Source organism: Paenibacillus nanchangensis (assembly GCF_046543445.1).
Classification (GTDB): domain Bacteria; phylum Bacillota; class Bacilli; order Paenibacillales; family Paenibacillaceae; genus Paenibacillus_AQ; species Paenibacillus_AQ nanchangensis.
The window spans coordinates 57672-115342 of sequence record NZ_JBHOFD010000023.1 but is presented as its reverse complement, the minus strand read 5'-3'; the positions used below and the strand labels follow the sequence as shown (position 1 = coordinate 115342).

The window sequence follows — 57671 nt, the reverse complement described above, 5'->3', positions numbered from 1 at the left end:
ACGTCGAAGAACAAATTGAGCATGACGCCAAAAAAGCGGAGCATGCGCTGGAGCTACTGAAATAGCCGGTCACATTGTAAAGTAAAGCGGTCAACGCCTACGGCAAAAGAAAGGTTCGTCGTGGGAATCTGACAAAAAACAAAACGGCGTTTACTCCGGATATAAACCCGGAGGAACGCCGTTTTTGGCATAGGGTTTTAACGTCCTGCCTCTGCCGGAGAGCACGAAGGCTATGGAAGCCGCCGGCGCGCAGCAAGCGGCAAGCTCAGGAACCCGGAAGTCCTCAACAGGGACGCCCCACTCTCCTGTTCACTCCGTCACCTCTCCGCCGGGATACAGCGTTGAGCTGTACAGCCGCTTCGGCTGGGGTAACGGCATGCCCGGGCGGACGGCTTCAAGCGTCATCTTCGCGCCCGCATACACTTCCGCGGTCTCGTCGGTGTAAACGATGACCTGCTCGGTTCCCGAGCCGAGCAGGTCCCCATGGGCCGCGTAGCCATCCAGCGGAAATTCGGCGATCCGGTTCATATAGCCGTCATACAGCGCGGGACGAAGTCCGCCGCCCCGGCGGTAGGCCAAAATGTAATCCGGCGCGCCCTGCCGCCAGCGGCTGACCGTTTCCGCAATCGTCAGCCAGCCGCTTGTCGTCCGTTCTTCCTTCCACAGCTCACGTCCCTCGCTGTCGAGCAGGAACAGCGCATCCCTGCCCTTCAGCCCTTTGCCGTCGTCCTCGCGCACCATGCGGTCCAGCCCCGCCACCTGCAGTCCCGGCAGCTCCGGCCGGAAGCGGCCCAGCGCCAGGTGCTGGGACTCGATAGAGCCGTCGTAACGCCACAGCTCATTGCCGCTGCGGTCATACATCACCGTCACGCTGCCGCCGACCACAAGCTCCGGCTGTCCGTCCCCGTTCACATCGCCGACCCACAAACAGTCGGCATGGTCTTCGAGGTCCCGGCAGCTCCACTGCACGTTCCCCTGACTGTCCAGCAGATCATACCCCGCCATCACTTCATCGCGGCCGTCGCCGTCCAAATCGTACACCCAGGGAAAATGCCCTACATTGCCTTTATGTGTCCAGAGCAGACGGAACTCCCGGTCAAGCGCCCACAGCTGGTGATACCGGTCTTTTAAAATAATATCGGAGGCGCGCGGCCCCCCGCTCAAATTGGCGATAATGATGCAGTCGTGCGCGTGCTCGGACGGGAGATCGTGAACGGCCTTAGTCTCCCCGGTCAAACCGTCCAGCACATGGAACCTGCCGTCCATGACGCACAGCACCTCCAGCCTGCCGTCGCCGTCCAGATCGTACACCTGCGCCGGATAATCCGAGCCTTGGCTGCCTGCCCCGGGATCGGGCGTCCCCCGTTGCCACAGCAGCCTGCCGTCCAAATCAAATGCGGTCAGACACCCGACCTGATGCGGAATATACCGTACATCCTGCCGGTTATCCGGCTGGACAAACAGCAGCTCGGCCCGCCCGTCCCCGTCCAGATCTCCAAGCAGCAGCTTGCACCGCGGACCCGCCGCGCGGATATCCAGCCGTGTCAGCAAATGAACGTTCGTTACAGTAGACATATTGCATCCTCCTGTCTTTTTCTTGGGCACCCTTACTTGGGTACTCAAATCAAAAGGCAATCTCAGCTTAAATCCAAGGTTTCGCCGCCGGGCACTTCCACGATGGAGCCGCTGACATCCAGCCAGACGGAAACAGCGTTCGGGTTATGGACGATCGTCCGGTCCGCACTGAAAATCAGCCGTTCGCAGGCCTTCATATAATGAACAATTTCAATATTGGTAGCGTACCAAATATCGCCGCGTCCCCCGACTTTTTCGCCAAACCGCTCCATCAGCTCCCAATTGCTGTCATTATCAAACTCGTAGCTGTGTCCCCATACATACATCAAATACAAGTACTGCCGTTTGAACAGACCTGTAAACGTCTCCGCATGCTCCATCAGACCTTTGTTGTGGTGGCAGGTGCCCCGCCACTCCATCCAGTCCTCCGGCAGGCCAAACCCGCCTGTCGTCTGCACGGGACGGGCATACTCCATGCCGAGCGAAGGCAGCAGCGCTTTAATCTGCGGCGTATAAGAGCCGTTCGGATACGACATGCCCCGGACCGGAACGCGGAGCAGCTGCTCCAGCGCCTTACGGTCCTCCACAATCTCTTCAACCACCTGCTCCAGCGGGCAGCGGGCCAGCGTCGGGTGGGTGCGGGTATGCACGGAGACCTCGTGTCCGCGGTACAGGTCCGGCAGCTCCCCGGCGGTAATCCGGTCACCGCTTCCAAGCAGTCCGGAGTTCAGATGAAAGGTCCCTTTTAGTCCATACCGGTTGCAAATTTCCACCAGCCGTTCGTCGGCTCTTCGGCCGTCGTCATAACTAAGGGTCAATGCTTTATGCAAACCCCGTGGATAGCAATAAGTGATAACTGCCATGAGTTAACGTCTCTCCTTTATCCCGCGGTGACCGGACGGGCAAGCTGTATTAATAGCTGTCCGGCCTCCGGGAGGTTTATGCGCCTAAACCGTTGTTGTCTGCTCGATTGTCTGGTTCGCTCAATCACCCGACCGACCGCTAGCGGACACTCACCGGAACTCCACCCCTCACCCGCTGTACACAACCAGGTCGCTGTACTCCGCGATCAAAGGCGCCATCTGCCGGAAGCCGATTTTGCCTCCCCCAAGCGGCGGGCCGTAAGTCCGGCCATCGTCCACCCAGGTAAACAGCGGCAGCTCATTGATGGCAAACGTGACCGCATTGCCCTGCTTAAGCAGCAGCATCCGGTAAGGCTCCGGAGCGTCCATCACTCCGGGCAGCGGGTCCGCACCTTGCGCGACGAGATGGAAGCCGTAGCTTTTGCGCAAGTTGCAGGTGTGAAACGCCCGTTCTTCCGTCCACATGCGCCGGAAATACGACACATGCAGCGCATCCATCGCCCCGTGATGGTACTGGTCGTATTCCCCGGTCCGGCACGGCAGGGACGGATCAAACACATCCCGCCCCTCCGCACCGCGGGCGGCAAAAAACAATATCGCCAATCCCGGCTCCCGCACAGGGCGAAAATTCCAGGTAACCGCCGCATCGGACGGAAAATCCTCGGGACACCAGAAGACAATATTCGCTTTTTGTCCCTCGTCCGGCTGCCTCGTGCTCTCCAGCCTCATCGCTCCCTGCGGGAAGGAGACGGCTCCATCCCCTTCCATCCGGAATGTACGCACATCTTCCGGAGCGGCAAGCGGGTTCCGGTAGACCGGCTTCCAGCCTTCGGGCAGAAGCGAAACCCGCCCCGTCATCGGCTGCTCCCGGGCAGCCGCCCGCCGCCCAGTTCCGGCAGCCGGTCCGGAATCAGCTCCAATGCAATCATCGTGTTCAACGACCACTGCGACGCTTCATTGGTATTCATCCAGTCAATTTCGTCCAGTTCATCCATATAAACCACCCTGCTTGCTTCCCGCTGAAGATCGGTGCGTCCATACGGATTCTCCAGCAAAATGGACCAGCAGCGGTCCGCCGTGGCGCGATCCTTCCGGTACCAGGCCCCGTAAGCGGCGATACCCACGCTCAAGACCGGATGCTCAAAACGCAGCTTGCCGGTAATGGCCCCGCGCGCCCAGATCTGCTTTTCCTCCTCAGGCAGGTTGTAGAACACCCCGAATTCAGCCAGCATATCCTCCCACTCCGGATCCTCCAGCATCTCCGCCAGTTCAAACCACACCTGCGGCCCGCCCATACAGATGGCGAGATGGCGGCCCCAGTTATCATCGCCCATCCCGGTCAACACCCCCGTCTTCGGATCATAGCCGTACGCGGGACCGGAGATCAGCCGCAGATTGGCGCGTTTGATGCATTCGATGCCCGTGATGATTTTGTCGCGGTAGGCCGTCTCCTCGTAACGCTCCCAGCGCGTCATCCAGTTGGAGCTAAACGCGGCCCAATCGGGGCCAACCCGCACATGAGTCGGATGTTCGTCCTTCGGAAAATAAGCCCGCATCGGGTCGGTCGTCACCGTCGCGTAATCGGCGTCTTTGACGCCGTCCAGCAAATCGCCGGTCCGTTCGTCGCCGGTCAAATAGTAGTAATACCGGTGCAGCCCCGCCATGGCGATACGCGCTTCTTTACAGCCGCAGCCCCAATGGACCACGTTGTGCCTCGACCCAAGCCCCGCATATTCTCCAAAATGATACGCATCCACCTCGCTTGTATGCCGGGTCATCGCTTCGGCAAGCCGGAACACGTCGGCCCGTCCGCTGCGCAAAAAGCTGACCCACAGCCACATGTTGGGCACCAGCTCGGCATTTTGCCAGGCGCATCCGCCCAGGTCATAGTTCCAGACATGCCGGACCGGGTCGTAGCTGTGCATGAAGTCCCCGTAGTCCCAGAACCCGTACCATTTCCGCCGCTCAACTTCCTCTATATAAAAGCGAAGAATGCCGTCCAGCCGGTCCTCCAGCTGAGCTTTCGCAGGCGTGCTCCGGTCAGGCAGGCTCCACAGCCCAAATGCCCTGGCCGCATGATAATATTCCGGCTCGCAGACGAGCAGCGGCGGCGCGTCCGCTTCCTCCGCCATCTCCCGCAGCCGCTGCGAATCCGGTGTGCCGCCGGTACACCATAGCCGCAGCTCGCTGGTGTTGGCAATGCCGTAAGGCGTTGCGCGCAGCTCCTCCGCGCCTTCATACGAAGACTCCACGTGGGTTTTCGTATCGTAGTGGCGCAGGTCCATCGCCGGCGCATCCGGCGACCAGAACCAGACGGTCAACGCCGCCGAGTCGCCCGCCGCTCCGTCCACTTCCAGTCCGGTTGGCGCTTTACGCCAGAAGTTGGAGACGGCCGCTACAAGTCCGCCGCCTTCCGACCCCAGATAGGCGAGACCGGACGAACGCCGGCCTTCCGCCCCTTTAATCCAGGCGCACCCCTCCCCTGTCCGCTTGGTGACGGTATAGTGCTCGGAGGAATCCTGTACAAGCTTAAAGCTGTTCCAGGTGGCGGAATCGTCCAGCAGGCGAAGAAAATAGTCGTCTTCTCCGGGGGTAAACCGAAGCAGCCTGCCTTCCAGCTGATCCGCAAAAAGCGCCGCATATTTGCCTTTGGTCCGGCGGGTGTGCAGCGTCTTTGGCGATTCGCTGAAGATGCCCGTATCCCCGGCCAGCCGGACATGCCGGTTGTAGAGCGGCCCGCGCATCGGCACGGTAAACCGGATGCCAAGTCCGCGAATGTAATCCTGGTGCGGGTTGCCGTCATAGTGGAAGGTGTGGACGATTCTGACCGTATCCAGCCCGGCATAAAAATACAGACGCAGCGAAAACGGCGTCCACTCGCGCGCGCTAGAGGTGGAGCGGTGCCTGCCCTCCAGCCGGATCACGGCGCGCAGCGGACCGTCCTGCTCCAGCACCGCGCGGTGTGTCCGGCCGTGATACCGTTCCTCGCGGCGGACGGGAAGTCCCGAGCTGCCGCCGCGGTCCTCCCGGAGGCACACCAGGTCGCTGCCCGAGCACAGCTCCGTTTCGTCTTCGCCGGAAGATCCGCGGCGGATGATGCGCGCGATGGGCGCGGAGCCGCTGTTGTTCACGGTAACAAGCACCGGCCCCGTGTCTACGACATAACCTGTCTCCGTCTCGGTGACAGATACGGCGGTTTCCGGCTTCGGTACCCCCGCGGCGTCTTGGAGCCGGTCCAGAACATAAGCCGCTGCCGCCGGTTTGGGAACAACGGCCGAGTGGGACGACCACTTGACGCTGCCGTCAGGCCAATAAGCAGCTGCACGGCTCTGGACCGGCAGCGCCTCCTCCTCATCGGGCCCTCGCAAAGCGAAGCCGCCAAGCTCCGACCGGTCCAGCTCTCCTTTTTTCCATGGAACACCCCAAGTAACTCCCGCTTCGGAGGCAGGAGCGTTTAACCAGTGCAAATGTATCGGCTGAGCCGAATTCAACACCATCATCTCCCGATAGACAGCGGCGGACACCCTATTTGCCGCCCCGCTCCGCCTGTTCGGCGCCGCCGCTGCGGCACAGCTCGCGGTAGCGGGTTGGCGTAATGCCCTGCTGTTTTTTGAACAAACGATTAAAATAGCTCTGCTGATACCCCACCCGGTCGGCAACATCGTTTATCCGCAGATCGGTATCTCTCAGCAGCTCTTTGGCTTTATCGAGCCGAAGCCCGGTTACGTAATCGATGAAGTTTTGTCCGGTCATCCGTTTAAACGACCTGCTGAGCAAAAACGGGCTGGTGCCGGTATACTCGGCGCAGCTGTCCAGCGACATGCACCCGTCCGTATAATGCTCGCGGATGTATTCAATGGCCCGCTCAATCGTCTGCCGGATGCCCGCATCGGTCCGCTCGGACAGCTCCTTTAGAAACGGGGAGATGACTTTTTCGCGGAACCAGGACAAAATCAGCGTCGGCTCCTGGATTTGAGACAGTCTGGCGTACAGGTTTTCGTCCTTGAACAGCTGGTTTGGATGAATGCCGGCGTCCATAGCCGCGTGCTGAATGCTGCCGAGCAGCTGGAGCATGCCCTGCTGCACGTCGATCATTTTGGCCTCGCCCGCGCGCAGGGCTTCCAGGAACTCCTGCAGCAGGCGGTCGGCTTCCTCCGCATCGCCGGAACGCAGCGCCTGCAGCAGGCCGCGCTCCAGCATAAACGAATATTTGGGGTCAGGCGCCGCGCCGCTGTCCCGGTTCATCCGTTCCATGTCGATGATCTGGCTGCCGCCGCCGAACTGCCGGTAGCTGACCGCCTGCTGGGCGGCCTCGTAAGCCCGCGGGACATCGCGGATCGCGGATACGGCGGGGCTGTAGGCAATCGTCACCCGCAGGTTGAGCATCCGGCTGATATGCGAGATCAGCGCTTCGGCGAATGCCAGCACCGGCTCCGATTCGCCTTCAGGCTGGATGATCAGCATCCCGGCCGTAAGGTTGTGGAAATTGATCGTCTCTGCCTGCCCGAAATGCTCGGCCGCCAGTTCGCCGATAATGTTTGCCGCCGCAAAGCTGACCAGGCTTTCGTCGCCATTGCGGAATTTGCCGCCCAGACTGGAAATGCCGGTCAGCTGAATATGCAGCACAATAAACCGGCAGTCCTCGGTTTCCCATTGATAACGCAGCATCCGTTCGCGCAGCTCCTGTTCAGAATAACCGTACAGATAGCCTTGGAATAGCTGGTTTAAAAAACTCTGCTTTACCTGCGGCAGCTGCTCAGACAGCGTCAGACTGAGCGCATGGCTCTGCCCGTGCAGCGCCTGCCACTGCCGTTCGATCAGCGTAAATTCGTCTTCATCTCCGGGACCCTGCCCATGATCGGGCAAAACCGTCTGGAACAGGCGGCGGACGGGAGAATACATCTGACGGGAGGCAAACCAGGACAGCGCGGCGGCAAGCAGCAGCGCGCTTGCGCTGACCAGCAAAATCACACGCGACAGCGACACGACGGGCGAAGTAATGCTTGTGATGGGTGAAGCCGATACGTACAGCCAGTCGCTGGCGATCCGGGAAAAGGTCCCGTATGTGACTGCATAGGTCCCTCCATTCCAATTGAACAAAAAGGAGGCATTGCCATGGATGCCGCGGTTCAGAATATTCGATTTCAGCGCAGTCACGAACGGCGACGATGCGCCGCTTCCGCTCCCCGAAACAAACAAATTGCCCGTCGTCCCCATCAGAAAGGTCTCCCCGTCGTTGTAAGGGGTCATCGTACGCAGCAGAGCCGCCACTTTCTCCGCATCCATCCGCAGAAGCAGCGAGCCAAACGGCTGCAGACTTCCTCCGGGAATATGGTGAACAAGCGTCAGCTCCTTAACTTCCGGACGGGACGGGTTAAACGCCCACTGTGTCCAATATGTGCTTTGATCGGAATCCAGCAGCTTGTCGTAGCTTTCCGACACGGCGTCCGGACCAACAGTGCCGTACTCGGGGGCGAACAGCAGCGACGGCTGTTTCCGCCCCGACAAGTACAGCTCCACCCGGTCCGCCAGCGTGTTGGAGCCCTGCATAACGACCAGTGTTTTCGTGATATCCCAGATTTGAGCATGATCCGTGGCCAAGTCCAAATTGCTAAGGCTGTAATCAAACTTGGGGTCAAACGCCCAGTGCGCCAGCATCAGCTCCAGATTGGAGAGCTGATCGTTGATATTGGCCGCACGCTGCTCGATCTGGCGGTTGTGCATATCCAGCAGCTCGTTCTCCAGCCTTCCGCCCGCCATCCAGTACACCAACGCGCCGATAATCAGCCCAGGTATCGCCGAAACCACAAGCACCATAATCAGATTTTTACGGTAATAGGTACCCTTGGTGCCTCTCCATGCTGTGCGGGTTTTCTTCCAGCCCGCCCCGGCTCTGTTCTTCATCCTCTCTTCACCAGCCCGAATCCGTATTTAGCGGCGGCGGACCGCCGAACCTTCCGCGTTCCGGATTCGCGGCTGGCGTTACTGCCCGGGAATCCGCTTATTTGCCGGAATTAGCGTACAATTCGTTCATTTCCTTAACCAATTCGTCCCCGCCTGTGTTTCTCCATACTTCAAATGCGGCTTTCAGCTCCGCCTCATCCATCTGACCAACGATGAACTTAATGCGTGCATCATTAATGACGTTGTCCAGCTGGGCGCCTTTTTGCGAATAAACGGTGGAGATCAGCGCTTCGGCCGGGTTCACGACGATCGTCGCTTCGTTGGCCTTTTGCACCTCCAGCTGCTTTTTGCGCAGCTCCGTCTGCTTCACCAGGTTCGATTTGTCCTCAGGGATAAACGGCAGCATCTGGTTCAGGCCTTCCACCTCGGACTCGATCAGGACAGTGTCGGCAGACCGCTCAATGAACCCGTCCACCATGGTGTAGTGCTTGCCTTCTATCCCGTAGCTCAGCAGCGTTTGCAGTTCGGGATCGTTCAGCTGATCCAGGAAAGTCAGCACCCGTTTCAGCTCTTCTTCCGTCTTCACCGTGGATTTGGGAATGGCCAGAATGCCTGAGAACCCCGAGGTCGGCAGCGTATGCAGCTTGCCGTCCGCGCCTGTAACGCCTCCCATCACATCGATGTAATGCTTATCCTTTTCGTCTTTGCCTTCCTTCTCGAGTGCGGCGTGAATCTTGTCATCCAGCCGCGCCCCGTTGTCGATCACGTCGACGATAACCCCGGCTTTGTTGTTTACCACCGGATCATTCCATTTGGCGCTGTCCATCACCGCAAAATCGGAGTTAATCAGCTTCTCCTCGTACAGCTTTTTCATGAATTTAAGCGCTTCCAAATACTCGGGATATTCATGTTCCGGCACAAGCTTGCCGTCCTTCTCGCCCCACTTGTTCGGTACCCCGAACCACAGCTTCATCGTATCGAATCCGCTGGCCCAGCCGCCGGTCCATTTCACCAGCACGGTGCCGTACGTATCGTCTTTGCCGTTGCCGTCCGGGTCCTTCTCTTTAAACGCTTTCAGCATTTCATAAAATTCGTCGATGGTCTTTGGTTCCTGCAGACCGGCCTTTTCCAGCCAATCCTTGCGGTAGACCACCCCGTTGCGTCCCAGCGCACGGCCGCGGTAAATGCCGTAGTTTTTGCCTTCAATCGAAGAGTTCTTCAGAATAACCGGGGTCGCCTGGCTGAGATACGGATAATCCTTCAAATAAGGCCCGACCTCCCAGAACGCGCCCGATTTGGCGGCATTCACGAAACTGGAAGCTTTCACGTCAGGCACATAAATCAGACTCGGCAGTCTGCCCGAAGCAAGCGTAATGTTGAACTTGTCAGTATAAGACGCATTGGGCACCCATTCAAAATGAATTTTTGTATTTGTGCGCTTCTCCAGCTCGGCCGCCACCGGGCTGCCGTCCTTCGGATAATTCGTCTTGAAAATCGGCAGCATCAGCGTCAGCTCCAGCGGTTTGGCGCTATCTCCCGCAGGCGGTTCGCCTTCCGCCTTTTGTCCCGCCGCGGGCTCAGCATTGTTTCCCCCGCCGCAGCCGGACATCACACTTACCAACATCATACCAGCCACAGCCAATATCAACCAGTGTTTGAAGCCAGTGGAACGTTTTGTTTTCATCCGCAAATGTAACCCTCCCATATAGTTGTTATCTTCCCTGCCGGCAGGCGTATGGCGCCTGAATGTACTGGCATTGCCCCTTTGTCACCGCCTAAAACACCTCACTATCCGCCCCCCGCAAGGAGCGGAGCGTATGCTTACCCTTTGATGGAACCCAGCATCACCCCTTTGGCAAAGTGTTTTTGCAGAAACGGATAAACCAGCATGATTGGCAGCGTGCCGACAACAATGACCGCCATCTTGATCGACTGCTCCGGCGGCTGGACAAAGCTGGGATCCATGGAGCTCATATCGCCCGCTGCCGCCTGGGACAACATCACGATCTGGCGCAGCATCACCTGCAGCGGCCATTTGCTCGGATCATTGATATACAGCAGCGCGGAAAAGAAGTTGTTCCAGTGGCCAACCGCGTAAAACAAGGTAAATGTCGCCAGCACCGGCTTGGACAACGGCAGCACGATCCGCCACAGCAGCCCAAGCTCGGTACAGCCGTCGATCCGCGCCGCTTCCTCCATCTCGGCGGGTAGCTCCTGGAAGAAATTTTTGACGATAATCAGGTTAAAGGCGCTGATGGCCCCCGGCAGGATCAAGGCGTTCAGCGTATCCAGCAGGTGCAGCTCCCGGATCACCAGGTAGGTGGGAATCATCCCTCCGCCAAACAGCATTGTAAAAATAACGAGGTTCAGCACAAGATTGCGGCCCATCAAATTACGTTTGGCCATCGGATAAGCCATGGTGACCGTAAAGAACAGATTGACGATCGTGCCCACCACCGTAATGTATACGGACACGCCGATACTGCGCACAATCGTATCTGTCGAAAAAATGAATTTGTACGCGTCGAACGAAATGGTTGTCGGAATGAGGAAAACCGCCCGTTTCGTAATCTCCGCCTCAGTGGCGAACGATCCGGCGACGACGAACAAAAAGGGTAAAATCGCCACGATGGCGATGGCGCCGAGAAACACATAGTTGAAGATATCAAACGCAGTTTCCCCGGCGGTGCGATAGCGTTTGGCCACGGCAAAATTCACTCCTTTTAGTAAAGTCCGGATTCGCCGAATTTTTTGGCGAGCCAGTTGGTGCCGAGCACCAGGGTTACGCCGATGACGGATTTGAACAATCCCACAGCCGTACTGTAGCTGAATGCCCCCTGCGTAATGCCCAGCGCATACACGTACGTATCAAACACCTCGGCCACTTCGCGGTTCAGCGCGTTCATCATCAGGAAGATCTGCTCAAAACCGTTGTCGAGAATCGTACCCATCCGCAAAATCAGCAGAATCACGATCGTGCTGCGGATCGCAGGCAGCGTGATGTGCCAGATCTGCCGCCAGCGGCTTGCGCCGTCGACCACGGCGGCTTCATACTGCTCCACATCGACGCCGGCCAGCGCGGCCAAAAAGATGATCGTGCCCCAGCCGCATTCCTTCCAGATCGTCTGGAGAATGATCAGCGGACGGAACCAATCGGGATTGGACAGGAAGTCGATCCGCTGCCCTGTAGCCGTATACAGCAGGTTGTTGATGGCGCCGCCTTCCGTTGTCAGGAAAACGTAGCTGATACTCGCTACAATAACCATGGAAATAAAATGCGGCACGTAAACCATGGTCTGCACAATCCGCTTGTAAAAGGACAGCCGGATTTCATTCAGCAGCAGCGCCAGAATAATCGGCGCCGGGAAGAAAAACACCAGGTTGTACAGCGACAGCACCAATGTGTTTTTCAGCAGCATAAAAAAATCCGGATTTTGAAAAAAGACGCGAAAATGTTCAAATCCGACCCACTCGCTTTTCCAAAACCCGACGAACGGCTGGTAATCCTTAAAAGCAAGCAATATGCCCCACATCGGAACATATTTAAAAACCAAAAAGTACAGCAGGCCGGGAGTCAGCAGGATGTACAGCCATTTGTCCCGCCGCAAGCGCTTCCATACATACTTTCCCCTTCCGGCCCGGGTACGCGGTGCAGCGGAGGCTGGACCTGCGATAACCCCTTGCTTCATTTGTTCACCCCCTGAGTTTGTCTGCAGCCTGCGGTACGCTTTCGCTGCCCGGTCTTGGCTGGCGACTTTATTATTGTCCGCTGCTTTTTTTCCGGCAATCGGACTTTTTTGACCCTCACGGCCCTACGCCCGCAAGGCTTGTCCAATCAAAAAAGTCCAAAGCCTGCAAAACATTACTATTGCCCGGCAGCCGGGCGGAACCTATGATACTCGGGTGATAAAACACCTTTTATCTTATCGAAGGGGGTAACCATGGGCAATTCATTATACTACGGGGCAGCATGGTATCCGGAGCTGTGGAGCAGGGATGTGCTGGAGCGGGATCTTGCGTTGATGCAGGAAGCAGGCATCAATCTCGTCCGTATGGGCGAGTTCGCCTGGTCGGTTCTGGAGCCTGAAGAAGGCCGGATTGATGTCCGGCCTTTTGCGGAGTATATCCGGCTGCTTCATGACCGGGGAATCGATACCATTTTGTGCACGCCGACGCCCACACCGCCTGTCTGGCTGACCCACGGCCATCCCGAACGGGCTTATGCCGATGAAAAGGGAACGGTTATGGGACATGGCGCAAGGCAGCATGTTTGTACCAACCATCCGTATTTTCGCGAGCGGGCGGCGATCATTACAGAACATCTGGCCCGGGAGCTTGGCCGTCTGCCCGGCCTGGCGGCCTGGCAGCTGGATAATGAATTTAAGGCGCATGTGGCGGAATGCATGTGCGGGACATGCCGGACCTTGTGGCACGAATGGCTGGAACGGCGGTACAGAACGGTAGGCGCGCTGAACGAAGCCTGGGGAGCGGACATCTGGAGCCAGACGTACCAGCGCTTTGACCAGGTGCCCCAGCCTGGCCCGGCGCCGTTTTTGCACAATTCATCATTGCGCACGATGTACCGTCTGTTTTCGATGGAGAAAATTGCGGAGTTTGCTGACGAACAAGCAGGCATCATCCGGAAGCATTCCAAAGCGCCGATCACCCATAACAGCAGCGTTGCGTTTCATCTGGACAACGAGCGGCTGTTTCAGCACCTGGATTTTGCCGCCTACGACACCTATGCTTCGCAGGAAAATCTGCACGCTTACCTGCTCAATTGCGACTTGTGGCGGAATTTTAAGCCAGGCACCGATTTCTGGCTGCTGGAGACCAGTCCTTCCTACGCGGCTTCGCTGGTAAGCTATGCTTCTCCCCATCCGGACGGATATTTGAAGGCTGAAGCCGTCTCGGCATACGCGCTTGGCGCGGGCGCTTTCTGCTATTGGCTGTGGCGCCAGCAGCGTTCCGGCAGCGAACAGCCGCACAGCTCGATTATCAGCGCATGGGGCGATCCGGCGGTCGGTTACGCCAACGTGCTGGAGGCTTCACAGGCCCGGCGGGAGATCGAGCCGGTTATGCTGTCGACCCGGCCGCTTCAGGCGGAGGTGGCCATTACCTATTCGGACCGGGCCAAGGTTTTTTTGACTACTGAACCGCACCGGAAGCTGAGCTACCGGGGGCTGCTTGGAGACTTCTACCATCAAGTACTGCGGACAGGTGTTCACCGGGATTTAATTCCGGAAGGGGCGGCGCTTGCCGGCTATAAGCTGCTGCTGACGCCGTTTGTGCATTATGTATCGCCCGAGCTGCTGGCCAAGGCGCTGGCATTTGTGGAGGAAGGCGGCGTCTGGATTGCCGGACCGCTCACCGGCGGACGGACAAAGGAGCATACCATCCATACCGATGCGGGATTAGGCGAACTGGAACACGCGGCGGGTGTCCAGACAAAATACATTTACCCGATGGACGGCACCGGGTCGATTGGAGAAGCTTTTGGAATAGAAGCGCCGCTGTCGCTGTGGAGCGCGGTGTTTGAGCCGCTGCCCGGCGGAGCGCGCGCCGTGGGGACAATTAAGGAAGGACGAACCCCCGGCCTGGCGTTCCTGACAGAGCATAAACGGGGCAAAGGGCTGGTCGTACTGCTTGGTTCTCTCCCTTCAGGAGAGGCGGGCGGGGAGATGCTGCGGAGTATCGTTGACGCCTACGCCGGACGGGCGGGCGTTAAGCTGCGGTCGGACGTTACGCCGGGCACGGTCGTTTGTCCGAGAGCAGGGGCGGACGGCGAAGTCTGGACCATCGTTAATATGGACGGGCGGGGCGGCAGGGTAACCCTGCCGGGGGGCGGCCGCGACGCTTTGAGCGGGGAGCCGGTAGCACCCGGGCCGCTTGAGCTTGGCGCTTATGAATACCGAATCATTTGCATGCGTTGATCCTGCTGATCAGCCTGCGGACAAATCCGGTCCCCGTCCGCCTTAATTAAAATAAACTCCAGCCAAATTCACGGGACAGCCGTTCCAGCAGGCGGACGCCTGCGATGCTGTTGCCCTTCGGATTGAGCGCGGGACCGACAACCCCGATCCCGTACCGCCCCGGAACAAACGCGAGTATGCCGCCGGATACGCCGCTTTTAGCAGGCAGCCCGGCGGAAATGGCGAACTCGCCGGAGCCGTTGTACATCCCGCATGTAATCATAAACGTCTTGGCGATCTGAACATATCGGCGGGGCAGCAGCCGCCCGCCGGTATGCGGATCGACGCCGTCACAAGCCAGGACAAGGGCCATTCGCGCCAGATCCCGGCAGTCCGCCCGGATGGAGCAGTGACGGAAATAGACCTGGAGCACTTCCTCCACCGTCCCCTCCAATATTCCTTTATCCAGCAGAAAATAAGCCATCGAACGGTTTAGATGCCCGGTCTCGGACTCCGAGCGGTACACGCCAAGATCATAGGTCAACCCGGGATTTCCGGAGAGCCTCCGGAACAATTCCAGAATTCGCCGGGATTTCTCCTCCGCCGAGTCTCCTCGAATCATGGACGAGACGACAAGCGCCCCGGCATTGATGAACGGATTGAAGGGAATCGCCGGCTGGACCAGCTCCAGCTTCATGATGGAGTTAAAGTTGTCGCCCGTCGGCTCCTTGCCGACCTTGGCGAAGACGGCTTCTTCGCCGTGATCCATCAGCGCAAGGATTAAGGTGAATACTTTGGATACGCTCTGCAGTGTGAAGAGATAATCCGCTGAACCTGCCGATACGCTTCTCCCGTCTGAGCCTTCAATCCGGATGCCAAGCAAATCCACGGGCGCTTTGGACAGCTCGGGAATGTAGGTTGCCACCGTGCCGCTTGTGCTGCAGGCCCTGCATTCTTCCAGCCAATCCGGCAGAACATCGGCCAGACGTTTTAATTCATCCATGGCGTTTTCTCCTTTGCCTGCGCTCTGCTGGCCCGCTTCCCCTGTGCCGTCAGCGATTTGACAAGCGATAAGCCGCATACGATGCCAAAAAACATCAGCATGGCGCGGTTCATCTGCTGGCTGAGCTGGAACAGCCAGTTCAAGCCTTCAAATTGGACATACAGCGTAGACAGCGGATACACCGTTATAATGAACGAAGGCAGGAATACCAGCACCAGCACCGCGGCATTGATTTTTACCGCCCGCGGCGGATCAAGCAGGCCAAGATGGAGTCCATAGACGATAGGAACCAGGGTGCTCGCCCACAGATAGGCTGTCATATCGTAGGTGCTGGCGGCCTGCTCTTGGGTATCATTTATCCACTCCGTACCTGCCCATACCAGCAGACAGGCGATGCCCGCCCAAATAAGCGTATACAACACGGATTTGACGTTCATAGCGATCACTCTCCCCATATGGCGTCAGAATGCAATCTCTTCTTCCAACCTTACCATAAAATGGAGCGGGGTAACTACCTTTATCTCCTCCACCTACATACCTTTATCTCCTCCACCTTACATTTCGCTTAAATCAAAATCACGCAGCTTAACCAGCGGCTTTTTGCCACGGTTGCCTTTTTCCACGTGCGCCTTGCCGTTCTCTTCATGCCCTTTGATAATATAGTCGCCAGTCAGCAGGTTATAATCTTCTTCGGTCGCCTGCTCCTCTGGCTCTTCGCCCCCATTAAAGTATGTACCGGACGTCATCCCAATCAAGAACCAATCCGCATCCTGGTAACGGAAACGGTACCGGTTGTACCAGCGCCAGTTGCTGCCGCCATATTCGCTGACGACAAGCGATCCTCGGTTAATCTCCAGTCCGTCAAAAGGATCCCCCCATACGCCGCCTTCATCCGCGCGGAGCAGCACATGGTCCGCTATGATCGACAGCTTATAGCTCCCGTCCGGCTTGCCAAAAGCAATTAGCAGCGCGCGTTCAGGCGCTTCTCCCTCACCCGGCACGGCCTTCTCGATTACGGTTGCCGCATCCTGTACTCCGTCTTTGTTCAGGTCGCCAACCACACGGACCGGCTCGCCATCGGCGTCCCGCAGCTCCGTCCAATCTTCGGGAATAACGCCCTCCAGGGTTCGGGCTCCTTGCAGCCCGGATTTAGCCTGCGTTTTCCGTCCGCCTGTACTCGGCCCGGCGTCCGTACCGCCGCTGGAATGATCTGTATCCCCTGCGGACGGGGTCTGCTCATTCGCTGCGGACGGGGCCTGCTCAGCCGCTGCGGCATCCGGTGATGCAGAATTGGCTGGCGAAGCTGAAGCGGATGGCGAAGCTGAAACGGCCGGCCGGGACTGCCCGCCTGCGGAAGCTGCGGGTGACGCACTGTTTGAGACGGCCGCCGATGGTGAAGTTTTCGGCACTTCGGATGACTGGGGCTGCCCCTCGGAATCGGCACTGCTGCATGAAGCGAGCACTCCGCATAACAGGGACAAAACTGTAAATTTGAGGAATTTGTTCATCGGTCTCTCCTGTCCTTTTCTCTTGATCCAATCTTCTCCATTATAAAGGATGAACGCAGAACTTCCCTCTCCCCTACTCCCCAATTTATAAAAAAACAAAAAGAGCCTGTGAAGCCGGCTCTTAGTTTCTATCCCTTTCGTTCCATAATATTGGTTCACGCTGCTCCCCCCTGCCTTCAAGCGGGGTGTTGACCCTTCCCTTCAGCGGTGCCGCATACGGCTCGCCGGAATAACAAACGAAACCGCCCGCAAAAGAGTACCTTTCGGATCCCTTTGCGGGCGGTTTACGTTATCTTCGTGTGTGGATGATTTTCCATGTTTCAGCGTTCTTGTCTCGTTTCAAACTCAATTACAGGAGAGCCATTGAGCCCGAATCGGACAAACGTATAGCGGTCCTGAAAAATCATCGTTCCGGGAGGAAGGCCTTTGTCGGTCCAGCCCGGTTTGTCTTTGTAGCTGTCCGGCCCGACCTTATATAATTCGCCCAGGATATGGTGATGCGGTCCCAGGAGATTCCGGCAGCTGCCGGTCAGCTCCAGCTCAATAAGGTTATCACCCTGACGGAGATAGGAGGAAATGTCGGCGGTGTAAGGCTCCCACAAGAAGGTTTTGACTTCAAGGCCGTTTATAAAAAGCTTAGCGGCAATGGTATCCAGTTTGGCGATGAAACACCAGCGCGCAACTGCCCAGGTCATCTCCTCCAGCCGGATGGTCTGGCGCAGCCGGAGACTTCCGGCAAAAAACGGAAAGCCCTGGCGGGTCAAGTCGCCTGCGTCCGCCCGTTGCGGCGGCTCGGTCAGTTCAAAACCGCCGTCCGTCCAAACCGCCTGGCGCTCCCCGTCCGTGAACGCTCCGTCAGACCGGACGCCAAATTGTCCAAGCAGATAGATCGGCTCAATTTCCCAGTCGAATGTCAGCTTGTTGCCCTCAGCTTCAAACCGCTTCGCCCGCTCCAACTGCTCATACATTTCGGGAGATTGGCGGAACTCTCCCGCCAGCCTCAGGGTATTGGCACCCGCATGGACAAGTCTGCGAACGTCGATCATGCGTAGGGAAGAATCCCGCCACCATCCGCATGACTGCGAAGCAACTGGAGCCCCATTCAAGGTAATGGCCATTTCCTCCGGCCGTTCAAGGACGAGATACAGCTCTCTGGCTCGGTCTGTGTCAAATGCGGCCTCAAAGCTAAATTCCAGCTCAAACCCGACCGGCTTCCCATACGCCAGCAGACGTTCCTGAATAAAAATAACCGGCAATAGCTCCGTCCACTCCCCGCCGCTTACCCGCAGCCGGGCATAATCCAGCGTCAGGCTGTTCAGGTCGGCTTCCGCAATCTCCCATTCCGGTGCCAGCTCGATCTGCCGTTTTGCGTTTTGGGGGACATTTTGGGCCTGCACCATCCGCCGCTCTGCGTTTCGGAGGTTATTATGAGGCGGGCGAAAACGTTCGGGAGCAATGTCCGTATCCGGGACTTCCGCGGCGTTCGCCGTAGAACCCGTCTCCCGTTTTCCCACAGCATTTGCCGCAGAGTCCATCTCCCGTACCCCCACAGTATCCGCCGTAGAGTCTATCTCCCGTATTCCCACAGTATTTGCCGCGGAGCCTATCTCCCGTATCCCCACAGCATTTGCCCTAGAGTCCATCTCCCGTATTCCCACAGCATTTGCCGCGGAGCCTATCTCCGGGGTTTTCACAGCTCTCACCACGTGCATGTCCCGGCTTTCCCCAGCCTCTAAAACACCTTCCACCCTCCCTGCTTTTGCAGCATGCGCCGCAGACTGCACGCGAAGGAGACAGGACTGCCCCGCCCGCAGGGATACCCGTACAGTTAACGCCCCGTCGGAAATCCGGGACAGGGAAAGTGAGCGGCCGTACATTTCCGCAACAGCCGGCCAGTCACGGTTTCTTTCCAAAGCGCTTCCAGTGTCTTCCGCAGCTCCCGGTTTGACGCTTCCTGCCCAGTCCACGCCTCCTTCCGAAGCGGCCTCGACGCTTCCTAGGCGGCCTGCTTTTCCTTCCGCACCCTCCCCGGTCTGCTGCCCCGGAAATGGGACAACAACGCCTCGTTCGAGATCAATAACGGACACGATTCCTTCCGTCTCCCCGAGCTCCATCCCGAGGTCGGAGTAATGCTCCGTACCTGTATTGACTACATAATACAGCGCATCCTCACCCAGCTTCATGGAGCGGATGTGCAGCTCGTCAGGAAGAAGCTGCCCGCCGGAGCCGCCGGACCGACGGATAAACGGCGGAGACGATACGCAGACAGCTGCCGCAACCGCCGCTGGCTCCATCGCGGGACGAACAGCTCTTGCAATCAGCGTATTCAGCGCTTCGTCCGGCTCACCATCAGCCAGCTCCGGATAAGGCGCAAGCGCAATCAGGCTCCCGCCCTGCTCCGTGAAAGCGAGCAGCAGGTCAATTGTCGGCCTCGCAAGCGTCACCGCCGGAGGAAGCACGACGGTCCGGTAAACGGCCTTGCCGACTTCGAACAAGCCGCCGGACACTCGCCCCGATGCGGCAATGAGGCTTTCGCTGCCGTAATCATGTTCTATCCCATAGCGGCACAGCCAGACCGACAACCGGGCAAAATCATCGTGATACGGCTGGATCGCCGCCGAATCTTCTCCCCGCTGGAGCACCCAAGCGGAGCGTACCGGGTGCAGCAGCAGCACCTCTGTCCGGCTACTGCTTTCCGACAGCAGCAGGGACAGCCGGGCGAAATAATCATTAAAATTTTTATATTCCTTCCACCAGGGCTGCTGATAAAACAAAGACGGCGGGTAATCCCGCTTACGCAGTCCTCTCAGTGTGTAGCTCTGAAGATGCTGGCACAGCGAATTGATGCCATAAGCGAACTGCCACTCGCCGATCCGCTTCAAGTCGTCCAGCCCGACGTTCCAGCCCGCACAGCCGAAGCTTTCGGTGATCGTCCGCCGCGCTCCTGTCTGCCGCGCGGCGGACCCAACCTGCTTCGGCACAACCGGATCCCTGCCGACAAACCGGCCCAGCCAATCGCACCCCGGCATCTGCATATGCGCATAAAACGCCATAGGATCGCCGACAGAAGTCACCTGCTGCGTCAGCTCCTGCTCATCCACGACATGGCCTGTCAGGACCCAGCCTTTTGAGGCGCACCACTCTCCAATTTGCCGGGCATAAGCATCGGCAAACATATGCGTGACGCACTCCCAATAATCGTATCGCGCTTTGCGGCACGGACCGCCGTCATGGAACAGCCAGGGCAAAATGGTTTTGACGTCTTTCCCCGTCCGGGAAGCAAAAACCGCCTCCAGCTCCGCTGACCAGGGCAAGCCGCCGCGCGCAAACTGCGGTTCGTCCGTAAATACGCCCTGCAGCACTCCTGTATACGTCTCACCAAACTGCCGCCAATAGGGTTCATAAGCAGCTGCGATAAATTGACGTACGGCCTCCCGGCTGAGCGTATCCGTGTAATAAGGATTTACCTCATACGCGATCTGAAGGTCCGCCCGCTCCGCTTCCGTCTCCGGCAGCAGCCGCCAGCCTTCCGGCTCGGCGGCATACGATGCAATAACCCCCTCAGCTCTGCCGTCGAAAGGCGGCTTCCGGCAGACGAGCCGTTTTTGCTGATAGCGGAGCCCCTTGGCCGGCACTGTACCATCCGCGGTCCCGCTCGGCCAGCCGTTTTCGTCGTAAAGCCAGGCCTTTAATCCAAGCTCCCGCGCCTTGTCCAGGCACAAGCGGACGGCATCCATCCAGGCCTCGCCCATATACGGCGTGCGAAGCCCGCCCCGGGCATGCATAAAGAAACCGCCCGCCCCGGCTTGCGCCATTTCTTCTATCTGCCGGACAAGCTCATCCGGATCAAGCGCGTCATTCCAGGACCAAAACGGCAGGCTGCGATATTCGGCCGGGGGATTTTTTAGACTGTTCCATATCTTTTCTGCCGACGGGTTTGGCTGATTCAACCCAATCGTCGGGTTCAAGGGGTTCTTCGGATTTGGCATCGGGTTTGACTGGTTTGACTGGTTTGACTGGATCGACGGGATCGACGGGGTCGACGGGATCGACGTGCTTATCATGCTCGCCCCTCCTAACCGCTCTCCACAATCTGACCGTCCTGCGCCCTGCGAATGACCCGCTGCCGCAAGATCCGCCTCCCCACGGTCCGCCTTGTTCGCACCCGAGCCGCCGTATCGGGCGTTTGTCGCTTTCACGTAAATCCCCTCTTTCTTTACTCGCGGCCTAGTTGTCCTCAAGACAGAGCGCAACAAGATCATCGACATGGGCGGTCGCCAGACATTCGACGGTATCCGCTGCCCCGTAATAGATTTTGACTTCGCCGTCTTCCTCCAGAATCATGCCTCCCGGAAAAATAACGTTGTTGCGGAATCCCCCGCTGATTTCATAAGACGCCTCCGGCGCCAGCAGCGGCTTCCGGCTCATTCCGGCAATCCGCTTCGGATTGTGCAGATCGAGCAGCATAATGCCCGCCGTGTAGCGTTTTTTCCATGCGGGCTCCCAGCCGTTTTTGCCGCGGGACGGATCAAGATCCACTGCGTGGAAGGTGGTCAGCCAGCCCTGCGGCGTTTTGACCGGGGGAGCGGCGGGGCCGACCTTATCGTTGGCAAACGGAATATGCTCCACGCCAAACAGCAAATCCGAGCCGCCCCAATATTTTAAGTCAGGCGATTCGGCAATCCAGGTATCGAACCGGTCTTGCCCTCCCCGGCTGTACACGGTAAACGGACGTTCCAGCCGCACATATTTGCCCCCAATGCGCTCGGGAAACAGCACCATATTCCGCAGATCGGGCGTCGAGAGACTGAGAATCTCAAAATGCTCCAGATCGTCCGTTACGGCAATGCCACCGCGGATGCCATGCTCCGTATCTACGGCAAAACACATGTACAGGCGGCCTTCGATCACCGTCAAACGGGGGTCATAGGCCCGGATAATTTCCTCGTCACGCAGCTTGAACACGGGTTTCGGGCCGGCCGTCCAATTGATACCGTCGTCGCTGAACGCGATCCCGAGATCGGTCGTGTGGTGCGGCTCGATGGTCTGCTTCTCCAGCGACCCATAATCGTTGCGAAAAATCATAACGTATTTGCCGTTAAACTTGGCGACACCCGCATTAAACACAAGCGCCGCAGGGTAAGGAATGCGCGCCGCGTCCAGAACCGGATTGGCCGGATGGCGGCGGATCACGGAAGCGGAAGTAAGATGGGCTGGTACAGATAAAGTCATAAGCGGATTCCTCCTGCATGATATAATTTTTTAAAAAATGGCCAGAGCGCAGCCCTTTCGGACTCAGCCGTAAATCCCATCACGCACACCATTCCGGTGCCTAACCGTTCAGAACCGGTTCAGCCTTTGAGCGACCCCGCCGTCATCTGCATAAACGACTTATTGGCAAGCAGATAAGCGACCAGGATCGGCAGAATCGACAGGCAGGCCCCCGCCATCATATAGTGTGTTTGCGAAGCGGCGGAGAAGCCGTATTTCAGATTGGCCAACCCGACGGTCAGCGTCTGCAGCTCCGGTTTTGTCATCGTGAAGACTAGCGGCAGCAAATACTCGTTCCACGCGCCCCGGAAGGTGAACAACGCGCCGACGCCAAGCCCGGGACCAAGCAGCGGCAAAATGATCCGCCAAAACGTGCGTCCGAGCGAGCTGCCGTCGATCAAAGCCGCTTCATCCAGCTCGCGCGGTATCCCCTTCATAAAGCTGAGCAAAATAAAGAAGATGGATGCATGCGCGGAGATCAGGATCAAAATGACGCCCCACAAGCTGCTGTGCAGGTTCAGCGCAACCATCAGATCAAACTGGGGACGCAGCACAACCGCGCCCACGGCGACAAACATGGTAAAGGACTGCATGCCGACGTACAGTTTTTTGCCGAAAAAGTTCATCCGGTCCACCACATAAGCCGCCATGGATGCGACAAGCAGCGTGCCGACAACGGCGGATAATGCGACGATCAAACTATTCATCGTATAACGGGAGAAGTTGGCCTGCTCCCAGGCCTCGGCGTAGTTGCTGAACTCCCAGCTGGCCGGCAGAAAGGTTGCACCCGTGGTCAGCTCGGCGTTTGTTTTAAACGATCCTAAAATCGTGATGACCACCGGAATCAACGTCAGGAAAGCGACGGCCAACAAAAAAATCCACAATATGGTGTTTCCCAGTATGTTTTTCCCTTTCATCCCACAGCACTCCTCAATCGGTCGGATTCATCCGTCTGGACGCATAGAAGTAGATTATGGAGATCGCGCCGACAATGAGCGCCGATACAAACGCCACCGCACTGCCGTAACCGAACTCCTGCACCTGTGTCGACGCCCCCATTCCGCCCACGGGGAAAAATAGTTTGTAGAGATACAGGAACATTACCTCCGTTTTGCCTACCGGACCGCCTTCCGTCAGCACCATAATGCTTTCATAGCCCTTCAAAGCGGTGATAATCGCCAGCATAATGACCATCTGCATCACCGGTCCCAGCATCGGCAGCGTAATATACCGGAACTGCTGCACTTTGTTTGCGCCGTCGAGCGCGGAGCTTTCGTAAACATCCTCCGGAATGTTTTGAAGTCCGGCCAGGAACAGCAGCATGTAGTTGCCGACCGCGCCCCACACGGCCACGAGAATAACGGTGAGCATGGCGTATTTGGTTCCAAGCCAGTCAATGCCGGTGGAAGTGATGCCAAATTTAATCAGGAACTGATTTAGAATCCCGTTATAGGAATTGAATATGGTAAAAAAGACCACCGCCATGACGGCGGTACTGATGACCGTAGGCATAAAAAAAATGCCCCGCAGCAGCTGCCGCCCTTTAATCCCGCGGTTCAGAATGGCCGCCAGCAGCAGGGACAGCGGAATGGTCAGCAGCAGTTTACCGCCTGCATAGATAAACGTATTCAGCACCGAATCCCAAAACTGGGTATCCTTCATGATCCGGGCGAAGTTCTCCAGGCCAATAAAACGTGCGGTGCCATACCCTTTATATTCGTAAAACATATAGCGGAACGCCCAGGCGATGGGGTAAATGCCAAGCACCAGCGTCAGCAGCGCGCTCGGCAGCAGAAAGCTGTATGAGAACAGCGCGTGTCCGGTTTTTTTCATGGTTCTCTGAGAGCTCCTTTCCTTCTTCAGGCGGGAAGCAAACACTGGGGGAGACTCGCTCCCCCAGCCGTTTGTCCGCCGCCGGGTTAGATGACGGCGGCTATCTTCCCGGTTACTTGGCGAATTGGCCGCCCAGCTTCGCAGGGTCGAAGCCCGCATCGGGTTCCGCTTTTACGCCGTCGTTCTCGATCGCGTTGTCCAGCGCAGCGTTATACCGGTTGTTTACATCGGTGATGACCGCATCCAAATCGCCGCCGTTCAGCATGTACTTGAAGAACGCGTCGAACGCTTTCATGCCTTCCGGAGCTACCGTCGGATACACCGGCCACACGCCATCGTGCTCGTTCGGCAGGAACCCTTCAATCCCTTTGACCTCTGGCGTTTTGGCCGTGGAGCTGATGGACGGAACCATGGAGATACCAAAGCCTTTTTCCTGATACTCCGTCAAAATCTCATCACTGTACATGTACTCCATGAACTTCCACGCTGCTTCCTTGTTCTCCGTTTTGGAGCTCAGGCCAAGCCATGGGCCGCCAAGGAAACCTGAAGCTCCTTTGACGGTGCCGTCAATCGTCGGAGCCGGCGCAGCCGCCCAGTCGATTTTCGCCGGGAACTGCGAATTGTACACGCCGGGCTCCGCCGAGAAGGACAGATACATGCCGATTTTGCCTTCCGCAAACTGTGCCCGCAGCGGGTCGATATCCAGCGACTCCACACCCGGCAGCATGCTGCCGTCGTCCCGGATCTGCTTGAAGGCTTCGATAATCGGTTTGAAGCCGCTAAAATCATAACGCGCCGTCTTGAAATCGTAACCGAAGCCGCCGTAACCGCTCAATTCGGCGATGACCCGGGCCGAGCGGCCGAGCGCGCTGCTCGGGTTTTTGAAGTTGAGGGCAAATCCGTAAGCTCCATCGGCTTTGCCGGCTTCCGTCAGCTTTTTGGCCGTATCGACCAATTCCTGCAGCGTAGCCGGCGGCGCGGCGATGCCCGCTTTGGCAAACAGCTCTTTATTGTAAACGAGCCGCATCGTTGTTCCGTAGTTCGGCAGCGAATAACGCTTGCCTTCAAAGGCGTTCAGCTGGTCCATTTCCGGGAATTTCGTTTTCATTTCGTCGGTCAGGAACTCGTCGATTGGAGCGAGAAAACCTTTTTTGTAAAAATTCTGGATCGTGTCCTCTTTAACCCGGATAATATCCGGAGCGTCCGAGGTCTGGAACGACAGGTCCAGCGCGGTATCGAAATCGTCCCCCTTAACTACAAGCTCCACTTCGATGCCGTCCGGATTCGTTTCGTTAAATTTCGCCACTTTTTCCTTGATGAACTCGGCGTCGTGACGGTCGCCTGTCCAGTAGCTAATTTTTGTTTTTTCTTTTGCTGCGGTACCCGAGCCTTCCGCCGCATCGTTTGCCGAATCGCCTCCGCATGCCGACAGGCCGATGGCGAGCACTAGGCTCAAGGTCGTTAACAGAAACCGTTTTTTCATATCAAGCAAATCCCCCTTTAAGTTCACAACCTTTGACTTGCTGTCTTACACTGTCGATTATAGGGCAGGAACGGACGCGGCATAATGCGGCAAAGCCCACATTAAGGGCAGAAAATCCGCGAAGTCGCTGTCCGCTGCCTCCCCCTCAAACAAATCAAGCCGTCCGGCCGGTAAGGCTGGACGGCTTAAAAGCCGGAGTTAGGCTGTACGCCGCAATAAGGCAGATGGACGGCGGCATAAATGCCGATAGACCAATCACGTTTTTCCCAAATAGTCTGTCTTGAACTCCGAAGGCGTCATCTGCGTGTATTTCTTGAAAACATCGCTGAAATACCGGCGGTGCTCATACCCGAGTTCAGTTGCAATTTCCTGCACCTGAAAGCCTTCAATCAGCATCGTTTTTGCTTTCTCCATCTTTTCGCTCATGACATAATGCTGGAAGGACACGCCCGTCACTTTTTTGAACACATTGGAGAAATAACCTTGGCTGAGATTGATCTGCCTGGCCACCTGTTCAAGCGACAAGCCGGTATGCAGATGCGTCCGGATGTAATCCTTCGCCTGGAGAATGATCTTCATGGATTCCATGGAGCGCTCTTCTTCGATCCAGCCGCACGCCTCCTCGCATAGGCCGGTCAGCAGCCCGCGCATTTCCTGAAAAGTAGGCTGGCGCGAGCTCCGCAGCCGGTTCACCCGTTCCTCCAGCGCTTTAACTTTGGCGTGCGGGAACAGCTCAAGCATGACCCGGCAGATTTTGTAGGCCAGCTCGTAACCAATGCTCTCCACATACGCCGGCTCTGGCAGCGGGCCGGGCCGCAGCAGCTCATCCCACATCCGCCCTAGCATCTCCCGGCTTTTCTCCCGGTTGCCGGACCGCAGAGCAAACAAAAAATCACGTTCGGCCTCCGGGGAGTAGCTGCTGAACGTACGGGAAGGGTGCGGTGCCCCGTTATAGCTGTAGACGGCGTTTCCGTCCGTGTAGAAATGATACGCCAGCGCGTCCAGCGCCTGCGCGTAAGAATCGGCCAGCTCATGAATCGACCGCACGTAGCCGCCAAGCCCGATCGACAGCGTATCGCGCGAATACCGGGCCGCATGGGCGCAGCAGGTCTCGGTTAAGTCCTGCGCCTCCCGGGGATCATCGCCGTTCATAATGCACACATACCGGTTGGTCGATTCACGGAAAATCACACCCCGCGTCCGGCCGGAGACCGTTTCCTCCAGAATATTTTGCAGGCTGAAGCGGACCAGCTCAATCTCCTGAATCCGCGCTTCTCCGTACTTTCCGGCAAACCGGTCGATCTCCGCAATAAACACAAAAAAATGTTCCTCTGCCAGCGGAATCCCCAAATACGCCCAGCGCGAACGGGCACTCTGCTCGCTCGTCCGGTGGCGGATCAGAAAGGTCAAATATTCCTGCCGCAGAATCGGCAGACTTTCCCGGATTTTCACTTCCATCGCCCGCAGCCGCTCCTGTTCGCCGCGTTCCTCCAGACACTGCTCCTTGGCTTTTAAAACAATGCTTATGATTTCATCCAGCGAAAACGGCTTCTTCACAAAGTCCATCGCACCCAGGCGGATCGCCTGCTGGGCGTACGCGAACTCGGAATACGCGCTCAGGATGATGATTTTGCATGCCGGAGCGAATTCCAAAATCTCCCGCGTCATAGCGAGCCCGTCCATTCGTGGCATGCGGATGTCTGTCAGCACGATATCGGGTTTACGTTCGCGGATCATCCGAAGCCCCTCTTCTCCGTCCAGCGCTGTTCCGACAACTGTGATCCCGTTGGCCTCCCAGTCGGGTTTACGCGAAATCATGTCCACCACGCTTTTAATATCATCGATGACAGCCAGCGTAACGTTCTGCCGCTCCGGCTCCTGTTCATTCATGTTCCTCTCTCCCTTCCCCGGTGCCAGCGCCGGCGGGCCGCACGGGCAGCCACAAATCGGTCCGCGAGCCCAGGCCTTCCCTGCCGGACAATTCCATCCGGGCCGTCTCGCCGTAATACAGCTGCAGCCGGTGTCTGATGTTGATGAGCGCATAACCTTTTTTGGACAGCGGCTGGAAGGCCATCGCCTGCTCCACTTTCTCGGCATCCATCCCGCTTCCGTTGTCCTCAACCGCAAGATGCAGCATGCCCTGCTCCAGCGACACCCGGACCCGGATCAGACAGCCCGACCGGCGGTCCGCAAAACCGTGCTGGATGCTGTTTTCGACAATCGGCTGCAGCAGAATTTTGGGAACGGCATAGGTCAGCAGCTCTTCATCCTCCACGGTTACTTCATAATCGAACAGCCCTTCATAGCATTTTTGCTGCAGGGCGGCATACTGGCGGACATGGGACAACTCGTCTTCCAGCGAAATCCAGTCTTTGCCCCCGCTGAGCCCAAGCTGGAACATCTGGGACAGGGCAAGAATCATCTCGCCCACATCGTCGTTTTCCCCTAGTACGGATTTGCAGTAAATTGTGTTCAGCGTATTGTACAAAAAATGAGGTTCCATCTGCGCCGTCAGCGCCCGGATCTCCGCCTCCCGCTTGCCTTCCTCCTTCAGCCGGACGTCCTCAATCAGCGCCTTGATCTCCGACATCATCCGGTTGAACTGATGCCCGACCTGCGCGATTTCATCCTGGTATTTGCTTTCGTACGTCACGCCGAGCTGATTTTCTTCAACCCGCCGCATCAGCCGGCTGAGCTTGAACAGCGGCTTCAGCAGCGCGGCCGTCAGCTGGTTCGAGAAAAACCAGGTGGTCAGCAGAAACAAAACGACCACCAGAATGGCTGCACGCTGGACGCCTTCCAGCTGGCCGAGCAGCTTATCCTTCGACTGGATGCCGACAATCGTCCAATCGGGGGCCGCCAATGATTTTTTATAATTGACCAGATAATCTTCCCCGTGCTCGGCATAAAAAAAGTGTCCCTGCTCCCCGTTTTCCCGCGGCGGAAGCGGTGCGCCGCTTTCCTTTTTGCCTGCCGCCGGCAATGCGGTTTGGACAACCTCCTCCCCTTTGCCGTTCAGGACTCTGTATTCGAGGTCGTTTGCCGTCTGACCGGAATTCAGCAGCGAAGCGATTTTGCTCTCACGGATGTTCACCACAATATACACATTGGTCGCCGGGAGACGCTCGTAAATGCCCCGCACCACAAAAGAAATCACACGGTCATTGCCCGTAAACAGCCGGTCGTAATGCCCCTTGGCCCAATATCCGCCAGGACTTTGCTTGCTGTTGTCGTACAGCTCGGAGCCGTAAAACGAATGATCCTGCGTGCGCACCTGGGTTGTCGAATAAAAATCCCCGATCGGCGTCGCAATCAGCACATTTTCGATCAGCGGTTCGTTGAAGCTTGTCTGGGACAGCACATACTGCAGCTCGGACAAATGCACATAATAATTCGTCACATCATACGCCTGGACATCCATCATCATCTGCCTGTAGGCGTCGCTCAGCATCAGGGACTGGACCGACATCGCCACATCGTTCAACCGGTAATCCAGCAGCTGCGTCGTCTTGTTCACCGTCTCTTTGCTGGCGTCAAACGCGTTATTTTGGATCTCCTTGGCGGCTATCCGGTACGTCAGTGTACCGCTTGCGCTAATTGACAGCGTTATCAAAACGGCAAACGAAAACAGCACCCTCTGCTTGATCGAGACCCGGTAGTATATGCCCGCCAGCCTATGCCACAACCGGCCCAGCCCGACTGCCGCCTTTGTCATGCCTTCACCTTCCAGTCAATAAAAAATAGGTCCGCCTGCCAGCCGATCCGCCGGATGGCCGGACCGGCCGGGGGACGTTCCTTGTTCACCTGTACGATACGTTCTCGTGCGGCGGGGTGTCAATTAAAATTACAGCACTCAGGGGAAAGCTCACGGGGTTTCATAGCCGTGTTGCCGGTTTTTTGCCCGGTACTGAACAGGCGAACAGCCGTAAATCTCTTTAAACTGCCGTGAAAAAAAATGCAGCGAAGCATAACCGAATTCCTCGGCGATGTCCGTTACGCTAAGGCTGCTTTCGGTCAGCCGCTCCGCCGCCCGCTTCAGCTTGCTCCGGATTAGATATTGCTTCGGGCTGACGCCCGTTTCTTCCCGGAACCGCTTGTAAAAATGCGACGGGCCAAGCCCGCACAGCTTCGGCCACTGCTCCGGGGGCGGCGTTAGCTCCGGCGTCTCCTCCAGCTGCCGCAGCAGCCTGCGGATGCGCGGGTCCGCCGGGCGGTCCGCCTGCAGCGCGGCGGCGGCAAATCCGTCGAGCAGCCAAACGTACAGCCCGGCTTCGGCCCGTTCCCGCGCATACAGCTCGCCCGACTCGAACAACGCTACGAGCTCCGCAAAGCGCTCACTCAGCCGGCTGCCGGCCCCCACGTGTCGAACGGCGGGCAGGCTGTCCAGCTCGCGGCACTCCGGCAGACCGGCCAGACGGCCCGCATCAAATGGATCACCGTCATAAGCAAACCAGTGCGGCTGGGCGCTGTAGGGGTCCGGGAACAGACCTGCATAAATATTATAGGCTGTCAGCGGACGGTCGGGGCTTGCGATAAACGCATGCGGGCAGCCGGGAGGAACGGTAAACAGCGTCCCGTTGACCACGGGATACAGCGCACCGCCGGCCTGGACGGCGCCTTCGCTTGTAAACAAATGAAACCCGTAGTTGTACCCCCGGCGGCGGCGTTCATATATGCTGCCGTTGTATATATAGGGATGCGCGGCGGCAATCCGCGGGCGGATGTCGGATAATTTCATAGCCGTCCTCCTCGTACCTTGACCGTGCCAAATCTAAGGACTGATTTTTATGTTAGACGATGTAAGGTAGCGTTAGGAAGCTCGCGCAAAACCTTAAATTTATTGTGGTCAAGCTACCAGGGTGTGTACGCAAACTGTAAATTAAGGAAATCAGGGTCAATCAAACGATTCCGTGATGGGTTACGGAATGCTATCAACCCTGGATCTACACCTGTTTATTGTCAGATCGATCTACGAACCCTCTCCTGTGACACACCCGCAGCGGATTACCACAGCACGCGATACGTAGGTCTTTCCGGACCCAGGGGACGCTATTCCTGAAATTCTTGGGCTTTTAGTAGGCCCTGCGGACTCCAGATCAGTTATTCGTACTGAAAACATACAAACGATGGATTTTCCGCGTAAATAGGTGCATCTGAGTCCGTCACTTTGCCAAAACACGGAATAATCAGCAAATAAGGCATTCTCAGTCCGTACACTTGTGCCCCTACTTTCTCTGCGGCTACAAAAGGCGGGAATCTGGGATGAAATCTGCAGCATGAATGCTTTTTTAATAAAATGAAAAATTATCGGCGTTTGGCAACCCCTATGACAAGACAGCGATCTTGTTCATGGCTTTTTTGACGTTGATTTCGATGAGTCTATGGCTGAAGTAAGTTGCGTACAGACTCTAGTTCCGCCAGGTATAAAATGAGCGGAATCTAATGCAAGAATACAGGCTCTACTGCAAAGCCTCCCGCTCCTTCCAATGCTACAATAAGAAGCAGGATCCGCATAGAAGGAGGATGGCAATGAATCAAAATATTCCGCGTCCCGCCCCGCATGTGGCGGCATTTGAACGGCTTGGTTTCGGTATGTTTGTACACTGGGGACTCTACTCCATCTTAGGCCAAGGCGAGTGGGCCATGCCTATGCAGAACATTCCGAAGACGGAATACGCCAAGCTGAAGGACCGGTTCACCGCAGCGGAATTTGATGCAAGAGCGCTTGCCGCTTTAGCCAAGCGGGCCGGCATGAAATATATTGTGCTGACGACACGGCACCATGACGGATTTTCGCTGTACGACACCTGCGGACTAAATGAGTATGACGCGCCCCACAGTCCCGCCGGGCGGGATTTGGTGGCGGAGTTTGTGGAAGGCTGCCGCGCGGAGGACATCGTCCCTTTTTTCTATCACACGACACTGGACTGGTACCGGGACGACTATGAAACGGATTTCCCCGCTTATCTGCGTTATCTGCGCAGCTCCGTGGAGCTGCTCTGCACCCGTTACGGCCCGATCGGCGGACTGTGGTTCGACGGCAACTGGAACAAACCGGATGCCGACTGGGAGGAAGACGCCCTGTACGGCATGATCCGCTCCCGTCAGCCGCACGCCATCATTGTGAACAATACCGGCCTTGAGGCAAGAGGGGAACTGGGCCATCCCGAGATCGACAGCGTCACCTTCGAGCAGGGCCGCCCGGAGGCGATGGACCGCCGCGGCCACCGCAAATACGTCGCAGCCGAAATGTGCCAGACTATAAACGGCCATTGGGGCATCGGCCGTTCCGATTTCCGCTGCAAATCCCCGGGCGAGCTGATCGAGTTCCTCTGCTCCTGCCGCAAAGTCGGCGCCAACTATCTGCTGAACATCGGTCCGCAAGCGGAAGGCGGCGTAGACAAGCTGCAGGCCGCAACGCTGGGGACGCTTGGTGACTGGGTCCGGCTGCACAGCGAAGCGCTGTACGATACTACGCCGGCGGGTATTCGCGGAGCGGGCCAGGATTTTGCGCTGCGAGGCCCGGACGGCCGGCTCTATTTCTTCATCCATGATTTATCCATCGGCGGCTCGTCCCATGTGACGGTCGGCACAGCGGGTGCTGGCCCCCGTCCGTTCACCGGGGTTCAGGAACCCGTCCGCTCGCTTCATTGGCTGGACAACGGGGAACCCTTGACGTTCAGCCAAAACCGGGCTGCGGACCTGTTCACTTTCCAGGCCACTCCGTACCCTTACGGCACCGATCTGGTCGTCCGGATTGCGGTTGCTGAGACGGGAGACTAAACTACAGTCCAATTTTTAAACAATTTTTAAAACAAACCCTCCGCTTGTTTTAACCTTGGCCCATTACGATGAGAGCAGTTAACGATATCAGGCTCCTGCAGCATTTGGGAGCGGCTTTCATCGGTTAATGCAAAAGACTCAAGAAGGAAGTGAAGGGTTTGCGGATATTGGAAGGGGTATTGATCATCTCGGCAGCGGCTGCGATGGTGTTGCTGCTGCTGCGGAAAGAAAACACCCGGACGCTCAGCGCCGCCGCCGGGTGGAACTGCGGTTTTTGGCTTGCCGCGCAGCTGTGGTTCGAGGGGTACCGCTGGCAGATGGTTCCCGTTTATCTTTTGGCGGGTTTGCTTGCTGTAATGGCGTTGGCCGGCCGGGGCAGGCTCAGAAAATCTATGCGGTACACCCTGCCGCCGCTGTTCCTGCTTTTAGCCGGAGGTTCGGCCGCCTTGTGCGTCCTGCTGCCGGTGTTTGATCTGCCGGAACCTGCAGGCAAGCTGGCGGTGGGAACGGAGGTACTGCACTGGGTTGATGCCGGCCGGGAGGAAACGTTTACGGAACAGCCCGGCGACAAACGCGAGCTGATGGTACAGGTATGGTATCCTGCCAAGCAGCCGGACAAAAGTTCAGCTGTAAGCACAGTGTTTCCAGCCGAAAAAGAGCAGTTCCAAGCATACCTGAAGGCCTATTCCGGCTATCTGGGCGTGCCCGCCGCCGCGCTTGACTACTGGAAATACATCCGTGGCAACGCTTATCCGGGGGCGGCGCCGCTGGCCGCGGATAGCCCGTATCCGGTTGTGCTGCTGTCGCACGGCATGGGGGTCGGCCGGATTCTGCACACATCGCAGGCCGAGCAGCTGGCCAGCCAAGGCTACGTTGTGGTTGCGGTCGACCACACCTACAGCACCGTCATGACCGCTTTTCCGGACGGAAAAATGACCGGGCTGGTGACGGAACCGTCGCAGGAGCATTTTTTTGAGGACAGCCGCAACATTGTACAGGTATGGAATCAGGATATCGCGTTTGTCATTCATCAGTTGGAGAAGCTGAATAACGGCGGCGACGCCAGCCGCTTCACCGGAATGCTGGATCTGGAGAATATCGGACTATTGGGGCATTCGTTTGGAGGAGCGGCTGCTTTTGAAGCCGTTTATGCCAATCCGAAGCTGAAAGCAGGCGTGGATATGGACGGTTCGCTGATCTGGCCGGAAGGCAGAGAAAACATGTCCAAACCGTTTTTGTTCATGGAATCCCAGGAGTTTATGGAAGTAAACAAACGGCAGGCAAAGTACCGCACCGCGCCAGTCACGGAGGAAGAGCTGGAGAAGCTGCATTATACGAGGGAACAGTTTAATAAAATCCTGCAAAACCGGGACATGGAGCTTCAGCTGATGGACCGTCTGCAGGCACAGGGCAGCGGCAAAGTGCTTTATGTTGAAGGGACCGGTCATTATAACTTTACCGATCTCCAGCTGTATTCCCCGCTGCTCGCATACACCGGGATGACGGGAAATATCAAAGGGTCCAGGGGGGCGGAGATTGTAAACCGTTATGTATTGGAGTTTTTTAATGAGCATTTGCGGGGGATCAAAAGCCAGCTGTTAACCGGGCCTGACCCGGACTACCCGGAAGTCCGCTTTCCGGAACGGCTCAACCCTTAACAAAAAACACCCTTTAGGCTGGATTGGAAGAACTTCTCCAATAACCAGCCTAAAAGGGATGTGTCAACGGAACAGCCGGGTATGCCGGATATGCGGGGGCATGCCGGATATGCCGGATATGCCGGATATGCCGGGTATGCCGCATAACGGCACCGGCAGCACCCGGGCTAGCTGTTGCCCGGAATCAGCGGCAGGCCCGCCCGTGCGCGGGATGACTCGTAGATGCCGTGAATCATTCGCATCGACTTGATCCCTTCCGCCGCGTTCAGCCAAAACGGCCGCCCTTCCCGCACATGTTCGTAAAAATCACGGATCAGCGTACCGTGGCTCACGCCCCAATACGATTTTGCGCCGGTGCTGGTGACCGCGGGACGGCTCAGCTCGGTTTCTTCCCCGTCCCGCCACAAATAAACGCAGTCCCGCCGCTGCAGCAGGGTCCCCTGTTCAAAGACCAGCTCCAGCTCCACAGGCGAGTTCGCAAGATACGCGTTGGTTCCGTAAAACAGCGCCCGCGTCCCGTCCGCAAAATCAAAACAGGCATGCGCGCTGTCCTCCACTTCGATGTACGGCTCAAGCGCATCCGTCGTAACGCTCCCGCGCACCCGGACCGGTTCGCCGCCGGCGAACCACTGCAGCAGATCCAGCGTATGAATCGTCTGGTTGATCAGCAGGCCTCCGCCTTCGGTGGCCCAGCGCCCCCTCCAGGGGCTTTTTTCGTAATAATCGCTACTCCTCGTCCAGGTTACGACGCCTTTGAGGCAGAGCAGCCTGCCCAGCCTGCCGGATTCGGCCACCTCCTTGATGACCCGGGAGCTGTTGTTATACCGGTTCTGAAAGCAGACCCCAAGCTGCGCGCGGCTGCGCCCGGCCGCTGCGTTCAGCCGCTCCGCCGCTTCCAGCGTCACTGCAAGCGGCTTCTCCATCAGGACATGCTTGCCCGCGGCAAGCAGTTCCTCCGCCATCTCCGCATGCAAATAATGCGGCGTACAGAGGTGAACCACTTCAATCTCCGGGCGTTCAAGCAGCGCCCGGTAATCTGTCAGCGCTTCGCAGCCGTAAGTCCGGGCCGCTTCTTCCGCCCGGGCCGGATCGCTGTCGACAACCGCCAGCAGCCCGGCCTGCTCCATTTCACCAAGCGCCGCGGCATGCAGCGGATAAATCGCCCCACAGCCAATAATGGCTGCGCCCGTTTTGTTCATCGCTCGCACCTTCCGTCTGGTTGTTTGACCTTGGACTACGCTTCTACAGCCGGCGGTTCCGGTCCGCTCTACCCTTTCAGCGTATCCGGCGTCAAGTTGACCGCCATGCGCTGCGCTTCAAGGCACAGCTCGGCGGCTTTGAACGCGTGCTCCTGCGTCATCGCTGCCTCCGTCCGGTTCAGACAGTCCAGAATCAGCTCCCCGAAAAAGGGGTACCCCACTTTCCCGGACACCTGCTCGTAATGCTCGCCGTTACGGTCTGCCCAAAACACATGGTCGCCCGTATTCGAACGGCCGAGATCGATATACTTACGCAGTTCAATATACCCTTCCGTGCCGAGGATAACCGTACGCCCGTCGCCCCAAGTGCCCAGTCCCTGCGGCGTGAACCAGTCGACGCGGAAATACTGCGTGGCGCCGTTGTCGCCAGCCAGTGTGGCATCGCCGTAATCCTCAAGCTCCGGGTACTGCGGATTGTTGTAGTTCCCCACTTTACTGTGCAGCACCTTGGCGTCCCGGCAGCCCGCAAAATGCAAAAACTGCTCGATCTGATGGCTGCCGATATCGCACAATATCCCGCCGTAATCCTCCCTGCGGAAAAACCAGTCCGGCCGGCTCGGCGCATTCAGCCGGTGCGGTCCGGTCCCCATAACCTGAATCACCCGGCCGATGGCGCCGCCCTTGATCAGCCGGTCCGCGTAAACCGCACTTTCGACATGAAGCCGCTCGCTGTAATAAACCATATATTTGCGGCCGGTCCGCGCTGTCTCGGCCCGTGCGGCTTCCAGCTGGTCCAGCGACGTAAACGGGGCCTTGTCGGTGAAGTAGTCCTTCCCGTGGCGCATCACGGTCAGCCCAAGGGGGCCGCGGCGCGACGGGACCGCCGCCGCGGCGACAAGCCGGACCTCCGGGTCCTCCAGCAGTTCTTCCGCCGACCGCGCGGCCTGGACCTGCGGGTATTTTTCCATAAACGACCGCACCTTGGCTTCGTCAGGATCGTACACCCACTTCAGGGTTCCTCCCGCCTCCAGCAGTCCGTTGCACATGCCGTAAATATGCCCGTGGTCCAGCGCCATCGCCGCGAACACAAACTCGCCCGGCTTCACTACAGGTTTCGCCTCATGCTTCGGCGCATAATTCATTCCATCGTTACGGTTCATAAGCTCCTCCTACACCAGCGTATTCAGATAATCCAGACTTAGACGGACGCTTTCAAACGGGCTGCGGCGGCATACATCCTGCTCAACGACATACCACTCCACGCCTGTCGCCCGGCACGCTTCAATGATGGCGGGATAATTCATATTGCCGTGTCCGACCTCGGCGAACACCTGCTGTCCGGATACGATTTCGAGGTCCTTCAGATGTACGACCTGCATCCGGCCCTTGACCTTGTGCACCCACTGGGCGGGATCGCCGCCGCCGACCTGCACCCAATACATATCAAGCTCGAAGCCAAATGTATCCGGGTCGCTTTCCTCCAGCAGGACCTGCATGCCCGTGATTCCGTCGAACCGTTCAAATTCAAACTGGTGATTGTGGTACACAAACTGCAGGCCGTATTCTTCTTTCAGCTCTTTGGCGATCGGGGACACTTCCCGGAGGAAAGACCGGTAGCCTTCCAGGCTGTCCCGGTTGCTTGCCGGCAGCGCGCCGAGTCCGATATATTTGCTGCCCCATAACTGGTGCTCGGCGGCAAGCGCCTTCAGGTCGTTTTTTAGGCGGTCATACGGCACATGCGTCACGCAAATGGTCAGCCCGTTTCGGTCGGCCAGATCCTTGACGACGGCCGGATCGATGGGTCCGATGCCCGAAATCTGGACAGCGGTGTAGCCGATCTGCTTCAACTGTTCAAATGTGGAGGCCAGATCCGCCTCCGTCCGCGCATATTCACGGAACGTATACATTTGTGCGGCGATATTCGATTTTTGCATAGCAGCCCGCTCCTTTTATTGAATTCGTTAATGAGTGCCCGAGACGTTTAATGTGGTGCCTTCCGCAGCGTTTTTCTTAAAGGTGGAATGCTCAATTTTCTCGTTCAGCTTCTCGAGGAACAGGTCGGCGTCAATCGGCAGCTCCACCCAGTCGTCGGTCCAGCTCGACAAATACATGGCGTTCGACAAGGTCAGCCCATGAATGCCATCTTCGCCCGGCGCAAGCAGCGTTTCCCCTTTTAAAATAGCGTTGGTGAAGTTCCGCAAAATGCCCTCATGCTGCTCCCCGCGCCCGCTGGCGACCGGGATTTCGCATTTCCAGCATTCCGGCTGCCCGAACCCGCCGGTGTAGACCGCATTAAATTCGGGTTCCGGCGTGCGCAGCCGCCAGAAGGTCAGCTTCTCGTCTTCGATGACAATTTTGCCGTTATCGCCGGTAATCTCAAACCGGTTGGTGCCCGGAGATTCGCCCGTGGTTGTCACGAACAGGCCGGTTGCGCCGTTCTCATATTCTACGTAAGCGGTCACGTCGTCTTCCACTTCGATATTGCGGTATTTGCCGAAGCTGCAGAACGCCCGCACCCGCTTTGGCATCATGCCGGTTGTCCACTGCCACAGGTCGAGCTGATGCGGGTCCTGGTTCAGCAGCACGCCGCCGCCTTCTCCAGCCCAAGTCGCGCGCCAGCCGCCGGAATCATAGTAGCTCTGCGAGCGGTACCAGTTCGTGATAATCCAGTTCGTCCGCCGGATCTCCCCAAGCTCTCCCGACAGAATCAGGTCACGCAGCTTCTGGTAAAGCGGATTGGTCCGCTGATTGTACATAATGCCGAAGACCAGGCCGGATTCCCGCGCTTTGGCCGCGGCGTCGTTCATCTGCTGCACCGCCTTCGTGTAGACGCCGGCAGGCTTCTCGATCAGCACGTGCAGCCCATATTGAAACGCTTCCATCGCAAGCGTCGGATGATCGTAATGAGGGGTGGCGATCAGCACGGCGTCAATTTCTCCGGATGCGAACAGGTCTTGCGCCTGCGGGTATTTTTTTACTTCAGATGGCAGATTCGCTTCCGCCCAGTCCAGCCGCTCCTGCCGGTAGTCGCACACCGCGGTCAGCTCGGCGCCCTTGACCCGCTCCAGCAGGCTGAAGGCATGGGATGTGCCCATATTGCCGATTCCGATAATTCCGTAACGCACCTTGTCCATAAGGTCGAATTCCTCCGTTTGCCGTTAAGGGATAAAATTCTTTACAGGTAGAGGATAACGCAATCGCAGGGCGGTGAACATGATGGGAATTAAGAACCTTTTGTCTAAAACTAAGATGTTTTTGATAAAAAATGAAGTATACTTAAACCAATACGGCCAGCCTCAGCTTTCTTTCCGAAAGCGGATACAAACTGCTCCCTTCCGGGAAGATTGCCATGTCCGGACACCAAGACGGGTGTGAAGTTAACCGAAAGACAACAGCATAAGGCGGAACCGCAAGGCAATAGCATGAGCCGGAACCGCAAGGCAAAAGTGCAGCCGAAATACAAGACACACTCTGCGGCTGCTAAATAGAACGGGGGAATTCTATGGACCGGCGAATCGCAAAGGACACAGATATACAGGGCATTAGCGGAATGGAGGTAAATACCATGGATATCAACGGAACGGGGATTAGCAGAACGGGAAACAGTACAACAGATAGCAGCAGAACGAGGGGCCGCACAACAGATAGCAGCAGAACGGAGATCAGCGGAACTGCCATCAATAGAGCGGAAACGGATCGAATAGTGCGGGGAAAAAGCGAAGGTTTGGCGCAGGAAACCGCGGATGGGGGACGGCCTGATTTTTCAGGCGGGCTGCTGGAGAACTTGACGGTACATGTCTCCCATGCGTTTTACCGCGCTGGATTCTATGGATGGAATGCGCCGGAGGAGACGCCGTCGTTCAACCGGCTGTATTATTTGACCGCAGGGGAGGGCATGGTGACGCTGAACGGAGTGAGATATTATCCAAAAGCGGGACAGCTCATGATTATGCCGGCCGGAACCGTGCAGACGCGCACGACCACGCGCGAAAATCCGTATTCGCGTTATTTTTGCCACTTTGACGCCCGGATCGGGGCTTGGCCGCTGTTCCATGCGGCGCCAAATCTTTATTTGTGCCCGGTGGACGAACCGGAACACATTCTTTCGCTGTTCGGGGAGGTGCTGACGCTGGCGGACCGCCCGGGTCCCTTTGCCGCAATGCGGATCAAGGCATGCCTGCTTGAACTGCTGGCCTACTGCCTGGAAAAAGGCGGCTACAGCGACTTTATGGACCATTTTATGCAAACGGATGAACGGGGCAAGCTGGCGAAGGTGCTGGAATACATCGAGCTTCATCTCAGCGAACCGCTGGAGGTGGAAATGCTGGCGGAGCTGGTCCACCTGCATCCGAACTATTTTATCCCTTATTTTAAAAAACATCTCGGCGTCACGCCCATGCATTACGTCCAGCAAAAACGGATCGAGCTGGCCAAACGGCTGCTGTCCTTTTCGGATGCAGGCATTTCCGATATCGCCGACCGGGTCGGGATGGAGCTGGCCCACTTCTCCCGGTCGTTCAAAAAAGCGGCCGGCGTCTCTCCGAGCGCCTACCGGAACAGCACGCGGTAGCTGGTAAAGCCGGGCTTCGGCCGCACGCTGGCGATTGGCTAACACTGCCTAGTCTATCGGATCAACCACCGCCTAACGCGCGTTACCTGCCGAGCCTGGGATATCCATTGATGCCCGCCGAGCGTAGGCCGCCGTAAACTGCGTTAGCGTTTAGCGTGCTATACGTCCGCCCCCGCTTATTTGAACCAGCTGCGGAACCATTCGGCCGTCGGCCGGACCAGCTGCTCCCGTGTCCAGCGCGCGGCCGGCTCCAGGCAGCGCTGCCAGACCCAGCGGGCCGGCCGCTGAATCAGGTTCACGCCGATCCAGCGCAGCGGAGCATAAATCAGCCGCAGCCACAGCCATTTCAGGCCGGCAAGCAGCCTGTCAAACGCCACAAACACCGCCTTCAGCACCGGCAGGAAAATTTCTTTGAAGAACCAGCGCAATGCGTGTTTCCACATAAAACGAAGCGGCACATAAATCACGTAATACAGCAGCTTAAATATATATTCCCCCGCATTTCGTCCCAGCGGTTCGAGTACAGCACGCCAGAGCGGCCGCAGTATCCGGTCGCGTAAGAACAGACAGAACGGAACCGTAACCCGCAGCCAGACAAAATCCAGCACCGGAACGAGAACCCGTTCCCAAATCCATTTAAAGGGAGGAAACAGCAGCCGTTTCAGCGGCCGCAGCACATAACGGTGAACAGCTTTCCCCAGCGGAACAAGCACATGATCCCATACGAGCCCCGGCAGGCGGATCAGCGTATAGACCGGAAAAACAACGATAAACCATAATCCCCTGAGCACATATTTAACCGCGTTCCCCATCGTTTCCATCCCTGTTCCCCTCCTTCCGGTATTTTAAGTAGGTACGCTCCGCAAGGGGTTTTGTTTCAATTTAAGACAATACGGCAAACCGCCCCTTGCTGCCAAGGGGCGGTAGTCGCAGTTTTTTAATTAGCGCCAAAAAGGCGAGGTACGGCCTTCAGGTTAGCGCATTAGGTTAGCGCTAAGTTAGCGCACAAAGATGTTCAGCCGAGGTCCGGCCATCACGGCGTTTGCTCAGTCCGGCAGCGGAAATTCGGCAGCCAGAGAACCCAGCACCCGCTCCCTGAACCGTGCGCCGAGCAGCTCGTAACCTGCCGCGTCCGGGTGCAGGCCGTCGGACAGCAGACCGGCATCCTTGGGGCCAAACCAGTCCAATCCGCTGCGGTAATACAGACAGCTGTCTCCCCGGCTCCGCAGCATTTCGGCTGTCACGCGTACATCTTCGCGCAATTGCTCTACTGTAACCCCAAGGGCATTTGGCGTCCGCTCCCGTTCCGCCGCGTAAATCGGCGAGATCAGGATAATCGGCGTCCCGGGCTGCCGGTCCCGGATTGTTGTGATCAGACCGATCAGCGCGGGAACAAAAGCGCGCCGGCTGAGCGCAGCCGCCCCGTAAACATTAATGCCCACGCACAAAGTAATGAGGTCCGCCGGTTGGTCCGCAATCAGCCGGGCAGCCATCGGCTCCAGCAGACAGTTGCCGGAGAAGCCGAGACAAGTCAAATGAAACCCGGAGGCCTGGGCAGCAATGGCGGGCCATGTGCGGGACGGTCCCGCAGCGGCAACGCATTGGGTGATGGAGCTGCCGTAGGCGGCCCAGCGCGGGCGCAGATCGGGACACGGAAGCGCGGGAGCCCCCTCCTCTACGTACAGACCGGTTAAGGTGAGGCCCGTATTTTGGGGCAAAAAAACTTCCATCACCTTCATTCCGGACGGCAGTCCTGCAAAATCAACCCGTTCCGCTTCTTCATGCACCTCAGCAGTGCCGGACAATACGCCGTCTACGACACAGTCGAACCGGGCCGGCTCCTGCATCGGCCCGAGCGGCATGAAAGTGAGCGCCGCCCGGACAGAATCGGTGCGCAGGCGCAGCCGGACGCCCGCCGTCATTTCGGCTTTGCCGTCAATCCCGTTTGGCGGGTACAGCTCCAGCTCCCGGTATGGAATCCGCCACGGCTTAATCCCCATCGGCGTTCTCTGCAGCGAAACCGCCCCGTGAAACAATTCAGGAGTCAGTCCAATTTCACGCACCCGAAGCACCCTCCGTCTGTGGCCCATTCCCATTCCGGTCTTCGCCGAGCCAGACATCTTGTGCCAGCAGCAGCTCCTGCAGCTCCTCCACCCGGATTCCCCGGGAATCCGCCGATTCTCGCCGCGCAAGCGCCGCCGCGGTACCCGCAGCCTGGCCCATCGCAAAGCAGTTGGGCATGACGCGAAGCGACCCCTGAACCGCCCGGTCGGAAGAAGCGGAGCGCCCCGCCACCCACAGGTTGTTGATGCCGAGCGGGAGCATCACCCGGTAAGGCACGCCGTGGGACACGCCCGGAGGAAGATGGTTAAACGTCATATCCGAACGGCTGTTAGCCAGGTGAATGTCGATGTAATACGCGTTGCGGGCAATATCATCCGGGAAGCTGCGCGCGTTCACGAAGTCATCGACAGTCAACGTATAATCACCCTGAATCCGGCGGGTTTCCCGTATGCCGAGCTGCTCGCCGCTGGCGACCATGTGGGCTTTTTCAAAGCCCGGCACGTAATTCCGGAAAAACTGCAGCTGCCGCTCCGCCGTCCGCCGCCCTTCAATGGCGCCGCGCGTCAAATCCTCCGCTTTGGTTCCGTCCACGCCAAATACATGGCCAAAATTAACGCCAACCAGATAATCGCTGACCCAGGCCAGCCCCGAAATTGATTTTCTCCCTTCAGCCAGCGCGCCTTCTTCCATCGCCTGCGCCACGGTCTGATGAAGCTGCCCGGTGTCTCCGCTCTCCTCCAAAAAAGCCTGGAACCGCCGCCGGTCCACATTGGCGAGCAAATAACACATGCTTCCCGGCTGGAGTTCGCCGCTTTCGCCGCCTTTTTGAAACGGCACGCCGGCCAGTGCGGCGATGTCGCCGTCACCGGTCGCGTCGATGACATAACGGCTGCGGATAAATGAACGGCCGCTTTTGTTCACCACCACAGCGCCTTCAATCGTTTTTCCGTCCTCCGAACGCACAATATCGTATACAAAGGTATGGTACAGCAGCGACGCCCCGCTCTCCAGCACCGCATCGTCGTATACGCGCTTCAGCACCTCCGGGTCGATTGGCACCCAGTCCAGCGTGCCGCCGTACTCCTCCCGGAACGCCTCACCGCATGCGTCTTTCATCCGTTCCATCAGCTTCAGACCCAGTCCGCGGATGATCGGCTTCCGTTTGTCGGTGAACGGGCAAAAAGCAGGCACAAGCGCCACCGTCCCCATTCCGCCCAAAAATCCGCGCTGCTCGATCAGCAGTGTTTCAGCGCCGCCCTGTGCGGCGGAAATGGCCGCAGCGATACCCGACGCTCCTCCGCCGACTACCAGCACGTCAACCTCCCGGGTTACGGGGATATCCGCCGCGGGCAATGTAATTTGATTGTAGGACATAGATGTGCCCCTCCTTTTTAACCTATATAGACCTTTATATGCTGTGCCTCGGTGTCCTTGGTGCCTTGGTGTCTTGGTTCCGTTACTTCCGTGGCTTCCATGGCTCCGTGGTTCGGTGATTCCGCAGCTCCTTGTTTCCGAGCTTCGTGGTTAGCCGCCCTTACTGTTCTGCAGTTTTGCGGATTAGCGGTTCAAACACAGCCGGATCAAATCGTCCACATGGGCGGTGGCCAGACACTCCACGGTGTCGGCGGCGCCGTAATAAATTTTGACCTCCCCGCTATCCTCCAAAATCATCCCGCCCGGAAAAATCACATCATTACGGAAGCCGCCCGACGTCTCATATTCTGCTTCAGGAGCCAGCAGCGGTCCGTTATACCGGCCGATGATCTTGGACGGATCGTTCAGATCCAGCAGCATGATGCCGGCTGAATATCTTTTTTTCCAGGAAGGCTCCCAACCGTTTTTGCCCCGCGACGGGTCGAGATCAACCGCGTGGAAGGTGGTCAGCCAGCCGTGAGGCGTCTTGACCGGCGGTGCGCCCGGGCCCACTTTGTCGTTAGCGAACGCCACATCCTCAACGCTCAGCAGCAGCTTGGAGTTGCCCCAGTAACGCAGATCCGGCGAGTCGCTCATCCACATGTCGAACCGGTCGGTCCCGCCCCTGCTGTAGACCGGAAACGGGCGTTCCAGCCGGACGTACCGGCCGCCGATCCGTTCGGGGAACAGCACTATATTGCGGTTGTCGGGAACGGACAGGCTCAGCACCTCAAACTTCTCAAAATCGTCGGTTACAGCGATGCCTCCGCGCAGGCCGTGCTTCGTATCCACCGCAAAACATAAATAGCAGCGTCCGCCAATTACAGTTAAACGGGGATCATATACCCGGATGACTTCTTCATCGTGCCAGGACCAGCACGGCGCGGGCCGCACGTCCCAGCGCAGACCGTCATCGCTGAACGCGAGACCCAGATTGGTGGTATGAAAAGGAGCGACGGTTCCGCTCGCTTCGTCCCCATAGTCGTTGCGGAATACCATCACGTATTTGCCCTGGAATTTGGCAACACCCGCATTAAACACCATAGCCGGGCCGTAAGGAACGTCCGCGGGCGTAAGAATCGGATTGCCGGAATAACGTGTAATCAGCGGGCTGGAAGTCAGAGGCCCGATTATAGGTTGGTTGGTCATGCTTTTTCTGCTCCTTTTTCCGGACGGCGGATGTCCGCCTGATTTTTGCCGAAATCAATCAGCAAGGGATTACCCTTTGACCGATCCGGCGGTTACCTGGATAAACGTCTTGTTGGCGAAAATATAGACAATCAGCATCGGCAGAATGGACAGGCAGGCGCCGGCCATCATCAGATGGATCTGCATCGCAGCCGAAGAACCGTAACGCAGGTTCGCAAGCCCCACGGTGAGCGTCTGCAGGCTGGGATTGGTCATGGTAAAAACCAACGGCAAAATATATTCGTTCCAGGCATGCCGGAAGGCGAACAACCCCGCAACGCCCAGTCCCGGTGTCAGGAGCGGCAAAATAATCCGGAAAAACGTCCGGGTAAAGCCCGATCCGTCCACCATCGCGGCTTCGTCCAATTCCCGCGGAATCGCCTTAAAGAATCCCTGCAAAATAAAGAACGTGCTGGAATGCGCGCTGATCAAAATCAGAATGACGCCCCACAGCGTTGTATTCAAATGCAGCGCAACCATCAGGTCAAACTGCGGTCTCAGCACAATCGCGCCGACCGAGATAAACATCGTGGACGCCTGCACGCCGACATACAGCGATTTTCCGGGGAAATCCCGGCGGTCCACCACATACGCCGCCATGGCTGCAACCAGCAGCGTGCCTGCCGTCGCCATCGTGCTGACAAAAACACTGTTCCACGTATACCGGGCAAAATTAGCCTGACGCCATGCTTCCAGGTAGTTGCCGAATTGCAATTTTTGCGGGAACAGACTGCCTCCGCTCATCATTTCCGCCCCGGTCTTTAGCGATCCGGAGACGGTCATCACCAGCGGAAACAGCGTCAGGAGGGCGGTCAGCAGCAGAAATCCCCACATCACCGTTCTCGCCAGAATCTGTGCTGTCCGGCCTGCCGGTGCGGTCCGGGACGGACGCCCGCGCTCGGCCGGCTGCCGTGTTAATGCCTGTTGGCTCATCTCTTCGCTCCTCCCCTAAAATACCTTGTTCATTTTGCGGCTGAAGAAATAATACAGTCCCGTAATCGCTCCGACGATCAGCGCCGTCGCAAATCCTACCGCGCTGCCGTAGCCGAACTGCTGGGCCACCGGCGAACCCGTGGATACCGGGAACAGCAGCTTGTACAGATAGAGATACATGACTTCGGTTTTGCCGATTGGACCGCCTTCGGTGATCACCATAATGCTTTCATAGCCCTTCAGCGAAGCGATAATCGCCAGCATGATGACCATCTGCGCCACAGGGGCCAGCATCGGCAGCGTAATGTGGCGGAACCGCTTGACGCTGTTCGCCCCGTCGATTGCGGCGCTTTCGTACAAATCTTTGGGAATGCTCTGCAGCCCCGCCAGGAACAGCAGCATATAATTGCCGACAGCGCCCCAGGCCGCAACGATAATAACGGTCAGCATCGCGTGTTTCGGCCCCAGCCAGTCAATCGGCTGGCTGATCAGATGCAGCTTCAGGAGCAGCTGGTTAACCATCCCGTTATAGGAATTAAAGATGTTATAAAAAACAACGGATATAACGGCGGTACTGATGACCGTAGGCATAAAATAGATGCCCCGCAGCAGATTTGAGCCGCGCAGCTTACCGTTCAGAATGACAGCCAGCAGCAGCGACAACGGCAGGGTAATCAGCAGTTTCCCGCCCGCAAAAATAAACGTATTGGCGACCGACTCCCAAAACAAGGCGTCCCCGAGCAGCCGCCGGAAATTGTCCAGCCCGACAAACAGCGCGTCGCCGTACCCGACATAGTCATAGAACATGTATCTCAGCATCCACACCAGCGGATAAATGCCGAGAACCAGCGTCAGAATGACGCTCGGCAGGAGGAAAAGGGAATTTTCCCGCAGCCTTCTGAAGTTAAGCATGTGTAAACCTCCTGTCTCCCCTGTAAAAAGGGCTTTGCCGGGCCAGCCGCCAAAGCCCTTCCTTCTCTATTTATTTGCCTTGCGGGTGCAGCGGATCAAAGGCCGGATCCGGAGTTACGGTCACATCGCCTTTATCGGCCGCTTTTTTCAGCGCGTCGTTGTAGCGGGCGTTCAGTGTTTCCGTAATTTTTTTGGCGTCGCCGCCCTGCAGCATGTACTTGAAGAACTCATCCGCGTAAGTTGCGCCTTCCGGCGTCACGTTCGGGGAGGCTGGCCACAGCGAATCGTGTTCGCCGACGAGGAAACCCTCCATGCCCGGAATTTCCGGATTTTTGGCCTTCTCCACAATGCTCGGCACTACAGCAATCCCGAAGCCCTGCTCATGGTAGGCGGTCAGCACATCATCGCCATACATGTACTGCATGAACTTCCATGCCGCTTCTTTATTTGCCGACTTTTCGCTGATGCCAAGCCATGTGCCTGCCGATACGATTTCCGAGGTTCCCTTCATTTGTCCGTCAATCGTAGGCGCCAACGCTCCGCCCCAGTTGATGCTCGTTGGGAACTGGTCCTTGTATACGCCCGGTTCCGTAGAGAAGGAGAGGTACATACCGATTTTGCCTGCGGCGAATTGGGCGCGCAGCGGGTCGATATCCAGCGTCTCAGCGCCCGGCAAAATGCTGCCGTCTTCATACATCTGCTTGAAGTATTCAATCACCTGGGCGTAAGGCGCAAAATCGAATTGGCCCGTCTTCGGATCAAAACCAAGGCCCTGATGACCGCTCAAGGACAAAATCTCCCGGACAGACCGGTCGAACGCCTGCTTGGGGCTTTTGAAGTTAAGCGCAAATCCGTAAATTCCTTCGCTTTTGCCGGCTTCGGTAATTTTGCGGGCGTCCTCCACCATCTCCTGCAGCGAAACCGGCGGATTCTGAATACCGGCCTTAGCAAACAAATCCTTGTTGTAGACCAGACGCAGCGTCAGGCCCGTGTTTGGCAGCGAATACAGCTTGCCGTCGAACCGGTTGACGTTATCCAGCAGCACAGCCGAAAACTTGGTTTTCATGTCTTCAGTCAGGTACTCGTCAATTGGAGCGAGATAACCTTTTTTGACGAATTCCGAGGTGTTGGCGCTTTTCAGACGCAGCACGTCCGGTGCCTGATTGCTGGAAAATGCGATATCCACGCTCTGTGTGTAGTTTTCGGACATAACGGTCAGTTCAACCGTGATGTTCTCTCCATTGGTCTCGTTAAACTGGTTGATCCGCTCTTTGATGTACTCTTGGTCGTGGCGGTCGTCCGTCCAGTATTTCAGAGTGACGGGCTTGCCGGACGAAGTGCCGTCCGCCTGCTGTGCCGGAGCCGCTGTGGAGGCGACTGTACCGCCTTTTGCCGTATCGCCGCCGCCGTTTGCTCCGCTGCTGCTGCCATTGCTCTTGCTGTTGCCGTTGCCGCCGCCGCAGCCGGCCAGACCTAACGCCAGCACGATGCTGAGGCTGAAACCGATCCATTTTGTTCGCATACGCTGATACCCCTTTTTTTCTTATTGGCTTAAGCACAATTTGATTATAATCAGGCGGAAATAAAAAAGGAGTGAGGCAATCTCACTCTCGAGGGGAGGCGATTCTATTGGATATCGGGATGATATCCCGCCCTGAATTCGGACGGAGTCTGTCCCGTGATTTTTTTGAACATGTCGCTGAAATAACGCCGTTCTTCGTATCCCACACAGGCCGCAACTTCCTGTACGGGCACGCCTTCGACCAGCAGCTGCTTGGCTTTCTGGATGCGTTCGCCGGTCAAATACTGCGTGGCGGTCATACCGGTGATTTTTTTGAACAGGCTGGAAAAATAACTGACGCTCAAATGAACATGCGCCGCGATATCCGCCACGGTCAGTTCACGCTCCAGGCGGCCTTTGATATAATCCATCGCCTCGTACACAATCCGCTGTCCCTCCGACTGCGAATTGCTCCGGACGAGCCCGGCTCCATCCTGGCACAGGATGCGCAGCTGGTACTCCAGCGCGGAAAGCGGCACGCCGGGGACTCCCCGGGTGCTGTGAAACCGCTGGACCAGCGGCTGGATGTCCGCATACGGCACCAGCTCGTACAAGATCCGGATTGCCGACGCCGCCAGCTCGTCGTACAGGCTCAGCAGGTAGTCCGGGTGACTGTTTTGGGCCTCCTTGTGCAGCGATGCCGTAATCTCGTCCAGCAGCCCGGCCGCGCGTGCGGCATTGCCGGAGCGCAGCGCCAGCAGCAGCTCATCCTTGTGCTCCAGCGCAAGCGGCATCTGCGTGCCGGCCTGGGGCAGGTCGGGATACAAAATCGCCGCATTGCCTTCCGTATATAGATGGTATGCAAGGGCATGCAGCGCCTGCCGGTAGGAATCGGGCAGCTCGCTTGTTTCCTCCACCCGTCCGCCAACTCCGATTGAGACGGTGTATTTGGAATAGGTTTCGATATTCCGGCAGCAGCTTTCCGCAAGACTGGTGGTATCCACATCCGAAGGGTCGTTCATGACGACCAGGAACCGGCGGTGGCGGGCCCGCATCACGATGCAGGGCGCATGAGCGGACACCGTCTCTTCGATAATATTTTGCAGCGAGAAACGGACCAGCTCGATTTCCTGCACCGGCAGGCTGGTTAATTGCTCTTGATACCGGTCGATGTCGATCAGCATAACTGTAAATCCCCGGGGCTTCAGCCCGATATTTAAAAAACTCCACCGTCCCGCCGCCTTCTCCCACGGTGTCCGGTGGCTGACCAGCATCGCCACGTATTCCTGCCGCAGCAGCGGCAGACTTTCGCGCAGCCTGGACTCCATCGTCTGCCTGTTCATGCGCTCCTTACGCTCCGCCAGCACCTCGTCTTTTGCCCGAAGGACGGCCTGCCGGATGTCCGCCGCGGTAAACGGCTTAACGACAAAATCAAACGCCCCCAGCTGTACGGCCTTCTGCGCATATTCAAAATCGGCGTACCCGCTGATCAGCACTACTTTGCAGCCGGGCGTCCGTTCCATAATTCCGCTGAGCATCGTCAGCCCGTCCATCCGGGGCATGCGGATATCCGTAATGACAATATCCGGCTTCCGTTCCGCAGCCAGCTGCAGCCCGTCTTCGCCGTTGGCCGCCGCACCCGCGACCTCGATGCCGTGTTCGGCCCAGTTCATGGCGGCCAGGCCGTCCACCACGCTTTTGATATCGTCGATAATGCACAGTTTTACCGGTTGGTCCTTATACATCATGCAGTTCTCCTCTCCATGGCAGCCGGATGCGGACTTCAGTGCCGGAGGCCGGCGGACTTTCGATCGTCAGCTCCGCTTCGTCGCCGTAATACAGCTTCAGCCGGCTGAGCAAGTTGGTCAGGGCATAACCATGCTCCTCCGACTCGTCGGGCTGTGCGTCCGGCTCTATGCCGCGCCCGTTATCCTTAACGGTAATTGTCCAAAATACGCCTGCCTCCTCTGAAGCGGACCGCCCAACTGCTTCTCCCCGGCCGGCGTTTTCCCAGCCAGCATCGTCCCTGCCTGACGCTCCGGATTTCCTGCCGGCTGCTTCAGCCTCCACATCGATCACAATGAACCCGCCGCTTTCGCGGTCGCGGAAGCCGTGCAAGATACAGTTTTCAACCAAAGGCTGCAGCAAAATCCGGGGAACGGGCAGCTGCAGCAATTCCGGTTCGCCAATCCGAATGCGGTAGTCGAACAGGCCTTCGTAACACGATTTTTGCAGCTCCAGGTACTGTCGCACATGCTCCAGCTCTTTGGCGAGTGTCGTGATTTCGTTGCCTTTGTTGAGTCCAAGCTGAAACAGGCGCGACAGGGAGACAACCATCGTCTGCGACGGCTCGACCTGATTCAGGCTAAGCTTCCAGTAAATCGTGTTCAGAGTATTGTACAAAAAATGCGGGTCCATCTGGGCGGATAGCGCCTTGATCTCCGCGGAACGCTTGCGGGTCTCGGCCTGCTTCACTTCCTGGATCAGAATCACGATTTGATCCAGCATCCGGTTGAACCGGTAGCCCGCCTGGGCCAGCTCGTCGCTTCCGCCCCCCTCGTACCGCGCCGTCAAATCATTGGTTTCGACCCGTTTCATCACCCGCTGCAGCGCCTGCAGCGGCCTCAGCAAATACCGGGTGAATGCGCCGGATACCAGCACCGTCACCAAAAAAGCGCCAGCGGCGATCATGAGGATCATCCACTGGACAAAAGTCATGTCCTTCAGGACATGCGCTTTTGACTGAAGCGTAACAAGCGTCCATTCCGGAATGGGCAGCCGGGCATAATTCAGCAGGTAGTCCTGTTTTTCCAGTTCAAGAGGGGTGTTGCCGGCCGATTCCGCGGAAATAATCTCCGTCAGCCTGCCGCTTTCCAGCGCCAGCTTGGCGAGCCCGGTGCGCACGGGGTAAACCGGCGCCCCTTCGTTATTCATAATCAGGCTGACTGCCCCGCCGTCCGCATCGCCGCCGACAAGCATGCGCAGCCCCTCCTCACGGATGTTGACGACAATGTAAACGTCGTTTACCGGCGTATCGAAGATTGGCTTCATAATCAGCGACACCACCCGGCTGCCGCCCGAAAACAGCGGATCGGGATGGCCCTCCACCCAGATATTGCGTTTTTCCTCATGGATCCGTTCATACAGGAAGGTCTGATAAAAATCAGTTTGATGGTTACGGTTCAGCGACAGCGGATAAAAATCCCCGATTGGCGTTGTAATAAAAATCGACTGGATCAGCGGCTCCGCCATCCGCGCCTGTGAGAAAACGTTATCAAGATCGTTTAAATGAGTGTAGTACCGGGCGGCTTCGCCCGCGGACGCATCCTTCAGCATGTCGTGAAACGGCTGGCTGATCATAAACGTCATCATAATCAGCATCAGTTTGTTCAGCTTCTCGTCTACAATCTGCGCCGACTTCGCCACCGATTCCTGCGTCAGCTTTAAGGCGTTTTTCTCCATTACCTTCGCGGAGATTGTATAAGACAGCCCGCCCGTCAGCGCGATCGCCAGCAAAATCAGAACGAGAAACGCCGTCTGCAGCTTATTGCGGAACGAGGTCTGCCAGTAACGGGGCAGCGCCTTCCGCGCGGCTGTGTCCCCTGCGTTTTTAGTCTTCATTTTGTTCCCCCGTGGATGTGGCTGGTCTTCTTCCCCGATTATGTCACGCTCCCGGCCGCCCGGCAATCAAGCGTTACCAATCCAGGCGGTTTACCGTATGCCGGCAGGTGATTTACCGCATGCCGGCAGTGAACTGAAACACGCAGACTCTTGCCGGCTGGCGAACTGCCGAGGCCGCGGGCGTTTTTTTGCCGGCTGGCTAACCGCCGCCTGCTGAGAGACGAACTGCCGGAGCATTGGCAGACTATTGCATGCCGCAAGGTGAACTGCCGGAGCATTGGCAGACTATCGCATGCCGCAAGGTGAACTGCCGGGGCATTGGCAGAATATCGCTGCCTTATTCGAACCGCCGCCTGCTGACTTTGCGGCTATCGCAGCTCGAATACTGCCCGGTCGCCGGACCGCCCATTTGCACGCACCAAAAACCCCTTGTCATTTGAGACAAGGGGCATACAGGATTATGAATGATGCGTACTCGTACCCATCGCTATCTGCGAATCGTAGACAGCTTGACCGGTCGACTCCCTGACATGATTCGATCCGCAGCAAAAATCCGGCCTCCAAGGTGAGGGTATGTCTGCTGCTGAGGGTTCAGCGCTGCAGGTTTAGCGGGGAGTATCCCGCACTTTACCGGTTCGCCCCAGCAGCAGCCGAAGCGGCAGAAGCGTCCGCACGCAGCTCGTCCAGCAGGCCGGCGCTTTCCACCGTCCGCAGCCACTGCCGGGCGATCAGCCGGTGTCCCGCCGTGGTCGGATGCACGCCGTCCCAGACCCAGTACGCGGCATCCGCACGCAGCTCCGCCTGTTCGAACGTCTCCTGCAGCGGCACAAATAACGCGCCATATTTATCGGCCAGTGTCCGGACAACGGCGCGGTAATGATCGATCCGCGCTTTCCACTGCTCCCACTGCCCGGCCGGTATGCCGGTGTTCAGAATAAACGGCTCGCACAATACGATCCGCGTCTCGGGCAGCACCTCGGCTGTTTCTTCCAGCAGATGGCGGTACGCCCGTTCGAAACGGTCGGTCACGCCGCTTGGATCGCCGTTCATCGCCCGTCCCGCGTCATTGACGCCGACCAGGATGCTCAGCAGGTCCGGGTGCAAACTGAGGGCGTCCTCGTTCCAGCGGGCATACAAATCGGATGCCCGGTCGCCGCTTACCCCCCGGTTGATAAAAACCGGCCGGGCCTCAGCCAGCTCCTCGCCAAGTTCAGCCGCCACAAGATAGGCATACCCGTGTCCCAGAATATGATTCGGGTCATCGGTGCGCCCCCGCCCTCCGTCGGTGATGGAATCGCCCTGGAATAATACAACCTTTGGTTTTGTCATGTGCCCTCTTCCCTTCTACTTTGACTTTACCTGTATCCGCCGGATGGTCCGGGCTGCTTTCAACTTCTTTATTATAGCGTTTTCATCATTTCCCGGGAATCCAATTTTAAAAGCTGCCACCGCCTTTCTTCCCTGATTAACCCGTCCCGCATTATGTGCAAAAACACCCCCAATTACAGCGTTTAGCCGTACTTAGGGGCATTACAAAATGTGCTGTCAAATTCAATACGATGTAGCCCAAGCGCTCTGCCCCTCGTCACTTTTACCTGTGCACACGCTTCCTCTTCTCATGTGCTCCCTTGCTCCCCTGCCCACATACTCCCTTTCTTACATGCTCCCCCGTCCGCCTAATCACCGGAGCGCCTCCATAAAATCGCGCAGCGACTGGGAAATCCACTTTTTCGGGTGGACAAGCATATGCAGCGCCAGGCGAATGTCAGGATGGGAAAAAGGCAGCGCCGCCAGCTCCCCGCGCCGGATTTCTTCTTCCACCGCCATCTGCGGCAGGAGCGCAATGCCGAAGCCGCCCATGACACAGCGCTTGATTGCCTCCGGATTGCCGAGCTCCAGCGCGATCCGGTACGGCACGGCCTGCCCTTTCAGCACCGTCTCCAGCATAATGCGGTAGTTGCAGCTGTCTTCGGTCATAATCCATTCTTCTCCGTGCAGCTGTTCCAGCGTGATCCGGTCCGTACCGGCCAGCGGATGCCGGGGGCTGGAGATCAGCACCAGCGGCTCCTCGCGGATCTCAATCCAGTTCAGCGCGGGATCGGACGGCTTGCTCTCCAGCATCAGTCCGATGTCAAGCGCGCCTTCTTTTACCTGTTCGATAATGTCTGACTCCCGCTCGGGCTGCAGCCGGATACGCAGAGACGGGTATTTGCGGCTGATTGGCTGGATGAGCTGAGGGAGATAATAGGAAGCAAGCGAATCGATGGTTCCAATCGTCAGCGTTCCGCCGCCCTGGCGGTGCAGCATTTCCTTCGACTGCTGGTATAGATCCAGCATTTGCGCAGCTACCTTTTGAAGCTCCTCGCCGGCTGAAGTCAGCCGGAGTCCTTTGCCGTGGCGTTCGAACAGCTTTACGCCGTAATCCTGTTCCAGCTTCTGAACCTGGGTCGTGACGCTGGATTGGGCGTAGCCCAGTTCAGCTGCCGCTTTGGTGAAGCTGCGGTGGTACGCTACTTCGCGAAACGTATGAAAATAGGTTAAATCCATTGGATTCACCATCCTGGATATCGATATTTTTGATAATACTTATCGTTTATTATAGATAACACCGATGGCAAAAACTATGGTAAAGTAAACCCAATTCGATACAGGGGGAACTAACGATGCTGACCGAAGCTGAGGTAAAAGGAATTTATATTCCGGTGGTAACGCCTTTTAAGGCTGATGAGGAGCTCGATCGGGAATCCTACGTGCAGTATCTGGAGCACTTGCTGGCCCAGCCGATCCAGGGTCTCGTGGTGAACGGCACCACGGGAGAAGCGCCCACCGTTGTTTGGGATGAAGTAGAGGAGCTTGTCCGCTTGACCCAGGATACGATGAACCGTCTAAACCGCCGGCTGCCGCTGGTCGTCGGGACGGGAACAAATAGTACCGCTTCAACTATCAGACAGACGGAATGGGCCGGACAGCTTGGAGCTGACGCCGTGCTGATTACCGCGCCTTATTATAACCGCCCTTCCGCTGAAGGGGTAATCGGGCATTACCGCAGAGCCGCCGAGGTTGGCGTTCCTGTAATCGCCTACGAAAATCCGGGCCGCACAGGCAACCGTCTGGCCGTCGATACAGTCCGCTCGGTGCTGGAATTGGATGGCGTCATCGGGTTAAAAGACAGCTCGGGCGGCATTGGCCTTATCGCGGAGCTGGCGCGTACAGGCTCAAAGCCGGTGCTGTGCGGCGATGACGCTTTGTTTTACGCGATGCTGTGCCACGGTGCGACAGGCGGCATTCTCGCCACAGCCAATGTGCGCACCGCAAGCTTCGCCGAGGTCAGCGAACTCGGCACTTCCGGCGACCTTGCCGGCGCAAGACGGGCGTTTGAACCGCTTGTGCCGATGATCCGTAAGCTGATGCAGGAATCAAATCCGGCCCCGCTCAAGTGGGTGCTTGCGGAGCAAGGGCATATGGCCTCCGACACCCTTCGTGCGCCGATGACTACCATCAGCGAAGGGCTGAAGCGCGAGCTGCGCGACATGGCCGAAATCGGCTGGAAAGAGATTGAACTGATTTAAACGGCCAGGACCCTTGTGGTCTTCGCCCTCCGGACAAGAGAAGACCCGTACACAAGCAGACAAGTAACCAAACAGACAAGTACACAAGCGCAGCAAGGGGTAGCCCCATGGGTCAGTACAATGGCCCGGGGCCGCCCCTTTTTTTAAACCCGCTCCTCTTAGCGGAAGCCATCTAGGCCTAACCCTCGCTCGACCAGCGTAACGGTTTTGTATGAAAAATCGTATAAAGCAGCGCCTGATTACGACGGGCCGAGCAATTTTGTATGATAAATCGTATAAAACAGTGGCAGCACACGGTCAGTGGGGTATTTTTATATGAAAAATCATATAAATCAGCGGCAGCAACCAGTTTTTCGCACCCATTTATGTGAAATTTCACACAAGCAAAACCAGCTGAGGGCAGCCTTTGTTACGGCGAGTTTATACGTTCGCATCGACCCATATATTGACAAAATAAGGTTTGGATGTTATTTTTGCATAATGCCCGCCGGGTGATGCTTCGAAAAGGACGGAGGATAACAAATGACCAATCCGAACCGCTACAGCATTCATATTGAACCTTATAATCCTGAATGGGCCCGGGAGTTCGACAGGGAAAGCAGCAGGCTGCTGGGTCTGCTCGCGCCGAATATTGTCCAAATAGAGCACGGGGGCAGTACTGCGGTTCCCGGGCTTGCGGCCAAGCCAGTGATTGATCTGTTTGCAGCTGCCGCCCAGCTGCTGTCCGAAAGCGAATATACGTATAAGCTGGACGGCACAGGGTACCGTTATGTCGAAACCGGGATGACCGGACGGCTGCTGTTTGTTAAAGAAACAGGAGAAAGCCGGACGCATCATTTGCATCTCCTGCCGGCGGAAGGTTTTTCCTCGCGGAATGAGCTGCTGTTCCGGGATTATTTGCGCAAGCACTCCGAATGGGTAGAAGCCTACGCGTTGCTGAAACGCGATCTGGCGGAACGGTACCCGGAGGACCCCGGCATGTACACCCGGGCCAAAACCGGGCTGATCCAGCAGGTAATCGACCTTGCCCGGGCAGAGCTCGGCCTGCCGCTTTTGGATGTATGGACGGAACAGCCGAAGTAAGGAGGCCCCTTCCCCGATTCGTATAAAAAAGGGCAGCAGGCTCCACTTGAATGCAACCGTTTTCAATTCACGTGCCCGACGCTCCATGGCCCAAGTGCCGGATGTCCCTGGCTCACATGCCGGGTGCTCCTTGACGCGCCGATCCACGGCCTATGTGCCGGACGCTCTTAGCTCACACGCCAGGCGTCCCTTAGCCCGCATGACGGACAACCCTTGGATTACTCCTCCAGCTCCGCCACGGCTTTGATTACGCCGGATTCCGGCTGCTGCAGCTCCGTGAAACGGTCTGCCAATTCAGCAAAAGGCATCCGGTGGGTAATATAAGCTCCGGTATCGAGTTTCCCAGCCTGCAGCAGGTCCGCGACCCGGCCAAAATCTTCCCGGGTCGCGTTCCGGCTCCCCATAACCGCCATCTCCCGCTTGTGGAATTCCGGATCGTCGAACTGGATGTGTTCCCGCACCAATCCCACATAGACCAACCGGCCGCCATGGGCCACATACCGGTAGGCGCTCTCCATGGAGCGTTTGCTGCCGGTTGCGTCAAAAACGGCCGTCGGGTAATCGCCGCCGGTCAACTCCGCAATCTTCGCCTCCGGGCTGTCCGCCCCGTTGACGGCGGCATCGGCCCCCGCCCAAGCCCGGCAAAAAGCAAGCCGCTTGTCGTTAACATCAAGCGCGATAACCCGTGCGCCGGCCTGCTTGGCGAAGGCCATCACGCCAAGGCCGATTGGACCGGCGCCGATCACCAGCGCGTTTTCCCCCGCCTGCAGCTCCGACCGCCGGATGGCGTGCATGCCGATGCTCAGCGGCTCAAGCAGCGCGGTCTGATCAAGCGTCAGCCCCTTAGCGGGAATAAGGTGCGAGACCGGCACGGCTATCTGTTCGCGCATTCCGCCGTCTTCATGAACGCCCAGCACCCGCATCCTGGTGCAGCAGTTTGTTTTGCCCGCCCGGCAGGCGACGCAGCGGCCGCAGTGCAGATACGGGATGATGCTGACCTGGTCGCCGGGACGGACCCCCTCCGTATGCTCGCCCACCGCTTCCACCACCCCGGCCAATTCATGGCCGAGAATCCGGGGATACGAAAAAAACGGCTGATTCCCCTGATAAGCATGCAGATCCGTGCCGCAAATACCAATCCGCCGGATGCGGACAACCGCTTCCCCTTCCCTGGGGGAAGGCAGTTCAACGTCAATTGTTTGAAGCAGGCCGGGCCGTTCGCAGACGATAGCCTTCATCGGGAACCGCCTTTTTGGGACGCAGCCGCCACGTCATGGTTGTATTCCGCTCTGCCGCTTTCCCAGGATACGTTCTGCACCGGCTTGAGCATATCCAGCACTTCCTCCAGCAGCTCCCCGTTCACCGGTTCCCCGCTCCAGCGGATGTTGTTTTCGATATTCTCCCTGCTGGCCGTGCTGACCAGCGTTGTCGGAACATCAGGGTTCGACGTGGAAAATTGAATGGCAAGCCTGGCGAGATTTTCACCTTTTGCTTCACAATGCTTTGCGGCCAGCTTGCAGCGCTCACGCACTTCTTCCGGGGCGGGATGCCAGTCCGGGAGCGGCCGGGTATTCAGAAGCCCCATCGAAATCGGCGACGCGTTCACAACACCGACGCCCCGTTCCTTAAGCAGAGGCAGCAATTCCAGCAGTGACGTATCATTCAGCGAATAATGACAATACGTCAAAATCACGTCCAGTTCACTTTCCGCAAGCGTCCGTTCAAAAATACGCAGCGGCAGTCCCGACACGCCGATGTAACGCGCCTTGCCCTCCCGTTTCAACCGCTGCAGCGCGGGAATGGCTTCCCCGATCACTTGATCGAA

The 57671-nt window shown here is 57.5% G+C and carries 43 protein-coding genes (2 of these 43 cut by a window edge); 7 read left to right on the top strand and 36 right to left on the bottom strand.

Going from position 1 to position 57671, the window contains the following annotated elements; genetic code table 11:
* A protein-coding gene (locus tag ACE6ED_RS18780; protein ID WP_410828755.1) for a spore coat protein crosses the window boundary here: on the top strand, positions 1 to 65 show its end. 241 nt of this gene lie to the left of the window's left edge; 65 of the gene's 306 nt are visible here — the last part of the coding sequence; the start codon falls outside the window, past its left edge; its stop codon occupies positions 63 to 65.
* Between the two features lie 244 nt (positions 66 to 309).
* On the opposite strand, the gene ACE6ED_RS18775 is transcribed toward ACE6ED_RS18780, so the two are convergent.
* The 8 genes from ACE6ED_RS18775 to ACE6ED_RS18740 form a co-directional block, all read right to left on the bottom strand.
* Positions 310 to 1575, bottom strand: coding sequence for a hypothetical protein (locus ACE6ED_RS18775; RefSeq protein WP_410828754.1), 1266 nt, complete (start codon positions 1573 to 1575; stop codon positions 310 to 312).
* 62 nt (positions 1576 to 1637) lie between these two features.
* Entirely contained in the window at positions 1638 to 2438 is an 801-nt protein-coding gene (locus ACE6ED_RS18770) for a polysaccharide deacetylase family protein (RefSeq protein WP_410828753.1), read from the bottom strand.
* 168 nt (positions 2439 to 2606) lie between these two features.
* Positions 2607 to 3296 carry a DUF1961 family protein gene (locus ACE6ED_RS18765; protein WP_410828752.1) on the bottom strand — a complete coding sequence of 230 codons (690 nt, stop codon included), beginning with the start codon at positions 3294 to 3296 and terminating at the stop codon, positions 2607 to 2609.
* The gene (locus tag ACE6ED_RS18760) at positions 3293 to 5935 is read right to left on the bottom strand and encodes an exo-rhamnogalacturonan lyase family protein (RefSeq protein ID WP_410828763.1); all 2643 of its coding nucleotides are present in this window, start codon (positions 5933 to 5935) and stop codon (positions 3293 to 3295) included. The genes ACE6ED_RS18765 and ACE6ED_RS18760 overlap by 4 nt, the downstream gene beginning before the upstream one ends.
* A 28-nt stretch (positions 5936 to 5963) precedes the next feature.
* On the bottom strand, positions 5964 to 8342 hold the full coding sequence (locus ACE6ED_RS18755; protein WP_410828751.1) for a helix-turn-helix domain-containing protein: 2379 nt from the start codon (positions 8340 to 8342) through the stop codon (positions 5964 to 5966).
* Between the two features lie 97 nt (positions 8343 to 8439).
* Entirely contained in the window at positions 8440 to 10026 is a 1587-nt protein-coding gene (locus ACE6ED_RS18750) for an extracellular solute-binding protein (protein ID WP_410828750.1), read from the bottom strand.
* A gap of 137 nt (positions 10027 to 10163) precedes the next feature.
* Positions 10164 to 11048, bottom strand: a complete 885-nt coding sequence (locus ACE6ED_RS18745; protein WP_410828749.1) for a carbohydrate ABC transporter permease — start codon at positions 11046 to 11048, stop codon at positions 10164 to 10166.
* Between the two features lie 17 nt (positions 11049 to 11065).
* Positions 11066 to 12031: an ABC transporter permease gene (locus ACE6ED_RS18740; protein ID WP_410828748.1), complete on the bottom strand. Its 966-nt coding sequence runs from the start codon at positions 12029 to 12031 to the stop codon at positions 11066 to 11068.
* 252 nt (positions 12032 to 12283) lie between these two features.
* On the opposite strand from ACE6ED_RS18740, the gene ACE6ED_RS18735 reads away from it, so the two are divergent.
* Complete coding sequence (locus ACE6ED_RS18735; RefSeq protein ID WP_410828747.1) at positions 12284 to 14275, top strand: beta-galactosidase; 1992 nt, start codon at positions 12284 to 12286, stop codon at positions 14273 to 14275.
* A gap of 46 nt (positions 14276 to 14321) precedes the next feature.
* Here the strand turns inward: ACE6ED_RS18735 and glsA are convergent, their stop codons facing one another.
* The 11 genes from glsA to ACE6ED_RS18680 all read right to left on the bottom strand — a co-directional run bounded on the left by glsA (position 14322) and on the right by ACE6ED_RS18680 (position 30090).
* Complete coding sequence (gene glsA, locus ACE6ED_RS18730) at positions 14322 to 15257, bottom strand: glutaminase A (RefSeq protein WP_410828746.1); 936 nt, start codon at positions 15255 to 15257, stop codon at positions 14322 to 14324.
* The gene (locus ACE6ED_RS18725; protein ID WP_410828745.1) at positions 15245 to 15694 is read right to left on the bottom strand and encodes a hypothetical protein; all 450 of its coding nucleotides are present in this window, start codon (positions 15692 to 15694) and stop codon (positions 15245 to 15247) included. Before ACE6ED_RS18725 ends, glsA begins: the two co-directional genes overlap by 13 nt.
* Before the next feature lie 117 nt (positions 15695 to 15811).
* A complete protein-coding gene (locus tag ACE6ED_RS18720) occupies positions 15812 to 16765 on the bottom strand; it encodes a hypothetical protein (RefSeq protein ID WP_410828744.1) in 954 nt (317 codons plus the stop codon).
* Positions 16766 to 17085: 320 nt separating this feature from the next.
* The gene (locus tag ACE6ED_RS18715) at positions 17086 to 20964 is read right to left on the bottom strand and encodes a glycosyl hydrolase (protein ID WP_410828743.1); all 3879 of its coding nucleotides are present in this window, start codon (positions 20962 to 20964) and stop codon (positions 17086 to 17088) included.
* Between the two features lie 28 nt (positions 20965 to 20992).
* Entirely contained in the window at positions 20993 to 21997 is a 1005-nt protein-coding gene (locus ACE6ED_RS18710) for a glycoside hydrolase family 130 protein (RefSeq protein ID WP_410828742.1), read from the bottom strand.
* Positions 21998 to 22116: 119 nt separating this feature from the next.
* A complete protein-coding gene (locus ACE6ED_RS18705) occupies positions 22117 to 22953 on the bottom strand; it encodes a carbohydrate ABC transporter permease (RefSeq protein ID WP_410828741.1) in 837 nt (278 codons plus the stop codon).
* A 13-nt stretch (positions 22954 to 22966) separates the two neighbouring features.
* A complete protein-coding gene (locus ACE6ED_RS18700) occupies positions 22967 to 23869 on the bottom strand; it encodes a carbohydrate ABC transporter permease (protein ID WP_410828740.1) in 903 nt (300 codons plus the stop codon).
* 112 nt (positions 23870 to 23981) lie between these two features.
* Positions 23982 to 25352: an ABC transporter substrate-binding protein gene (locus ACE6ED_RS18695; RefSeq protein WP_410828739.1), complete on the bottom strand. Its 1371-nt coding sequence runs from the start codon at positions 25350 to 25352 to the stop codon at positions 23982 to 23984.
* Positions 25353 to 25607: 255 nt separating this feature from the next.
* Positions 25608 to 27242, bottom strand: a complete 1635-nt coding sequence (locus ACE6ED_RS18690) for a response regulator (protein WP_410828738.1) — start codon at positions 27240 to 27242, stop codon at positions 25608 to 25610.
* Entirely contained in the window at positions 27235 to 29067 is a 1833-nt protein-coding gene (locus ACE6ED_RS18685) for a sensor histidine kinase (RefSeq protein WP_410828737.1), read from the bottom strand. Before ACE6ED_RS18685 ends, ACE6ED_RS18690 begins: the two co-directional genes overlap by 8 nt.
* 150 nt (positions 29068 to 29217) lie before the next feature.
* The gene (locus ACE6ED_RS18680; RefSeq protein ID WP_410828736.1) at positions 29218 to 30090 is read right to left on the bottom strand and encodes an AraC family transcriptional regulator; all 873 of its coding nucleotides are present in this window, start codon (positions 30088 to 30090) and stop codon (positions 29218 to 29220) included.
* Between the two features lie 791 nt (positions 30091 to 30881).
* On the opposite strand from ACE6ED_RS18680, the gene ACE6ED_RS18675 reads away from it, so the two are divergent.
* Positions 30882 to 32135 carry an alpha-L-fucosidase gene (locus ACE6ED_RS18675; RefSeq protein WP_410828735.1) on the top strand — a complete coding sequence of 418 codons (1254 nt, stop codon included), beginning with the start codon at positions 30882 to 30884 and terminating at the stop codon, positions 32133 to 32135.
* 158 nt (positions 32136 to 32293) lie between these two features.
* Complete coding sequence (locus ACE6ED_RS18670) at positions 32294 to 33793, top strand: alpha/beta hydrolase family protein (RefSeq protein ID WP_410828734.1); 1500 nt, start codon at positions 32294 to 32296, stop codon at positions 33791 to 33793.
* A 167-nt stretch (positions 33794 to 33960) separates the two neighbouring features.
* Here the strand turns inward: ACE6ED_RS18670 and ACE6ED_RS18665 are convergent, their stop codons facing one another.
* The 4 genes from ACE6ED_RS18665 to ACE6ED_RS18650 all read right to left on the bottom strand — a co-directional run bounded on the left by ACE6ED_RS18665 (position 33961) and on the right by ACE6ED_RS18650 (position 38126).
* On the bottom strand, positions 33961 to 34992 hold the full coding sequence (locus ACE6ED_RS18665; protein WP_410828733.1) for a Gfo/Idh/MocA family protein: 1032 nt from the start codon (positions 34990 to 34992) through the stop codon (positions 33961 to 33963).
* A gap of 68 nt (positions 34993 to 35060) precedes the next feature.
* Entirely contained in the window at positions 35061 to 36152 is a 1092-nt protein-coding gene (locus ACE6ED_RS18660; RefSeq protein ID WP_410828732.1) for a Gfo/Idh/MocA family protein, read from the bottom strand.
* Positions 36153 to 36161: 9 nt separating this feature from the next.
* A complete protein-coding gene (locus ACE6ED_RS18655) occupies positions 36162 to 36926 on the bottom strand; it encodes a sugar phosphate isomerase/epimerase family protein (RefSeq protein WP_410828731.1) in 765 nt (254 codons plus the stop codon).
* 27 nt (positions 36927 to 36953) lie between these two features.
* Positions 36954 to 38126, bottom strand: a complete 1173-nt coding sequence (locus ACE6ED_RS18650) for a Gfo/Idh/MocA family protein (protein ID WP_410828730.1) — start codon at positions 38124 to 38126, stop codon at positions 36954 to 36956.
* A gap of 431 nt (positions 38127 to 38557) precedes the next feature.
* Between ACE6ED_RS18650 and ACE6ED_RS18645 the strand changes: the two genes are divergently transcribed.
* Positions 38558 to 39562: an AraC family transcriptional regulator gene (locus ACE6ED_RS18645; RefSeq protein ID WP_410828729.1), complete on the top strand. Its 1005-nt coding sequence runs from the start codon at positions 38558 to 38560 to the stop codon at positions 39560 to 39562.
* A gap of 176 nt (positions 39563 to 39738) precedes the next feature.
* Here ACE6ED_RS18645 and ACE6ED_RS18640 read toward each other — a convergent pair whose 3' ends face one another.
* From ACE6ED_RS18640 to ACE6ED_RS18590, 11 genes are all read right to left on the bottom strand, one after another.
* Positions 39739 to 40383: a hypothetical protein gene (locus ACE6ED_RS18640; protein ID WP_410828728.1), complete on the bottom strand. Its 645-nt coding sequence runs from the start codon at positions 40381 to 40383 to the stop codon at positions 39739 to 39741.
* 225 nt (positions 40384 to 40608) lie between these two features.
* Positions 40609 to 41625: a GDSL-type esterase/lipase family protein gene (locus ACE6ED_RS18635; RefSeq protein WP_410828727.1), complete on the bottom strand. Its 1017-nt coding sequence runs from the start codon at positions 41623 to 41625 to the stop codon at positions 40609 to 40611.
* A complete protein-coding gene (locus ACE6ED_RS18630; RefSeq protein ID WP_410828726.1) occupies positions 41618 to 43000 on the bottom strand; it encodes an FAD-dependent oxidoreductase in 1383 nt (460 codons plus the stop codon). The genes ACE6ED_RS18635 and ACE6ED_RS18630 overlap by 8 nt, the downstream gene beginning before the upstream one ends.
* A gap of 183 nt (positions 43001 to 43183) precedes the next feature.
* Positions 43184 to 44188: a glycoside hydrolase family 130 protein gene (locus tag ACE6ED_RS18625; protein ID WP_410828725.1), complete on the bottom strand. Its 1005-nt coding sequence runs from the start codon at positions 44186 to 44188 to the stop codon at positions 43184 to 43186.
* Positions 44189 to 44257: 69 nt separating this feature from the next.
* Positions 44258 to 45160, bottom strand: coding sequence for a carbohydrate ABC transporter permease (locus ACE6ED_RS18620; RefSeq protein ID WP_410828724.1), 903 nt, complete (start codon positions 45158 to 45160; stop codon positions 44258 to 44260).
* Positions 45161 to 45175: 15 nt separating this feature from the next.
* Positions 45176 to 46072 (bottom strand): carbohydrate ABC transporter permease, encoded by an 897-nt coding sequence (locus ACE6ED_RS18615; RefSeq protein ID WP_410828723.1) that lies wholly within the window; start codon positions 46070 to 46072, stop codon positions 45176 to 45178.
* A gap of 70 nt (positions 46073 to 46142) precedes the next feature.
* Positions 46143 to 47594: an ABC transporter substrate-binding protein gene (locus ACE6ED_RS18610; protein WP_410828722.1), complete on the bottom strand. Its 1452-nt coding sequence runs from the start codon at positions 47592 to 47594 to the stop codon at positions 46143 to 46145.
* A 104-nt stretch (positions 47595 to 47698) separates the two neighbouring features.
* Positions 47699 to 49321, bottom strand: coding sequence for a response regulator (locus tag ACE6ED_RS18605; RefSeq protein WP_410828721.1), 1623 nt, complete (start codon positions 49319 to 49321; stop codon positions 47699 to 47701).
* The gene (locus ACE6ED_RS18600; RefSeq protein WP_410828720.1) at positions 49311 to 51194 is read right to left on the bottom strand and encodes a cache domain-containing sensor histidine kinase; all 1884 of its coding nucleotides are present in this window, start codon (positions 51192 to 51194) and stop codon (positions 49311 to 49313) included. The genes ACE6ED_RS18605 and ACE6ED_RS18600 overlap by 11 nt, the downstream gene beginning before the upstream one ends.
* Positions 51195 to 51821: 627 nt before the next feature.
* The gene (locus ACE6ED_RS18595) at positions 51822 to 52523 is read right to left on the bottom strand and encodes an SGNH/GDSL hydrolase family protein (protein ID WP_410828719.1); all 702 of its coding nucleotides are present in this window, start codon (positions 52521 to 52523) and stop codon (positions 51822 to 51824) included.
* A 351-nt stretch (positions 52524 to 52874) separates the two neighbouring features.
* Positions 52875 to 53741, bottom strand: coding sequence for a LysR family transcriptional regulator (locus ACE6ED_RS18590; RefSeq protein WP_410828718.1), 867 nt, complete (start codon positions 53739 to 53741; stop codon positions 52875 to 52877).
* 116 nt (positions 53742 to 53857) lie between these two features.
* On the opposite strand from ACE6ED_RS18590, the gene dapA reads away from it, so the two are divergent.
* Entirely contained in the window at positions 53858 to 54763 is a 906-nt protein-coding gene (dapA, locus tag ACE6ED_RS18585) for a 4-hydroxy-tetrahydrodipicolinate synthase (protein ID WP_410828717.1), read from the top strand.
* A 522-nt stretch (positions 54764 to 55285) separates the two neighbouring features.
* Positions 55286 to 55846, top strand: coding sequence for a GrpB family protein (locus ACE6ED_RS18580; RefSeq protein WP_410828716.1), 561 nt, complete (start codon positions 55286 to 55288; stop codon positions 55844 to 55846).
* A 218-nt stretch (positions 55847 to 56064) separates the two neighbouring features.
* Here ACE6ED_RS18580 and ACE6ED_RS18575 read toward each other — a convergent pair whose 3' ends face one another.
* Both ACE6ED_RS18575 and ACE6ED_RS18570 read right to left on the bottom strand, forming a co-directional pair.
* Positions 56065 to 57084, bottom strand: a complete 1020-nt coding sequence (locus tag ACE6ED_RS18575) for a zinc-binding alcohol dehydrogenase family protein (RefSeq protein ID WP_410828715.1) — start codon at positions 57082 to 57084, stop codon at positions 56065 to 56067.
* Positions 57081 to 57671 carry the 3' portion of an aldo/keto reductase gene (locus ACE6ED_RS18570; protein ID WP_410828714.1) on the bottom strand. It continues 378 nt past the right edge of the window, so only the last 591 of its 969 coding nucleotides appear in the window; the start codon falls outside the window, past its right edge; the stop codon is at positions 57081 to 57083. The genes ACE6ED_RS18575 and ACE6ED_RS18570 overlap by 4 nt, the downstream gene beginning before the upstream one ends.

Excerpts from the sequence above, each read along its gene's own strand:
- ACE6ED_RS18695 (WP_410828739.1), bottom strand. The coding sequence starts at position 25,352 with ATGAAAAAACGGTTTCTGTTAACGACCTTGAGCCTAGTGCTCGCCATC.
- ACE6ED_RS18675 (WP_410828735.1), top strand. The coding sequence starts at position 30,882 with ATGAATCAAAATATTCCGCGTCCCGCCCCGCATGTGGCGGCATTTGAA.
- ACE6ED_RS18615 (WP_410828723.1), bottom strand. The coding sequence starts at position 46,072 with ATGCTTAACTTCAGAAGGCTGCGGGAAAATTCCCTTTTCCTCCTGCCG.
- ACE6ED_RS18620 (WP_410828724.1), bottom strand. The coding sequence starts at position 45,160 with ATGAGCCAACAGGCATTAACACGGCAGCCGGCCGAGCGCGGGCGTCCG.
- ACE6ED_RS18630 (WP_410828726.1), bottom strand. The coding sequence starts at position 43,000 with ATGTCCTACAATCAAATTACATTGCCCGCGGCGGATATCCCCGTAACC.
- ACE6ED_RS18705 (WP_410828741.1), bottom strand. The coding sequence starts at position 22,953 with ATGAAAGGGAAAAACATACTGGGAAACACCATATTGTGGATTTTTTTG.
- ACE6ED_RS18725 (WP_410828745.1), bottom strand. The coding sequence starts at position 15,694 with ATGAACGTCAAATCCGTGTTGTATACGCTTATTTGGGCGGGCATCGCC.
- ACE6ED_RS18650 (WP_410828730.1), bottom strand. The coding sequence starts at position 38,126 with ATGGACAAGGTGCGTTACGGAATTATCGGAATCGGCAATATGGGCACA.
- ACE6ED_RS18755 (WP_410828751.1), bottom strand. The coding sequence starts at position 8,342 with ATGAAGAACAGAGCCGGGGCGGGCTGGAAGAAAACCCGCACAGCATGG.
- ACE6ED_RS18625 (WP_410828725.1), bottom strand. The coding sequence starts at position 44,188 with ATGACCAACCAACCTATAATCGGGCCTCTGACTTCCAGCCCGCTGATT.
- ACE6ED_RS18765 (WP_410828752.1), bottom strand. The coding sequence starts at position 3,296 with ATGACGGGGCGGGTTTCGCTTCTGCCCGAAGGCTGGAAGCCGGTCTAC.
- ACE6ED_RS18700 (WP_410828740.1), bottom strand. The coding sequence starts at position 23,869 with ATGAAAAAAACCGGACACGCGCTGTTCTCATACAGCTTTCTGCTGCCG.
- ACE6ED_RS18685 (WP_410828737.1), bottom strand. The coding sequence starts at position 29,067 with ATGACAAAGGCGGCAGTCGGGCTGGGCCGGTTGTGGCATAGGCTGGCG.
- ACE6ED_RS18720 (WP_410828744.1), bottom strand. The coding sequence starts at position 16,765 with ATGAACAAATTCCTCAAATTTACAGTTTTGTCCCTGTTATGCGGAGTG.
- ACE6ED_RS18750 (WP_410828750.1), bottom strand. The coding sequence starts at position 10,026 with ATGAAAACAAAACGTTCCACTGGCTTCAAACACTGGTTGATATTGGCT.
- glsA (WP_410828746.1), bottom strand. The coding sequence starts at position 15,257 with ATGGATGAATTAAAACGTCTGGCCGATGTTCTGCCGGATTGGCTGGAA.
- ACE6ED_RS18640 (WP_410828728.1), bottom strand. The coding sequence starts at position 40,383 with ATGGAAACGATGGGGAACGCGGTTAAATATGTGCTCAGGGGATTATGG.
- ACE6ED_RS18660 (WP_410828732.1), bottom strand. The coding sequence starts at position 36,152 with ATGAACCGTAACGATGGAATGAATTATGCGCCGAAGCATGAGGCGAAA.
- dapA (WP_410828717.1), top strand. The coding sequence starts at position 53,858 with ATGCTGACCGAAGCTGAGGTAAAAGGAATTTATATTCCGGTGGTAACG.
- ACE6ED_RS18770 (WP_410828753.1), bottom strand. The coding sequence starts at position 2,438 with ATGGCAGTTATCACTTATTGCTATCCACGGGGTTTGCATAAAGCATTG.
- ACE6ED_RS18740 (WP_410828748.1), bottom strand. The coding sequence starts at position 12,031 with ATGAAGCAAGGGGTTATCGCAGGTCCAGCCTCCGCTGCACCGCGTACC.
- ACE6ED_RS18600 (WP_410828720.1), bottom strand. The coding sequence starts at position 51,194 with ATGAAGACTAAAAACGCAGGGGACACAGCCGCGCGGAAGGCGCTGCCC.
- ACE6ED_RS18575 (WP_410828715.1), bottom strand. The coding sequence starts at position 57,084 with ATGAAGGCTATCGTCTGCGAACGGCCCGGCCTGCTTCAAACAATTGAC.
- ACE6ED_RS18690 (WP_410828738.1), bottom strand. The coding sequence starts at position 27,242 with ATGAATGAACAGGAGCCGGAGCGGCAGAACGTTACGCTGGCTGTCATC.
- ACE6ED_RS18605 (WP_410828721.1), bottom strand. The coding sequence starts at position 49,321 with ATGATGTATAAGGACCAACCGGTAAAACTGTGCATTATCGACGATATC.
- ACE6ED_RS18580 (WP_410828716.1), top strand. The coding sequence starts at position 55,286 with ATGACCAATCCGAACCGCTACAGCATTCATATTGAACCTTATAATCCT.
- ACE6ED_RS18710 (WP_410828742.1), bottom strand. The coding sequence starts at position 21,997 with ATGACTTTATCTGTACCAGCCCATCTTACTTCCGCTTCCGTGATCCGC.
- ACE6ED_RS18760 (WP_410828763.1), bottom strand. The coding sequence starts at position 5,935 with ATGGTGTTGAATTCGGCTCAGCCGATACATTTGCACTGGTTAAACGCT.
- ACE6ED_RS18595 (WP_410828719.1), bottom strand. The coding sequence starts at position 52,523 with ATGACAAAACCAAAGGTTGTATTATTCCAGGGCGATTCCATCACCGAC.
- ACE6ED_RS18655 (WP_410828731.1), bottom strand. The coding sequence starts at position 36,926 with ATGCAAAAATCGAATATCGCCGCACAAATGTATACGTTCCGTGAATAT.
- ACE6ED_RS18645 (WP_410828729.1), top strand. The coding sequence starts at position 38,558 with ATGGATATCAACGGAACGGGGATTAGCAGAACGGGAAACAGTACAACA.
- ACE6ED_RS18610 (WP_410828722.1), bottom strand. The coding sequence starts at position 47,594 with ATGCGAACAAAATGGATCGGTTTCAGCCTCAGCATCGTGCTGGCGTTA.
- ACE6ED_RS18665 (WP_410828733.1), bottom strand. The coding sequence starts at position 34,992 with ATGAACAAAACGGGCGCAGCCATTATTGGCTGTGGGGCGATTTATCCG.
- ACE6ED_RS18735 (WP_410828747.1), top strand. The coding sequence starts at position 12,284 with ATGGGCAATTCATTATACTACGGGGCAGCATGGTATCCGGAGCTGTGG.
- ACE6ED_RS18590 (WP_410828718.1), bottom strand. The coding sequence starts at position 53,741 with ATGGATTTAACCTATTTTCATACGTTTCGCGAAGTAGCGTACCACCGC.
- ACE6ED_RS18680 (WP_410828736.1), bottom strand. The coding sequence starts at position 30,090 with ATGAAATTATCCGACATCCGCCCGCGGATTGCCGCCGCGCATCCCTAT.
- ACE6ED_RS18775 (WP_410828754.1), bottom strand. The coding sequence starts at position 1,575 with ATGTCTACTGTAACGAACGTTCATTTGCTGACACGGCTGGATATCCGC.